The 57671-nt window shown below is 70.6% G+C and carries 49 protein-coding genes and 1 tRNA gene (2 of these 50 cut by a window edge); 19 read left to right on the forward strand and 31 right to left on the reverse strand.

The window, feature by feature from the left end; genetic code table 11:
• Positions 1–273 carry the end of an alpha/beta fold hydrolase gene (locus LY13_RS03060; protein ID WP_253826584.1) on the forward strand. Its footprint begins 489 nt before the window's first position, so 273 of the gene's 762 nt are visible here — the last part of the coding sequence; its start codon lies beyond the left edge, outside the window; its stop codon occupies positions 271–273.
• Between the two features lie 118 nt (positions 274–391).
• Here the strand turns inward: LY13_RS03060 and LY13_RS03065 are convergent, their stop codons facing one another.
• From LY13_RS03065 to LY13_RS03080, 4 genes are all read right to left on the reverse strand, one after another.
• Positions 392–1384, reverse strand: coding sequence for a peptidoglycan recognition protein family protein (locus LY13_RS03065; protein ID WP_253826585.1), 993 nt, complete (start codon positions 1382–1384; stop codon positions 392–394).
• Positions 1385–1646: 262 nt separating this feature from the next.
• Positions 1647–2534: an HhH-GPD family protein gene (locus LY13_RS03070; protein ID WP_372493728.1), complete on the reverse strand. Its 888-nt coding sequence runs from the start codon at positions 2532–2534 to the stop codon at positions 1647–1649.
• A gap of 40 nt (positions 2535–2574) precedes the next feature.
• The gene (locus LY13_RS03075; protein WP_253826586.1) at positions 2575–3078 is read right to left on the reverse strand and encodes a beta-class carbonic anhydrase; all 504 of its coding nucleotides are present in this window, start codon (positions 3076–3078) and stop codon (positions 2575–2577) included.
• Between the two features lie 69 nt (positions 3079–3147).
• Entirely contained in the window at positions 3148–4248 is a 1101-nt protein-coding gene (locus LY13_RS03080; protein WP_253826587.1) for a LacI family DNA-binding transcriptional regulator, read from the reverse strand.
• Between the two features lie 300 nt (positions 4249–4548).
• On the opposite strand from LY13_RS03080, the gene LY13_RS03085 reads away from it, so the two are divergent.
• Genes LY13_RS03085 through LY13_RS03095 form a run of 3 tightly spaced genes read left to right on the forward strand, consistent with a single transcriptional unit; the run spans position 4549 to position 7538 of the window.
• The gene (locus LY13_RS03085) at positions 4549–5742 is read left to right on the forward strand and encodes a metal ABC transporter solute-binding protein, Zn/Mn family (protein ID WP_253826588.1); all 1194 of its coding nucleotides are present in this window, start codon (positions 4549–4551) and stop codon (positions 5740–5742) included.
• A complete protein-coding gene (locus LY13_RS03090; RefSeq protein WP_253826589.1) occupies positions 5739–6593 on the forward strand; it encodes a metal ABC transporter ATP-binding protein in 855 nt (284 codons plus the stop codon). Before LY13_RS03085 ends, LY13_RS03090 begins: the two co-directional genes overlap by 4 nt.
• A 54-nt stretch (positions 6594–6647) precedes the next feature.
• The gene (locus LY13_RS03095) at positions 6648–7538 is read left to right on the forward strand and encodes a metal ABC transporter permease (protein ID WP_253826590.1); all 891 of its coding nucleotides are present in this window, start codon (positions 6648–6650) and stop codon (positions 7536–7538) included.
• Here LY13_RS03095 and LY13_RS03100 read toward each other — a convergent pair.
• A complete protein-coding gene (locus tag LY13_RS03100; protein WP_253826591.1) occupies positions 7495–8814 on the reverse strand; it encodes an alginate O-acetyltransferase AlgX-related protein in 1320 nt (439 codons plus the stop codon). The genes LY13_RS03095 and LY13_RS03100 overlap by 44 nt on opposite strands.
• Positions 8815–8884: 70 nt before the next feature.
• Positions 8885–10114: a DUF445 domain-containing protein gene (locus LY13_RS03105; protein WP_253826788.1), complete on the reverse strand. Its 1230-nt coding sequence runs from the start codon at positions 10112–10114 to the stop codon at positions 8885–8887.
• A gap of 111 nt (positions 10115–10225) precedes the next feature.
• Here LY13_RS03105 and LY13_RS03110 point away from each other — a divergent pair, with 111 nt between their 5' ends.
• The 4 genes from LY13_RS03110 (at position 10226) to LY13_RS03125 (ending at position 14704) form a co-directional block, all read left to right on the forward strand.
• Positions 10226–11416: a cell division protein DivIVA gene (locus tag LY13_RS03110; protein ID WP_253826592.1), complete on the forward strand. Its 1191-nt coding sequence runs from the start codon at positions 10226–10228 to the stop codon at positions 11414–11416.
• 139 nt (positions 11417–11555) lie between these two features.
• Positions 11556–12659 carry a hypothetical protein gene (locus tag LY13_RS25865; protein ID WP_308216254.1) on the forward strand — a complete coding sequence of 368 codons (1104 nt, stop codon included), beginning with the start codon at positions 11556–11558 and terminating at the stop codon, positions 12657–12659.
• A 358-nt stretch (positions 12660–13017) separates the two neighbouring features.
• Entirely contained in the window at positions 13018–14055 is a 1038-nt protein-coding gene (locus LY13_RS03120; protein ID WP_253826593.1) for a methyltransferase, read from the forward strand.
• A 97-nt stretch (positions 14056–14152) separates the two neighbouring features.
• Positions 14153–14704 carry a DUF1697 domain-containing protein gene (locus tag LY13_RS03125; protein ID WP_253826594.1) on the forward strand — a complete coding sequence of 184 codons (552 nt, stop codon included), beginning with the start codon at positions 14153–14155 and terminating at the stop codon, positions 14702–14704.
• A gap of 133 nt (positions 14705–14837) precedes the next feature.
• On the opposite strand, the gene LY13_RS03130 is transcribed toward LY13_RS03125, so the two are convergent.
• The 7 genes from LY13_RS03130 to LY13_RS03160 form a co-directional block, all read right to left on the reverse strand.
• Positions 14838–16274, reverse strand: a complete 1437-nt coding sequence (locus LY13_RS03130) for an MBOAT family O-acyltransferase (protein ID WP_253826595.1) — start codon at positions 16272–16274, stop codon at positions 14838–14840.
• Positions 16275–16442: 168 nt separating this feature from the next.
• Positions 16443–17411 (reverse strand): 23S rRNA (guanosine(2251)-2'-O)-methyltransferase RlmB, encoded by a 969-nt coding sequence (gene rlmB / locus LY13_RS03135; RefSeq protein ID WP_253826596.1) that lies wholly within the window; start codon positions 17409–17411, stop codon positions 16443–16445.
• A 5-nt stretch (positions 17412–17416) separates the two neighbouring features.
• Entirely contained in the window at positions 17417–18793 is a 1377-nt protein-coding gene (gene cysS, locus LY13_RS03140; protein WP_253826597.1) for a cysteine--tRNA ligase, read from the reverse strand.
• Positions 18794–18810: 17 nt separating this feature from the next.
• Positions 18811–19497 (reverse strand): HAD family hydrolase, encoded by a 687-nt coding sequence (locus tag LY13_RS03145; protein ID WP_253826598.1) that lies wholly within the window; start codon positions 19495–19497, stop codon positions 18811–18813.
• 83 nt (positions 19498–19580) lie between these two features.
• Positions 19581–20048: a 2-C-methyl-D-erythritol 2,4-cyclodiphosphate synthase gene (ispF, locus tag LY13_RS03150; RefSeq protein WP_253826599.1), complete on the reverse strand. Its 468-nt coding sequence runs from the start codon at positions 20046–20048 to the stop codon at positions 19581–19583.
• The gene (locus LY13_RS03155; protein WP_253826600.1) at positions 20045–20704 is read right to left on the reverse strand and encodes an IspD/TarI family cytidylyltransferase; all 660 of its coding nucleotides are present in this window, start codon (positions 20702–20704) and stop codon (positions 20045–20047) included. Before LY13_RS03155 ends, ispF begins: the two co-directional genes overlap by 4 nt.
• Positions 20705–20817: 113 nt before the next feature.
• Positions 20818–21309, reverse strand: coding sequence for a CarD family transcriptional regulator (locus LY13_RS03160; RefSeq protein ID WP_253826601.1), 492 nt, complete (start codon positions 21307–21309; stop codon positions 20818–20820).
• A gap of 362 nt (positions 21310–21671) precedes the next feature.
• Here LY13_RS03160 and LY13_RS03165 point away from each other — a divergent pair, with 362 nt between their 5' ends.
• Both LY13_RS03165 and radA read left to right on the forward strand, forming a co-directional pair.
• Positions 21672–22217, forward strand: coding sequence for a copper chaperone PCu(A)C (locus tag LY13_RS03165; protein WP_253826602.1), 546 nt, complete (start codon positions 21672–21674; stop codon positions 22215–22217).
• A 124-nt stretch (positions 22218–22341) separates the two neighbouring features.
• Positions 22342–23709 carry a DNA repair protein RadA gene (gene radA, locus LY13_RS03170; RefSeq protein ID WP_253826603.1) on the forward strand — a complete coding sequence of 456 codons (1368 nt, stop codon included), beginning with the start codon at positions 22342–22344 and terminating at the stop codon, positions 23707–23709.
• A gap of 282 nt (positions 23710–23991) precedes the next feature.
• Here radA and otsB read toward each other — a convergent pair whose 3' ends face one another.
• From otsB to LY13_RS03185, 3 genes are all read right to left on the reverse strand, one after another.
• Positions 23992–26520, reverse strand: a complete 2529-nt coding sequence (otsB, locus tag LY13_RS03175) for a trehalose-phosphatase (RefSeq protein ID WP_253826604.1) — start codon at positions 26518–26520, stop codon at positions 23992–23994.
• A gap of 140 nt (positions 26521–26660) precedes the next feature.
• On the reverse strand, positions 26661–28268 hold the full coding sequence (locus LY13_RS03180; protein ID WP_253826605.1) for an alpha,alpha-trehalose-phosphate synthase (UDP-forming): 1608 nt from the start codon (positions 28266–28268) through the stop codon (positions 26661–26663).
• Positions 28269–28292: 24 nt separating this feature from the next.
• The gene (locus LY13_RS03185) at positions 28293–29822 is read right to left on the reverse strand and encodes a threonine/serine exporter family protein (RefSeq protein ID WP_253826606.1); all 1530 of its coding nucleotides are present in this window, start codon (positions 29820–29822) and stop codon (positions 28293–28295) included.
• A gap of 267 nt (positions 29823–30089) precedes the next feature.
• Here LY13_RS03185 and LY13_RS03190 point away from each other — a divergent pair.
• A tRNA-Thr gene (locus LY13_RS03190) sits at positions 30090–30162 on the forward strand.
• A 92-nt stretch (positions 30163–30254) separates the two neighbouring features.
• On the opposite strand, the gene LY13_RS03195 is transcribed toward LY13_RS03190, so the two are convergent.
• The 3 genes from LY13_RS03195 to LY13_RS03205 all read right to left on the reverse strand — a co-directional run bounded on the left by LY13_RS03195 (position 30255) and on the right by LY13_RS03205 (position 34028).
• Positions 30255–31859 carry an alkaline phosphatase D family protein gene (locus LY13_RS03195; RefSeq protein ID WP_253826607.1) on the reverse strand — a complete coding sequence of 535 codons (1605 nt, stop codon included), beginning with the start codon at positions 31857–31859 and terminating at the stop codon, positions 30255–30257.
• 11 nt (positions 31860–31870) lie between these two features.
• Positions 31871–33217: a DUF2252 domain-containing protein gene (locus LY13_RS03200; protein ID WP_253826790.1), complete on the reverse strand. Its 1347-nt coding sequence runs from the start codon at positions 33215–33217 to the stop codon at positions 31871–31873.
• A gap of 112 nt (positions 33218–33329) precedes the next feature.
• A complete protein-coding gene (locus LY13_RS03205) occupies positions 33330–34028 on the reverse strand; it encodes a TetR/AcrR family transcriptional regulator (RefSeq protein WP_253826608.1) in 699 nt (232 codons plus the stop codon).
• 93 nt (positions 34029–34121) lie between these two features.
• On the opposite strand from LY13_RS03205, the gene LY13_RS03210 reads away from it, so the two are divergent.
• Positions 34122–35519 (forward strand): FAD-dependent oxidoreductase, encoded by a 1398-nt coding sequence (locus LY13_RS03210; RefSeq protein WP_253826609.1) that lies wholly within the window; start codon positions 34122–34124, stop codon positions 35517–35519.
• Between the two features lie 41 nt (positions 35520–35560).
• On the opposite strand, the gene LY13_RS03215 is transcribed toward LY13_RS03210, so the two are convergent.
• Complete coding sequence (locus LY13_RS03215; RefSeq protein WP_253826610.1) at positions 35561–35947, reverse strand: hypothetical protein; 387 nt, start codon at positions 35945–35947, stop codon at positions 35561–35563.
• 179 nt (positions 35948–36126) lie between these two features.
• Here LY13_RS03215 and LY13_RS03220 point away from each other — a divergent pair, with 179 nt between their 5' ends.
• A complete protein-coding gene (locus tag LY13_RS03220; protein WP_253826611.1) occupies positions 36127–37758 on the forward strand; it encodes an amidohydrolase in 1632 nt (543 codons plus the stop codon).
• 124 nt (positions 37759–37882) lie between these two features.
• Positions 37883–38602: an SIS domain-containing protein gene (locus LY13_RS03225; RefSeq protein WP_253826612.1), complete on the forward strand. Its 720-nt coding sequence runs from the start codon at positions 37883–37885 to the stop codon at positions 38600–38602.
• A gap of 75 nt (positions 38603–38677) precedes the next feature.
• Here the strand turns inward: LY13_RS03225 and LY13_RS03230 are convergent, their stop codons facing one another.
• The 4 genes from LY13_RS03230 to ligD (LY13_RS03245) form a co-directional block, all read right to left on the reverse strand.
• Entirely contained in the window at positions 38678–39001 is a 324-nt protein-coding gene (locus tag LY13_RS03230; protein ID WP_253826613.1) for an STAS domain-containing protein, read from the reverse strand.
• Complete coding sequence (locus LY13_RS03235) at positions 38998–40599, reverse strand: ATP-binding SpoIIE family protein phosphatase (RefSeq protein ID WP_253826614.1); 1602 nt, start codon at positions 40597–40599, stop codon at positions 38998–39000. The genes LY13_RS03230 and LY13_RS03235 overlap by 4 nt, the downstream gene beginning before the upstream one ends.
• Positions 40600–40705: 106 nt before the next feature.
• Positions 40706–41647, reverse strand: a complete 942-nt coding sequence (ligD, locus tag LY13_RS03240; protein ID WP_253826615.1) for a non-homologous end-joining DNA ligase — start codon at positions 41645–41647, stop codon at positions 40706–40708.
• A complete protein-coding gene (gene ligD / locus LY13_RS03245; protein ID WP_308216255.1) occupies positions 41644–42654 on the reverse strand; it encodes a non-homologous end-joining DNA ligase in 1011 nt (336 codons plus the stop codon). Before ligD (LY13_RS03245) ends, ligD (LY13_RS03240) begins: the two co-directional genes overlap by 4 nt.
• A gap of 224 nt (positions 42655–42878) precedes the next feature.
• Here ligD (LY13_RS03245) and LY13_RS03250 point away from each other — a divergent pair, with 224 nt between their 5' ends.
• Positions 42879–43661 (forward strand): metal-dependent hydrolase, encoded by a 783-nt coding sequence (locus tag LY13_RS03250; protein ID WP_253826616.1) that lies wholly within the window; start codon positions 42879–42881, stop codon positions 43659–43661.
• A 193-nt stretch (positions 43662–43854) separates the two neighbouring features.
• On the opposite strand, the gene LY13_RS03255 is transcribed toward LY13_RS03250, so the two are convergent.
• The 6 genes from LY13_RS03255 to LY13_RS03280 form a co-directional block, all read right to left on the reverse strand.
• On the reverse strand, positions 43855–45057 hold the full coding sequence (locus LY13_RS03255; protein WP_253826791.1) for an MFS transporter: 1203 nt from the start codon (positions 45055–45057) through the stop codon (positions 43855–43857).
• A 131-nt stretch (positions 45058–45188) separates the two neighbouring features.
• Entirely contained in the window at positions 45189–46370 is a 1182-nt protein-coding gene (locus LY13_RS03260; RefSeq protein ID WP_253826617.1) for a type III PLP-dependent enzyme, read from the reverse strand.
• Positions 46367–48274, reverse strand: coding sequence for an IucA/IucC family protein (locus tag LY13_RS03265; RefSeq protein WP_253826618.1), 1908 nt, complete (start codon positions 48272–48274; stop codon positions 46367–46369). The genes LY13_RS03260 and LY13_RS03265 overlap by 4 nt, the downstream gene beginning before the upstream one ends.
• Entirely contained in the window at positions 48271–49791 is a 1521-nt protein-coding gene (locus LY13_RS03270; protein WP_253826619.1) for an IucA/IucC family protein, read from the reverse strand. The genes LY13_RS03265 and LY13_RS03270 overlap by 4 nt, the downstream gene beginning before the upstream one ends.
• On the reverse strand, positions 49788–51611 hold the full coding sequence (locus LY13_RS03275; protein ID WP_253826620.1) for an IucA/IucC family protein: 1824 nt from the start codon (positions 51609–51611) through the stop codon (positions 49788–49790). Before LY13_RS03275 ends, LY13_RS03270 begins: the two co-directional genes overlap by 4 nt.
• On the reverse strand, positions 51604–52590 hold the full coding sequence (locus LY13_RS03280; protein ID WP_253826621.1) for a pyridoxal-phosphate dependent enzyme: 987 nt from the start codon (positions 52588–52590) through the stop codon (positions 51604–51606). The genes LY13_RS03275 and LY13_RS03280 overlap by 8 nt, the downstream gene beginning before the upstream one ends.
• Before the next feature lie 253 nt (positions 52591–52843).
• Here LY13_RS03280 and LY13_RS03285 point away from each other — a divergent pair, with 253 nt between their 5' ends.
• Complete coding sequence (locus LY13_RS03285) at positions 52844–53974, forward strand: DNA polymerase III subunit beta family protein (protein ID WP_253826622.1); 1131 nt, start codon at positions 52844–52846, stop codon at positions 53972–53974.
• Between the two features lie 74 nt (positions 53975–54048).
• Here LY13_RS03285 and LY13_RS03290 read toward each other — a convergent pair whose 3' ends face one another.
• Positions 54049–54510 (reverse strand): MarR family winged helix-turn-helix transcriptional regulator, encoded by a 462-nt coding sequence (locus tag LY13_RS03290; RefSeq protein ID WP_253826623.1) that lies wholly within the window; start codon positions 54508–54510, stop codon positions 54049–54051.
• Positions 54511–54696: 186 nt separating this feature from the next.
• On the opposite strand from LY13_RS03290, the gene LY13_RS03295 reads away from it, so the two are divergent.
• From LY13_RS03295 to LY13_RS03305, 3 genes are all read left to right on the forward strand, one after another.
• Complete coding sequence (locus tag LY13_RS03295; protein WP_253826624.1) at positions 54697–55662, forward strand: ring-cleaving dioxygenase; 966 nt, start codon at positions 54697–54699, stop codon at positions 55660–55662.
• Positions 55659–56270, forward strand: a complete 612-nt coding sequence (locus LY13_RS03300) for an alpha/beta hydrolase (RefSeq protein WP_253826625.1) — start codon at positions 55659–55661, stop codon at positions 56268–56270. The genes LY13_RS03295 and LY13_RS03300 overlap by 4 nt, the downstream gene beginning before the upstream one ends.
• A 735-nt stretch (positions 56271–57005) precedes the next feature.
• Positions 57006–57671, forward strand: partial view of an Abi-alpha family protein gene (locus LY13_RS03305; protein WP_253826626.1) — the 5' portion only. The gene runs 90 nt beyond the window's last position; the window shows 666 of its 756 coding nt (coding positions 1–666); the start codon lies at positions 57006–57008; its stop codon lies off the right edge, out of view.

Here is a 57671-nt window from a genome sequence, read left to right on the forward strand (position 1 = left end):
CACCTCATCGCCGAGCTCGACGACCTGTACACGATCGCCGCCGAGTGGGGACGCCGTGACTACTGGGCCTATGTGGACAAGGTCGGATGTCCGCTGCTCGTCGTCGAGGCCGGCGACACGGTCATGCCGGCGGGTCAGCAGGCCGAACTGGCCCGCCGGGCGGGCGGACGGCACGTCGTCGTCGAAGGCGCCGGACACGTGGTGCACGACAGCGCACCGGACGAGTACCGCGGCGCCGTCGAGGCCTTTCTGTCCGGCGTGCTGAGCCGCTGAGCACGACAGCCTCCCGAATCCGCAACACGGCCTCCTGGGGCCGCAACACGGCGCCCGGAAACCGCAACACGGTCTCCGGAATCCGCAACACGGTCCCCGGGATCCGCAACACGGCGGGTTACTGCGCCAGGCGGGTTCGCAGCTCCTCGCGCTCGGCGCCCGTCGCCGCGAGCAGGGGCCACACGTCGGCGCCGAGGTAGCCGCTCTCGTCAGCGCTGCGGTGCACCGACGCGCCGCACGTCAGCTGCTCGACGCCGTTCGCGCGCTTGAACTTCGCCACCTCGCGGGCCATGGCGGCGGTGAACACGCCGTCGGTGGGGACGTTCGCGCCGCGCTCGCGCAGCAACGTCTGCGCCGTGCGCACCTGCGGGCCCGCGTCGCCCGGCGTCAGCAGCGGCCAGGACGTCGGGTGCGCCGCGCGCGTGCCGAGCTGCGCCGCCACGGCCTTCCGCAGTTCCGGCAGCCTGCCGTAGAGAACGTCACCCGGGCACTGGGTGGAGTTGAAGTCGCGATGCCCCGTGATCAGGTCCGTGGTGACGCCGTACTGCGAGGCCATCCACGCGACCAGCTGCACGAGCGAGTCCCACAGCGCCTGCGTGACGTCCACGTCGACGTAGATGCCCTCGTTCTCGATGCCGATACAGGTCGAGTTGTTGCCCCCGACGTGCGCGCCCTGCACGTGCCGCGTGCCGCCCTGGACGACTTCGAGCGAGTGGTGCCTGCCCTCGGTGATGTGGCCGCCGCGGCTGTTGGTGAACTGCTGGCCCGAATCGCCCCAGCCGTTGTCGATGTGCAGCTGCTGGATGTCCCGCGAGACCTGGAAGGCGTGCTCGACCGAGTAGTCCTCGCTGTTCGCGCCGGCGGTGTGGTGGACGACGATGTAGGTCGGCGGGTGGTCGAGGATGATCGGGTCCTGGGTCGGCGCCTGCGCGCCCCAGTCGACCGTGGTGTAGATGAGGGGCTGGTCGGCCCTCGGGGTCACACCCCGCGGTGCGGCCGCGGGCGCCGCACCCGCATGCGCGGTGCCGAGGGCGGTGAGGGCGCCTGCGGCGGTGACGGCCAGTCCGCCTTGCAGCAGGGTGCGACGGTGGAATTCGGGCTGGTCGGACATGTCGTTCGAGCTCCCTCCACTGGATGTCGCTGCGTGGGGACATCGGAGCACGAAACATCAATGGTCGCGAATAATCACCGACGAATTGCGGGTCACCACCGTGAAAACTTTTCGTCCCTGGGTGAGGGCGCGACCTGCGGAAACCGCTGCCGTAGTGGACATAACGCACACTTCGGTTTCACCTGAACGGGCCAGCGACCGGGCCGGTGAACGGGCCGACGAGCCGTCGCGCGGTCGTCGCCGGAGGCCCCGTGCTCACCGGTCAGTACTCCCCGGGCAGTGCGAACCTGCCGTCGGCGGTCTGCTCGACGAGGCCGTCCGTGAGCAGCGAGTCGAGGCAGCGGTCGCGCTGGCCTGCCCGGTCCCACACGACGTCGAGCCGCGTCTTGGGCACGGGTTCGTCGGTTCCGCGCAGCACGTCGAGCAGCAGACCGCGCACCTGCCGATCCGTCCCGGCGAACTTCTGCACCGGCTTGGCGGGACCGTCGTAGGCGGGTTTGCCCGCGCGGACCCAGGCGCAGTCGTCGACGATCGGGCAGTCCGCGCACTGCGGCGCACGTGCGGTGCAGACGAGCGCGCCCAGCTCCATCAGAGCCGCCGACATCGTCGCCGCACGGCGTTCGTCGGCGGGGAGCAGCGCCTCGACGTCGGCCATGTCCTTCGTGTTCGACGCGGGACCGGCATCGCCCGCGCCGTGCACCGCACGTGCCACGACCCGGCGGACGTTCGTGTCGACGACGGGCGTGCGCTTGCCGTAGGCGAACGCCGCGACGGCCCGTGCCGTGTACGCCCCGATGCCGGGCAGCGCGAGCAGGGTGTCGACGTCGTCGGGCACGACGTCGCCGTGTTCACGGGCGATCACGTCGGCGGCCGTGTGCAGTCGCAGCGCCCGGCGCGGGTAGCCCAGCTTGCCCCACGCGCGCAGCACCTCGGCCTGCGTCGCCGCCGCCAGCGCGGACGGCTTCGGCCACCGTTCCAGCCACTCGTGCCAGATCGGCTCCACCCGCGCGACGGGCGTCTGCTGGAGCATGATTTCGCTGATCAGTACACCCCAGCCGTCGCAGTCGGGCCTGCGCCACGGCAGGTCGCGCGCGGTGTCGGAGAACCAGTCGAGCAGCGTTTCGGAGGCGATATCGGCGGTCAGGGACACCGGGGCATTAAAACACTCCCCACCCCGACCGCCGAGCAGGTCACTCCGCCGCCTGCGGCACCTCGGACAACCGGCCCGTGTGGACGTCGTAGACGAAACCGCGCACCAGATCGCGGTGCGGCAGGAACGGGCTCTGCTGCACCCGCCTGCAGGACGTGCGCACGCTGGCCTCGACGTCGCGGAAGGCCTCGACGGCCCATGTCGGGCGCAGTCCCGTGTCGGCTTCGAGTTCGTCCTTGAAACCGTCGTCGGTCACCGAGTTCAGCCCGCAGTCGGTGTGTTGGATGACCATGACCTCGCGGGTACCGAGCTTGCGCTGGCTCAGCGAGAGCGACCGGATCGTGTCGTCGGTGACGACGCCACCTGCGTTCCGCAGGATGTGCGACTCACCTTCGATCAGGCCGAGCAGCTGGAACACGCGGATGCGGGCGTCCATGCACGTCAGGATCGCGACGTGCTGGGAGGGCCGGGGGGACGAGCGGTCGCCGGTGACGGCGTCACCGAGTTCGGCGTTGCGCTTGAGGAGCAGGTCGATCGCGGTCATGACGCCTATCTGACTCGCCTCGCGTCGCCGACACAAGTCCGGTTGGCGTTCATCACCGTGGCGGTCGGTTCACGGGCCGAACCAGTGCTGCTCCGCGGTCCTTGGCGGGGCCGACGTGGTGCCCACCCGCAGCTCGGTCGGCAGGGTGATGACCTTCGACGCGACGCGGTCGCCCGCGCCGAGGAGCAGCTTGCCCGCCGCCTTGCCCTTCTCCAGCACCGGCTGGTGGACGGTCGTCAGGCCGGCGCGCGTCGCCTCGCCGATGCCGTCGAAGCCGGTGATCGTCAGGTCGGCGGGTACGCGCAGGCCGCGACGGCCCGCCTCCGCGAGCGCGCCGAGGGCGAGGATGTCGGACGTGCAGATCAGGGCCGTCACGCGCGGGTGCTTGTCGAGCAGCTGGCGAGCGGCCGATGCGCCGTCGTCCACGTGGTGGTCGAAGCGCTCGACCACGGGAACCGAGTCCCACGGCACGCCCGCGGCCTCGAACGTGCGCTGCAACGCCGCGAGCCGCGCCCGCTGCACGTGGTAGTGGGCGTCCTGCTGGCGGTAGAGCGACGCGAAGTCGTCGTTGCGGTCGCTCGACAGGCGCATGCACAGCACGCCGACCTGCCGGTGGCCCAGGCCGACGACGTGGTTGGCGAGCTCGACGGTCGCGGCCTCGTCGTCAGGGCCGACGCGATCCAACCCGTCGAGCTGCGGCTGGTCGACGATGACGGTCGGCACGGGCCGCTGCAGCGCGGCCTCCAGGTGCGGGTCGTCGTCGGGTACGGAGTAGACGACGAAGCCGTCGACGCCCGCGCGCTGCACGGCGGCGACGTCCTCGTTGCCGGGGCTGCCGGGCACGAGCGTGAGGCCGACGCCCGCGTCCTCGCACGCGAGCGCGAGGCCTTCGAGCACGCCGGTGGCCGCGGGGTCGCGGAAGGCGTAGGAGAGGTTCTCCGTGAGCAGCAGGCCGACGGCGCCTGCCTTTCGGGTGCGCAGCGAGCGGGCGACCGGGTCGGGTCCGGCGTAGCCGAGGCGCTTCGCGGTCTCGAGGACGCGTTTGCGCAGCTCGGGCGACAGTTGGTCCGGCCGGTTGTAGGCATTGGACACGGTCGTACGCGAGACGCCCAGTTCGGCGGCGAGGGACGCCAGTGTGGCCTGCCGCCTCGATCGCATCGGCCGGTTCATGAACAAACCGTAACGGTTCAGAACACGGTGCAGAACCTGAGGCCCGCGTCGATCACATTTGCCTGCCGCCTGCGCGGTCACGGGCGGTATCCCGCGCAGGCCACGCTCCGGTCGGTGGGCGCCGAGGTGATCACCGCCGATGCAACGTCGGTGACGCAACGTCGACCGGCCCGTCGCTCCGTCGGGGTTTCGTCACCGATTTCAGTGGCCGCCCAGTTGGGAACGGTTCCCATTATCTATACTGACCGTGACAGGCGGCGCTCCCGGAGCGGATTCCGGGCACAGGCAGGGTGGTGGACGATGAACAAGGCGCGGGTATTCACGGCGGTGCCCATGACGGCGGCGCTCGTGGCGGCGACGGCGTGCAGCGGCTCCGACAGCGGTTCCGGTGACGACTCCGGGATCACGGTCGTGGCCTCCACCAACGTCTGGGGCTCGGTGGTCGAGGCCGTCGGCGGCGACCGCGTGGAGGTCAACTCCCTCATCGACGACCCGTCCTCGGACCCGCACTCCTACGAGGCCACCGCCGAGGACGCCGCCGACGTCCAGGACGGCGACCTGCTCGTCTACAACGGCGGCGGTTACGACGACTTCTTCACCCAGCTCGTGGAGCAGACCACGAGCAAGCGCTTCGTCGTGGCCGTCCCGGACGACGGCGGCGGCCACTCCCACGACCACGGTGGCGGCAGCGGCGGCAGCGGCGGCAGCGGCGAGACCGGCGCACCGGGCGTCGACCACGACGAGAGCGGCGAGAGCGGCGACGAGCACGAGGGTCACGACCACGGCAACGAGGGCCTGCGTGCCCAGCAGGACGACGGTCACGACGATCACGCCACGGAGGACGGCCACGGCGAAGAGGGCCAGGCCGGCGACGAGGGCCACGGCGACGAGGGGCACGGCAACGAGGGCCACGGCAACGAGGGGCACGGCAACGAGGGGCACGGCGACGAGGGGCACGAAGGCCACAGCCACGCCGACGGCGACAACGAACACGTCTGGTACGACCCCGAGGTCGTGGGCGAGGTGGCCGACAAGGTCGCGGCCGAGCTGGCGAAGATCGCGCCGGAGCAGAAGCAGGCCTTCACCGACAACGCGGCCGAGTTCAAGAAGCGCCTCGACGGGATCGAGCAGAAGATCGCCGACGTCCCCGACGGCCGGGTGCTGGCGACCGCGCCGGTCGCGCACTACCTGCTCGCCGACGCGGGCCTCGAGGACGTCACGCCGAAGGACTACACGCGGGCCATCGAGAACCAGACCGACGTGCCGGTGGCCGCGCAGCAGCGGGTGACGAAACTGGTCGACGGCGGCGACATCGACGCGGTGATCAACAACCCGCAGACGGTCACGGCCGTCACCGAGAAGCTCACGGGCGCGGCCGGAAACGCGAACGTGCCGGTGGTCGACATGACCGAGACGCTGCCGGAAGGCCAGGACGACTACATTGCATGGATGACCGGCCAGGTCGAGAAGTTGGCGGGAGCATTGGGTCAGTGAGCACCACGGGCACGGGCGAAGCGGCGGCCGGAACCGGCGCCGTCGAGATCGAGGGCGCGGCGCTGGCGTTCGGTGACCGCACCCTGTGGTCCGGCCTCGACCTGCGCGTCGAGCCGGGGGAGTTCGTCGCCGTGCTCGGGCCCAACGGCTCCGGCAAGACGACCCTGCTCAAGGTCCTGCTCGGGCTGCAGGCGCTCAGCGCGGGCACGGTCCGCGTCGCGGGCACGGCGCCGGGGAAGGGAAATCACCGCGTCGGCTACGTCCCCCAGCAGCGGGCCATGGACCAGCAGCTGACACTGCGCGGCCGCGACCTGGTCGGCCTGGGGCTCGACGGCGACCGCTGGGGCACCGGCGTGCGCGGCATGCGTGCGCGCAGGCGCAAGGTCGACGAGGCGGTCGAATCGGTCGGCGCGACGTCGTACGCCTCGTCGCCGGTCGGTGTCCTCTCCGGTGGTGAACAACAGCGGCTCCGCGTGGCGCAGGCCCTGATCGGCGAACCCGACCTGCTGCTGTGCGACGAACCGCTGGCCTCGCTCGATCTGACGCACCAGCGCACCGTCACCGAGCTCATCGAACGGCGCAGGCGCGAGACCGGCACCGCGGTGCTGTTCGTGACCCACGAGATCAACCCCGTGCTGCCGCACGTCGACCGCGTGCTGTACCTGGTCGGCGGCCGCTTCCTCATCGGCACGCCTTCCGAGGTGATGACGTCGGAGACGCTCACCGAGCTGTACGGCGCCCCGGTGGAGGTGGTGCGGGTCGGCGGGCAGATCCACGTCGCCGGTGCGCAGAGCGCGCTGTGCGAGGACACCGTGCATCATCACGGACACGACCACACCGAGCCCGTGTGACCCGGCGATCCCCACTTCGCCCCGTACCGACGATCCCCGGATGAAGGCCCGCTGATGGACAAGTTGTTCGACGTCGAGCTGACCGCGCGCCTGCTGCAGCTCGACTTCGTGCTGATGGCGCTCGGCGCTGCGGCGGTGCTCGGTCTGGTCGCGGGCGCACTCGGACCGCTGATCGTGATGCGCCGGATGTCGTTCGCCGTGCACGGCACCGCCGAGTTGGCGTTCACCGGCGCCGCGGCGGCGTTGCTGCTGGGGATCGGCGTCAGCTACGGGGCGCTGGCGGGGGCCGTCATCGCGGCTCTGTTGCTCGGCCTGCTCGGCGGACGGGAGTCCGAACGCGACTCGGTGATCGGCGTGATCCTCTCGTTCGGACTCGGTCTCGGCGTGCTGCTGCTCTGGTTCTACGACGGCCGTTCCAGCAACAAGTTCGGCATCCTCGTGGGGCAGATCGTCGCGATCGAGCAGCAGGATCTCGAACTGCTCGTCGGCTCGGCGGTCGTCGTGCTGATCGTGCTCGCCGTGATCTACCGCCCACTGCTGTTCGCCACGGTCGACCCCGCCGTGGCGGTGGCCCGCGGGGTGCCGGTGCGGTGGCTGTCGCCGTTGTTCGCGGTGCTCGTGGGCGTCGCCACCGCCCTGGGCGTGCAGATCGTCGGAGCACTGCTGGTCGTGGCGCTGATGGTCACGCCTGCCGCGGCGGCCGCCCGGGTGACGTCGAGTCCCTGGCGCGCGACCGTGCTGGCCGTCGTGTTCGCCGAGGCCGCGGCGCTGGGCGGCATCGTGCTGTCGCTCGCACCGGGCGCGCCCGTGAGCTTCTTCGTCACGGCGATCTCGTTCACGATCTACCTGGTGTGCCGGGTCGTCGCCCACCTACGCGGCAGGCAGCGTTCGCTTCGCGACCTCAGCGGATCGGATTCGCCGCGAGCCGCCGTTCGACCATCGTGACGAACCCCTCGTCGATCAGCGGCAGATCGCCTTCGGCCACGGACCGTTCGACGGTCTGCACCACGACGATCTCGGAGCGGACGAACGTGTCGATCGTTGCGTCCTTGTGTTTGCCGAGGTGCGGGTAGCTCAGCAGCGTGAGGTCCGCGAACGCGGCGGGCAGGTACCGCGACGAGGCGAACGTGAACGAGTCGCCGATCAGCGCCGTCGGCGCGCCGATCGTGCCCTCGATGTCCTTGCCCGCGTCGGCGTCGTAGCGCTCCGGGCCGTCGAACTTGCGCAGCGTGTCCTGCGTGCGGTCGGTCTCGCCGTCGGGCATCAGCTCGTAGCGCACCGACGTCTTCGGCTCGGTGCGGCCCAGCATCGACGCGAGGTCGCCGTTGGCCGTCGACCATCCCACGCCAGGGCTTCGCCACGTGTCGGTGACGCCGGGCTGGAGCTTCTCGGCGACGTCGCGGGTCAGCATCACGGCGCCGTCGTCGGTCCAGTGCGTGTCGTTGGCGAAGTACGGCGGGTGGCCCAGCTGGCGTTCGGCGGCCTCGAGTGAGGGGCGGACGTCGAGGAAACTCCGCTGCTGCGCTGCCAGTTCCCAGAACCGCTCGGTCGCCTTCGTCGCACATTCCTTGCCCGCGTAGTTGTCGGGAAGGTGCTGCGGCACCATCGTCGTCTTGTCCGGGGCGATGGTGAGCAGGAAGCGGCGCCCCGATGCCTCGACGGCGTGGCGGATCCGGTCGAGCCGCTCGAACGTCTCCGTGAGCGGGCGCTTGGGGAAGCACTTCCCCTTGACGTCGTCGCCGTAGTACAGCCAGCCGTCGGAGCCCTCGATGACCTCGGTGTAGCCGGCGCTCTGCACCTGTTCGTCCCGGGAACCGCCGTCCCCGCCGTTGCCGTTGCCTTCGGGTCCGTCCGGCACGCCGGGGATCGGACCGGAACCCTCGGCCGGTCCCATCGGCGCGGGCTCGCCGAAGAGCCCGTGGCTGATGCCGTCCGCGGCTTCGATGGCGCCTTCGCGGAAGACGAGGTGATCGGTCGCCCACTGCGGCATGCCCGTGAAGAAACCCCACCCGTCGGCCGGGCTGGGGAAGCTCGCGAGTTCACGGTTCTCGATCTCGCTCGGCCTGCCACCGAACACCCACCCCAGTGCGGGCGCGGCGAAGAACACGGCCGCGCACACGAGGGCTGTGACCTGCCTGCCGTGGCGTGGGCGGTACAGCGAGTGCTCACGCGGCAGCCACGCCTCGTGCACGGGCGGCAGCGTCCGGGACGTATCGGTCACCCGGACACGGTATCGGCCCACGCCCCACCCGGTGGCCGATACCGGTCGACAGGGTGGCCGGTATCGGCGCTCAGTGCAGCATGACCAGGACCTGGAGCTCGCCGACGACGCCGCCGATCAGGCCGCCGACGACGACGAGCTTCCATTCGTCCTGGCGGAAGGCAGGCCGCAGCAGCCCTTCGTACTCCACGGGCGTCAGCTTGTTCATCCGATCCTCGACGAGTCGTGCCACGGCCATCGCCTCGGTCAGGTACCCCTCGGCGTACTGCACCGTCTCGGGCACGCGTGCGATGGCCTTGTCGGCCGCCGAGCGCTTCATCTCCTCGAGCCGCTTCGGGCCGAGCGTGGCCGTCACCAGCGGCCGGGCGTTGCCCGCGTGTTCGTCGACCGCTTCGGCGACGACGCGGGAGATCATCGCCATCAGCCGGTCGGAACGCGGGCCGCGCAGGATGGAGTCCATCAGGTTCGGCACCGTCAGCACGTCGCGGGCGATGATCTCGCCGTACTGCTGCGCGACCTCGGCCTTCCTGCGCTGGAACTTGCCCTGGAAGTACAGCCTGCGCGTCACGTGGACCGGCTCGCGCGGCACGAAGACCAGCTTGATCGCCAGCCAGTCGGTGAACAGGCCGACCGCGGCACCGAAGATCGGCATGACCAGCGGATTCTTCGTCACGGCCCACACGACGGCCTGCACGATGCCGAGTGCGAAACCGAAGTAGATACCCGAGCGGGCGATGAACGCCATCTCGGGGCGCGACGTCTCGCGGATCAGTTTCACCAACAGCTTCCTGTCGTTGGTGAGCCGGCGGACCGTCATTTCCTTGACGTCGAGGAAGTCGTCGACGTTCTCGCGCATCTCCAGCATCAGCTGTCGCACGAGCTGCGGCGTCTGCGCCTGGATCTGCTTGATCACCAGGTCCTGCGCGACGGCCGGAAGCCGCTCCCACACCCGGGGATGGCTCTCGGCGAGCACCTCGCGCGCGACGTCGTCGACGGTGCGCAGCAGCGGTTGCTCGATCTCCTCGGTGATGCGGTCCGGGTCGATCTGCGCGAAGACGTCCTTGATGTCGAGGAGATTCTTCGTCAGCAGGTCGGTGGCGATCGCGGCCATCCGGCCGCCGTGCTGCGGGACGACGCCCTGCCAGCCGAGGAAGGTGCCCTTGATGCCCCTCCATTCGATCGGACGGAACATCATTTCGATCGCCACGCGCTTGGTGACGTAGCCGATCAGTGCCGCGACGAAGGGGATGGCCGTGTACAACGGCCAGTTCTGCGAGATGTCGGCGACGATCGCGTCGATATCCACGTCGCGGTCTCCTTCCCCCTCAACCGGTCACGCCGCAGAACAGTATCGCGACGGGTTGTGACACGAGGTATGGGCATCGGGCTACCAACTCATTAAAGTTGCCGGATGGCCGAAGCCGACGTCACCCCGAATTCCCCCAAATCCGGCGCCTTCACGACCGTGTTCCGCGGTTACGACCAGGTGCAGGTCGACGACCACATCAAGAAGCTGAACTCCAAGCTGGAACAGACCTCGCGCAGTCGGGACGACGCCACGGCGTCGGTCGCGGACCTGACCAAGGCGCTCGGGCACGCCCAGCAGGAGCTCGTCGAGACCAAGGCCGCGCTCACCCGGATGGCCGAGGAGCCCACCGGGCCCGCGGCCATGAGCGAGCGCGTCAAGACGATGATGACGCTCGCCGAGGAGGAGATCGACGAGCTGCGTACGAAGGCCGAGGAGGAGGCGGCCGCGACCAGGTCGGCCGCCGACTCGTACGCGGAGAAGACCCGCGAGGAGGCGCGCGCGGAGGCGCAGCGTCTCGCCGAGGAGGCCGAGCGCGAACGCGGTCGCCTCGACGAACAGGCGGCGAAGCAGCGCAGCGATGCCGAGAAGGCCTCGCAGGACAAGATCGCCGCTGCGGAGAAGAAGTCGGACGACGAGATCGCCGCGGCGAAGGCGGCGGCGGAGAAGGCCGCCAAGGAGCTCACCGACGACGCGAAGAGCCGCGCCGACGCCATGATCGCCGAGGCCGAGGCCCGCCTCGCCGACGCGAAGGACAAGCACGCCCAGGCGCTGGAACTGCGCCGCACCGTCGCCGACCGCATGGCCGCGAGCAACGCCGCGCTCACCGATGCGCTCGACAAGCTCGGCCCGGCGCCGGAACCACTCGATTGGGCGACGTCCGGATCGGACGGTTCCGGCGCTGCCGCGTCCGCCGGCGCCGCATCCACCGGTGCCGCATCCGGCACGTCCGCCGGTTCCCGGGACGCCGGATCGACGGACTCCGGATCCAAGGATGCCGCGTCCACGGCTGCCGGTTCGACGGACTCCGGATCGGGGACCGCCGGCTCGAACGCCTCGCAGAAGACGTCGAAACCGCAGGTCGGGGCCGCGGCGAAGGAGGAAGGGACGGCGGTCGCGTCCGGGAGTGCGGAATCGGGTGCCGGTTCGTCGAAGGCGGCCACGTCGCCGTCGAACGACTCCGGTGGCGCGCAGTCGGCGCGCGGTTCCGGCGACGCGTCCGGGCCTGCGCAGCCGACCCCGAAGCCCGGCTCCGCGAAGGCCGACGGCCAGGGCAAAGAGGCGTCCTCGGCGTGAGGCGTGCGAGACTCACCCGTGACACCGGTGCGTGGCGGCTACAGCACGCCGGGTCGACCGGCCGTGGCCGGTCGTCATGCACCGGCGAAGGTCACATCGGTGCTGTCAAAACGGACGGAACGGGTGCAAGATCCACGCCGTGAGTACGAGAACGCCTGACACGGTGCAGGCCGCCGCGGACGACGCGACGGCCGGTGCCGACCAGCACGCCGATCCGGAGGCGGCCGCCGAGGCGGTCGCGACCGGAGTAGGCGAGTCGTCGGCGGCCGACACCGTCCACGACGGAGCAGCGTCAGCGGCCGTCGAACCGGCGGTGCCCGCCGACGTGGAGGTCGAGATCCCGACGTCGACCGCCGCGGCGTCCGACGTCTCCACCACCGACGGTGCTGCCGTCGACGCGGTGGCCGGCGAGGGAGTGTCCGTGGACGTCGAGGTCGCGGCCGCTGCCGACGACGACGACGTCGCCGCCGACGGCCCCGGAGGACTCGACGGCGAGGTTCGGGAGCCTCGCCCGGTGCCGGTCGACTTTCCCGTGTACGGCCTGCACCCGCGGATTCCCGGTCCCCGTTGGGTCGACTTCTTCGAAGGCGGAAGCGGTGGTCCTGCCGCGCAGGATGACGACGCCGGTGTCGTCTCCGAACTCGGCGAGGCCGGCCAGGCGCCGTGGGCGTTGTGGCTCGGCCAGCGGCTGGCCGACACCGAACGAGGTCTGCGCATCGGCAGCATGCCGCGATCGCGGTACGAACGCGCCATGTGCCCCGGTGGCGGCGATCCTCTGGCCGAGGTGGCGTTCGGTGCCGCTTTCGGATTGGTCAACCTCACGTTGCCGGACAGCAGCGTGCCGCGGCCGGACGGGCTGATCGAATCGCTGCTCGCCCACGCGGAACAGCACGCGCGGCGGTACGAGAAGTGGAAGCGCGTGACCTGGCGCGTGGACGGGATGTCGGTGCGTGCGCGGATCTGGGAGTTCGCGGGTGGCTGGACCGGCTTCACCGGCGACCTCGACGACAGCTACGTCGCGGTGATCGGCATCGGCGTCGCGGCCGAGGGGTTGAGCCTGGCGAGGGTGACCGATCCCAAGGCGTACGGCGTGGACTTCTCCACGCCCATCAGCCTGGCCGACCTGGGCAAACACCGCGCGACGCGCCCCGAGGCGTGGCTTCCGCCGCCGCGCCGCGACGCCTTCCACCCGGAACAGCTCGCCCTTCTCCCGGACGATCACCCCGACGCGAATCCGGAGTAACCCCTGCCGCGGCGCATGTCCTGCACTCCTGCAGCCGTGTTGCGCTTTCGGGGGCTCGTGTTGCGTTCTGGGGAGCCCGTGTTGCGTGCCCGGGGACCCGTGTTGCGTTCTCCGGGGCTCGTGTTGCGCCTTACCGTCGCGCGGACCACCACTCCCACCCGACGCGCCGGCACGCGACCGCGTTCGTGGGCAGTGGTGCGTCCTTCCGTCGCCCGGAATTCATACCTCGGCGCGCACGTTCCGGTGGGTGACGGTTGACATGGGTGGTTAGCATGAAATGTCCGGTATGAGTCATCTCCCCACACGATCCTGTTGTGGCAGTGGCTCACCGGTGTGCCGACCGCCGAGAGGGTCGCGGATGACGACCGGAGGAGACGGGGCGCCGGAACAAGACGCGGGCCCGGAGCGGATGGTGAGGCTGCTCGCGGGTTTCGAGGTGTCGCAGGCGTTGTACGCGGTCGCGCAGCTCGACATCGCGACGGTGATGAACGAGGGTGTGCGCGGCGTCGCCGAGATCGCGGCGAGAACGGGCACCGACGCTCTCGTCGTGAAGCGGGTCTTGCGGACGCTGGGCGACTTCGGCGTCGTGGACCAACGCGGTGACGCGGAGTTCGTCCTCACGGATTCGGGTGTGACGCTGGCTGCGAACGTTCCCGGTTCGCTGCGCGATCTGGCGATCATGCTGATGGAAACGCATTACCTGCCGTTCGATCGGTTCGTCGAGACGGTCCGAACAGGACGTCCGGCCGCAGAGATCTACTTCGGACAGACGTTCTTCGAGTGGCTGAACACGGAACCCGGACGAGCGGACCAGTTCAGTGCCGCCATGGCGTCGGTGACCGACGGTATGCAGGGTGACGTGTTCTCGGGCTACCGGTTGCCGGTGGGCGAGGTCGTGGCCGATCTCGGTGGCGCGGACGGGTCGGTGCTGCTTCGGCTGTTGCAGGAACATCCGGATCGCAGGGGAATCGTGCACGACCTTCCCGCGGTCGTCCCCGCGGCGCACACCCGCGTGGCAGATGCCGGGCTCGACACCCGCGTCGATGTCGTCGGCGGCGACTTCTTCGACGACGTTCCGGTCGCCGACGTCTATCTACTGTCGACGGTGCTGCACGATTGGGACGACGAATCCTGTGCGGCCCTGTTGACGCGGATCGCGCGCACGGCGCGGGCGGGAGCGCGACTCGTCGTGGTCGAGATGATCATGCCAGAGACCGCTGAAGTGCACTCGAGCAAGCAGGTGGATCTGACGATGCTGGGAATGATCAGTGGCCGTGAGCGCACGTTGACCGAGTTCACGGACCTGCTCGCGAGCGCAGGTTTCCGACTGGATCGCGTCGTGCCGACCGCGGACACCAGCTCCTACGAGATCATCGAGGCCTCGCTCACCGGTTGACCGCCCGTTGCGTTGTCCTCGGTGCCGAGCGTCCCGCGCTGAGGCAGGCATTTCTCGTTCGCGCGTGGATGTCGGGGGTTCGGCTTACGGTGGGTGTGTGACGTCGACCTGGTACTGCGCACTGCTGAGGGGAATCGGACCCGGTAACCCGAACATGCGCAACGAGAAGTTGCGCGAGGTGTTCGAGAGTCTCGGATTCACCGGCGTCACGTCGGTGCTGTCGAGCGGGAACATCGTCTTCGCGACGGATTCCACGGACCCGAAGACACTCGAGGACCGGATCAGGTCCGGCCTCCGCGATGAACTGGGTATTGCCGGTGGAACCATCGTGCGCAGCCGCGCCGAGCTGCAGGACCTCATGGACACGGGATCGTTCGGCGACCTCGAGCACACCCGCGAGACGTATCTGACGGTGACGTTCCTGAAGGAGCCACCGGATCCCGTCCCGGAATCGCTACCGGAAGTCGCCGACTCCACTGTCCGCATCGTCGGCTACGACGCCGCGGCACGCGCGGTGCTGACGGTGTCGGACAACACCGCGTCGCCTCCGTTCATGACCCTGCTGGAACGGCGATTCGGCACGGACATCACCACTCGAACCTGGCTGACCGTGCACCGCATCCTGAAACGGTTCCCGGAGCAGTCGTAGCCCGTGCACGGACGTGCGAGTCGCTCGTGACGAGTGTTCCCGAGCGCAGGAGTCGCGGTGCCTGAGCGCAGAACACGCGCCCCGGGAGCTGCAACACGCGCTCCGGGAACTGCAACACGGGTGTGTGGCGGGCTCAGAACTGGTAGTACAGGAAAGGGCTGAAGGTGCCTGTGGCGACCAGGATCGTCGCGTAGGCGATGCCGACCGTCATGATGCCGACGCGCAGGGCGTTCGCGGGTTTCGTGCGTGCCGATTCGAGCAACGGACCCATCACTGGCGTCGCGGGCAGCACGAACACCCCGGCGGCGAGCAGCAGCAACACGAGTCGCTGGTTCGTCAGCGCGGAGGCGGCGACGTCGGTCAGCCCGTCGAAGTCCGGCGTGAACATGTGCCCGATCATCGACAGTGCCTGTGCCAGGTCGGGCGCGCGGAAGAACACCCAGCCGATGATCACCAGTACGAGCGTCAGCGCCCGCCGCGCGATCCGCGGGCCGGTCGACTCGGGCGTGCCCGCCCGGCCCGTCGCGCGTTCCAGGACGAGCAGCGCGCCGTGGTACACGCCCCAGACCACGTACGTCCACGCCGCGCCGTGCCAGAACCCCGTCAGCACGAACACGATCCACAGGTTGCGGTACGTCTTGTGGCCGCCCGAACGGTTGCCGCCGAGCGGGATGTAGACGTAGTCGCGGAACCAGCGCGACAGCGACATGTGCCAGCGCCGCCAGAACTCGGTGATCGTCACCGCGGAGTACGGGCGGGCGAAGTTCTCCGGAAGGCGGAAGCCGAGCATCCGGCCCAGTCCGATGGCCATGTCGGAGTAGCCGGAGAAGTCGAAGAACAGCTGCAGCGTGAACGCGATGGCGCCGAGCCAGGCGATGGCGAACGTCATCTCGTCGGCAGGCGTGGAGAAGCACGCGGCGACGAACGGAGCCAGCGAGTCGGCGATGACGGCCTTCTTGCACAGGCCCAGCGCGAACCGCGGGAACCCGGCGGCGATGTCGTCGAGCCGGTGCTGACGGTGTTGCGGCAGCTGGTCGGCGATCTCGTGGTAGCGCACGATCGGCCCGGCCGCGAGCTGCGGGAACATCGCGATGTACGTGCCGAACGACACCGGGTTGCGCAGGGCGCGCCGCTCGCCCCGGTAGATGTCGACGACGTACGAGATGTGGTGGAACGTGAAGAACGAGATGCCGATCGGCAGGGCCAGCTCGGCGACGGGGAAGTCGCCGCCGAACAGTTGCGCGAACCACGCGATCTGCTCCGTGGCGAACCCGGCGTACTTCCACACCAGCAGGATCGACAGGTCGAACCCGATCACGCCGATCAGCAACCTGCGCCTGCGCGAGCTGCCGCCCAGCCCCCAGTCGTCCGGTTCGAGCGCGGGACCGGCGAGGAAGTTCACCACCATGCAGGCGATGAGCAGCAGCGTGAACGAACCTGCGCCGGTCGCGTAGAAGACGAGACTGCCGACGGCGATGATGCCGTTGCGCCACGCCCGCGGGCACACCAGCACCGCGACGAGCATCGCGGGCAGGAAGTACCACAGGAACAGTGGTGAAACGAACGACATCCGGCGGGCCCCCTCGGCTGATCCGAAGTGACCCTAGCTCAGCGGGGAGCCGGGCACGGCCGATACCGGCACGTTCCCGAGTCGTGCTTCACACCCACCGGCCGGCCACGAGGCACGCGCGCCGGGTGTCGGGCTGCGGCCGAGGCGGAGAGCGTCGCCTCGGGTCCGTCAGACGCGGCCCGCTGTCCGCCTGCGCCGGGCGACCTCGGCCATCAGGACGGCCGCGGCCACCGACGCGTTGAGCGATTCGACCTCGGGCGACATCGGGATCGACACGGTGACGTCGCAGTTCTCGCGGACCAGCCGGGACAGTCCACGTCCCTCGGAGCCGAGGACGATCACCAGCGGCTCGGTGGCGACGTCCAGACCGTCGATGTCGAGCGTGGCGTCCGCGTCGAGCCCGGCGATCATGACGCCTTCGGACGCCCACGCCTGCAGCTGCCGCGTCAGGTTCGTGGCCACCGCCACCGGAAGTTTGGCCGCGGTACCTGCGCTGGTCCGCCACGCCACGGCCGTCATGCCGGCGCTGCGCCGCTGCGGCAGCAGCACGCCGTGGGCACCGAACGCGGCGGCCGAGCGGATGACGGCGCCGAGGTTGCGCGGGTCGGTGACACCGTCGAGCGCGACGATCAGCGGCGGGTCACCCGCGTCGCGGGCGGCGGCGAGCAGGTCGTCGGGGTGCGCGTACTCGAACGGCGGCACCTGCAGGCCGACCCCCTGGTGCACGGCGCCGCCGGTCTTGCGGTCCAGCTCGTCGCGCGGCACCTCGAGGATCGAGATGCCCTTGTCGGCCGCGAGCTGCACGGCCTCCTTGACGCGGTCGTCGGCGTCGATGTTCAGCGCGACGTACAGCGCGGTCGCCGGAACGCCGGTGCGCAGCGATTCGACCACCGGATTGCGGCCCGCGATGATCTCCGGGCTGTCGGCGGCCTTCTTCTGCGCGCGCTGCCGGTTGTCCTCGCGCTTGGCCTGCTGAGCGGCCTTCTTCTGCTTCGGGTGCCCGGGGCGGTTCTCGCCCTTCGGCGTCGGGCCCTTGCCTTCGAGGCCCTTGCGGCGGTTGCCGCCGGAACCGACGACCGGGCCCTTCTTGGTGCCCTCTTTGCGGACCGCGCCGCGGCGACGGGAGTTACCGGCCATGTCCCTCAATCCCTCACTGTCCACGACGGACCATTGGGGGTGTCCTCCACCGCGATGCCCGCGGCGGTCAGCTGATCACGGATGGCGTCCGCACGCGTGAAGTCCTTCTCGGCCCTGGCCTGCATGCGTTCGGCGAGCAGCCCGTCCACGAGCGTACCCAGCGCACGGGCCTCACCGCTGTGACTCGCCGCCTCCTGCCACTGCTCCGACAGCGGATCCAGGCCGAGCACGTGGACCATGGCCCGCACCGACTCGGCGAACTCGCGGGCCTTCGTCTCGTCGCCCGCGTCCAGCGCGGTGTTGCCGTCGCGCACGGTGTTGTGCAGTACCGCGAACGCCTGGGGTGTGCCGAGGTCGTCGTCGAGCGCCGCGCCGAACTCCGCCGGGACCTCGCCGAGGCGCACCTCGCCGCCGACGCGGCGCAGGAACTGTTCCACGCGCCGGTACCCCTGCGCGGCCTCGGCCAGCGCTTCGTCGGAGTACTCGATCGTCGACCGGTAGTGCGGCTGGATCAGGTAGTAGCGCAGCTCGACGGGCCTGCACTTCCGCAGCATCTCGGGGATCGCCACGATGTTGCCGAGCGACTTCGACATCTTCTCGCCCGAGAGCGTGACCCACGCGTTGTGCAGCCAGTACCGCGCGAAGCCGTCGCCGGCCGCGTGCGACTGGGCGCGCTCGTTCTCGTGGTGCGGGAACACGAGGTCGACGCCGCCGCCGTGGATGTCGAACTCCGAACCCAGGTACGTCGTCGCCATGGCGGAGCACTCGAGGTGCCACCCGGGCCTGCCGTCGCCCCACGGTGTCGGCCACGACGGCTCACCGGGTTTGGCGGCCTTCCACAGTGTGAAATCGCGCGGGTCACGCTTGCCGTCGGCGGCCGTCTCGCCCTGCTGCACCTCGTCGGGGCGCTGGCCGGACAGCATGCCGTAGTCGGGCAGGGCGGTCACCGAGAAGTAGACGTCGCCACCGGAGACATAGGCGGCGTCGCGGTCGATGAGCCGCTGGATGAGCTCGACCATCTGCGTGACGTGGCCGGTGGCGCGCGGCGAGATCGACGGTGGCAGGCAGCCCAGCACGGTGAAGGCGTCCTCGAAGGCGCGCTCGTGCGTCGCCGCCCACTCCCACCAGGGCCTGCCCGCGTCGGCGGCCTTGGTGAGGATCTTGTCGTCGATGTCGGTGACGTTGCGGACCAGCAGCACGTCCAGTCCGTTGTGGACGAGCCAGCGGCGCAGGACGTCGTAGTTCAGCGCGCCGCGGACGTGCCCGATGTGCGGGACGCCCTGCACGGTGGCCCCGCAGACGTACATGGACGCCGTTCCGCTACGTGCGGGATGGAACTCCCGTACGTCCCTGGTCGCGGTGTCGTAGAGATGAAGGGCCACGCCCGAAATGGTACGGGCTACAGCGCGCCGTGCTCGCGGAGGGCGGCGCGTAACCCGTCCGGGCGTTCGGCGGTGGGCAGCGGCTCGACCAGCGCGAACTCGCAGCCGATGTCCCGTGCGCCGCCGTCGGCGTCGGTGTGGTCGCCGATCATGAGGGTACGGTCGGCGGGCGCACCGAGGCGCTCGACCAGAATCCGGAAGATCGCCGGGTCCGGTTTGACGTGGCCCACCTCGCAGGACAGCACGAACTCGTCGACGGAGGCGTCCAGGCCCCGCGCGGTGAACGCGGGCCGGATGTCGAACGCGATGTTGCTCAGCACCCCGACCTTCACCCCCGAGGCCGCCAGCTGTTTCAGCACGTCGGCGGTGTCGGGATAGGGCGTCCACTCGGCGGGATCGACGAGCCGTCGGTACAGCGCCTCGGCCTGCTCCGTGCCCGGGACGCCGCTCTGCCGGAGGATCTCCAGGTACGCCTTGTGGTGCAGCACCGGGTCGAGGTCGCGGCGCTCCCACGCGTCGCGGTGCTCCGCGTCGAGGTCGACCGTGAGCGTCACCGGCGCCGTCATGCGGCGCATCAGTTCGGCCTGCTCGTCGGCGTCGAGGGGGGTTCCGTCGTCGTCGACGAGGTCGGTGAACCACGACTGCCGGTGTTCGAGCCTGAACAGCGTCCCCGAGAAGTCGAACATCACCGCCTGAATCGCCATGTCGACGACACTACCGGTGCGCACGTCCCGCGGTGATCACCGAGGCGACCGTGAGGCGGTCGTACTGCCGGAGGCCGACCGGGTCACCGGGGGAGGAGCAGTGCGGTGGCGATGGCGGCGACACCCTCGCCGCGTCCCGTCAGGCCGAGGCCGTCGCTGGTGGTGCCCGAGACGCTGACCGGGCCGCCGACGGCGTCCGAGAGCACCTGTTGCGCCTCGTCCCTGCGGATGCCGATCCGGGGACGGTTGCCGATGATCTGCACGACGGCGTTGCCGACACCGAAACCGGCGGTCTCGACACGGCGGCGCACCTCTGCGAGCAGCTCCGCGCCGTGGGCGCCCGACCAGCGCGGATCGCCCGTGCCGAACACGGCACCCAGGTCGCCGAGGCCCGCGGCGGACAACAGCGCGTCGCACAGCGCGTGGGAGGCGACGTCGCCGTCGGAGTGGCCCGCGCAGCCGTCGTCGTCGGGCCACAGCAGCCCGGCCATCCAGCACGGCCTGCCGGCTTCGATCGGATGGACGTCGACGCCTTGGCCGATCCGGGTCATGCGGTGTTCTCCGTACTGAGCAGTGCTTCGATGACGGCGACGTCGAACGGGGTGCGCACACACATGCCGTGCGGGTCGCCGGGGACGGTGCGGGCCCGGCCGTCGAGCCGGGTGAGCAGCTCCACGACATCGGTGACGCCGGAGTCGTCGGTGAGCAGCTCGTCGAGGCCGCCGGCGCGGACCGCGACGGGTGTCTGCGCGTGGCGCAACAGCGACCGGTCGCGGGTGCCGTGGACGACCCCTTCCGCATCGACGACCTTGATCGTGTCGGCGACGGGTTCGACTGGCACGGCCGCCGGTGCGCCGTCGCGGACCGCGTCGACCACCGCCGCCACCACGGAGGCCGGGACGAAGGCACGCCTGGCGTCGTGGACCAGCGCGACGTCGTCCGGGCCGGGTGCCGCGGCCGTCCACGCCGCCCGTAGCGCGGTGCCGAACGCGTGCTGCGACACCTGCGCAGGTCCGGCCGCCTCACCGGGTGGATCCTGCTGCGACACGGTCCCCGGGCCGGTGGTCACCCCGTCGTCGGCGACGAACAGGACACGGTCGTCGTCGAAGGTCGGAAGGGGGCGAGCAGCACGATGCCGTGCCGATCCTGCCACGACGATCCGGTCCACGCATCCGGAGTCGAGCAGGCCGTGCACGGCATGTGACAACAACGGTTCCCCGTGAACGGGGAGCGACGCGCCGGAGCGCGCCACGTCCCCGTTCCCGAGCGGAACCAGTGCGATGACGTTCAGGGTCGTACGACCTTGTGCAATCGCTGGAGCTAGACGACCGCGGTTTCGAGAACCTCGTCGAGCAGCACCTCGGCCTTGCCTTCGTCGGTACCTTCGGCGAGCGCCAGCTCGCTCACGAGGATCTGCCGCGCCTTGGCCAGCATCCGCTTCTCACCTGCGGACAAGCCGCGGTCCTTTTCCCGCCGCCAGAGGTCGCGCACCACTTCGGCCACCTTGTTCACATCGCCGGAGGCGAGTTTCTCGAGGTTGGCCTTGTACCGACGCGACCAGTTGGTCGGTTCGTCGGTGTGGGGAGCACGCAGCACGTCGAAAACGTGATTGAGGCCGTCTTCTCCCACGACGTCACGCACACCGACGATCTCGGCGTTGTCGGCGGGAACGCGAACGGTCAGATCACCCTGCGCGACCCTGAGGACGAGGTACTGCTTCTCCTCGCCCTTGATCACGCGGGTCTCGATCGCTTCGATGAGTGCGGCACCGTGGTGCGGGTAGACGACGGTCTCTCCGACCTTAAAAACCATGTGTCCTCTGCCCCTTTCGCTGTAGCCAGCTTAGCACGTCCGACGTGTGCCCAACCAGGCGGCTGCCTTCGTCCTCGCAGGTCAGTGGGCTAATCGGACTGCCTTAGGGGCTTGACAACGACGGAATTCGCATACTCACGCAGGTGGGCCGGGATCCGTTTCCCGTCGATTTCAAATCCATTATGGACATTTTCGCCGTCCGGTTCGCGACGAAGTGCCCGGTCACGGGTGTCCACCCCTACGTGGTGTCGTACTCGCCACCACGTGATGTCCGCCCGCGGCGGCCGGGATAGTCTGCCTACCGGCCGCCTCTCCCGGGAGTGGGTGGTGACGCGTTGCAGGCGCAAGGAAGGACACGAGCAGTGAAACGTCGCATGATCGGTGCGGGCATCGCAGGTATCTCGCTCCTCGTCGCGGGATGCGGCGCAGGCCAGATCACGCAGACGGACACCCAGGTCGCGGGCGTCAACGGCGGTTCGGCCGAGGTCGGGACCATCGCCGTGCGCAACGCGGAGCTCGCCTATCCGGAGAACGTGAAGCCTGCGGCCTACCTCGAGGGCTCCGACGCCGACGTCGTCATGAGCATCGTCAACTCCGGCGAGCAGGCCGACGAGCTGCAGTCGGTGACCACCGACGCCGCCGAGAACGTGGCGATCCAGGGTGAGACGGCCCTGCCCGCCGACACCACGCTCGCCGTCGGCCCGGGCAAGCCGGACGCGGCCCAGCTGGACGGCGAGATGACGCTCCAGGGACTCACACGCGAGATCCGGCCCGGCCAGGACGTCACCGCGACGCTCACGTTCCGCGACGCGGGCACGCTCGAGGTCAAGCTGCCCGTGAAGGTGTCGGACGAGCCGCGGCACGACGCGCCCTCCGAGGACGAGGGGCACGGCGGCGGAGGCCACTGAGCCACTCCCGCCGGTGCCGGGGCCGCCGACGGTGCTGCGCCGGCAGTCCGCGCCGGGGCCGGTGACGCCTCGATGACAGGACTGCGCCGCCGGACTGTCGGTGGTGGTCGATACGGTCCCGGACGTGGCCAAGAAGACGTCGAGTACCTACCGCTGCGCCGAGTGCGGCTACGAGGTCGCCAAGTGGGTCGGCCGGTGCCCGGAATGCCAGGCGTGGGGCACGATCGAGGAGCGCGGTGACGCGCGTCCACAGGTCGCCCGCGTGGCGGCGGGGGCGCCGAGTGCCCCCGCGCGCCCGATCGCGCAGGTCGACGTCGAGTCGTCGCGGGCGTCGCCGACCGGGGTGTCCGAACTCGACCGCGTACTGGGCGGCGGCCTCGTACCCGGCGTCGTGGTGCTGCTCGCCGGGGAGCCCGGCGTCGGCAAGTCGACCCTGTTGCTGGAGGTCGCGTATCGCTGGGCCGCGGAGAGCGGTACGCCGGCGCTGTACGTCACGGGCGAGGAATCCGCGGGACAGGTGCGACTGCGCGCCGAGCGCACCGGCAACGTCGACGACTCCATGTTCCTCGCCGCCGAGAGCGACCTGTCCGCGCTGCTCGGCCACGTCGACGACGTCAAACCGGGCCTGCTGATCGTCGACTCGGTCCAGACGATGTCGTCGCCGCAGGTCGAGAGCTCGCCGGGCGGTGTCACGCAGGTCCGGGCCGTCACGTCGGCGCTCGTCGCGCTGGCCAAGGAGCGGGGGCTGCCCGTGGTCCTCGTCGGGCACGTCACGAAGGAGGGCTCGGTCGCGGGGCCGCGTGTGCTGGAGCATCTCGTCGACGTCGTCCTGCATTTCGAGGGTGACCGGCATTCGACGTTGCGCATGGTCCGCGGCGTGAAGAACCGGTTCGGCGCCGCCGACGAGATCGGCTGCTTCGAACTGCGCGACGACGGCATCGTGGGCGTGCCCGATCCGTCGGGGCTGTTCGTCAACCGGCACGCCGAAGCGGTTCCGGGGACCGCGGTGACCGTCACCGTGGAGGGCAAACGGCCGTTGCTGGCCGAGGTGCAGGCACTCGTGGGCAAGTCGTACCTGAACCAGCCGCGGCGCGCGGTGAGCGGACTCGACTCCTCACGGGTGAGCATGGTGCTGGCGGTGCTGGAGAAACGCGGCGGTGCGGCACTCGGCGACAAGGACGTCTACGTGGCGACCGTCGGCGGGATGAAGGTGACCGAACCCGCGGTGGACCTGGCGGCCGCTCTGGCCGTGTCGTCGGCCTTCGCCGACCAGGCGCTGTCGCCGAAGCTCGTCGCGATCGGCGAGGTCGGCCTCGCCGGCGAGGTGCGGCGCGTGACCGGCGTCGGCAGGAGGCTGACGGAGGCGGCGCGCATGGGGTTCACGCACGCGCTCGTTCCGCCGGATCCGGGGCCGTTGCCCGACGGCATCAAGGCACTGGAGGTCGCCGACCTCGCGAGCGCGGTGCACGCCGTGCAGTACGTCCCGGACTAGTCCGTCGGGCGGGTGGTGCAGAGCGAAAGGGCGCCGGCCGGGGCGCCCCCGACGTACGCCCCGGCCGGCTACGCGGGGGAGACGTACGAACTCGGACGCCATGCTGCACGAAATCACGATTTGTGATTCACGCCACAAATTTGAAGGTTTTGTGGTCGGCACCCGTAGGCGAACCGTCGCGGGCGAACAGCGCTGCGGCCGAATAGCGCTGCGGCCGAATCCGGTGATCGAACTCGGCCGCAGCGCAGCGGGCGGTGTGCGAAGCTCTCGGGCCCCGCGAGGTCAGCGGGCGAGCAGCCTCGCGCAGCGGATCAGCCCGATGTGGGAGTAGGCCTGCGGGTGGTTGCCCAGCGAGCGCTCGGCGACCGGGTCGTACTGCTCGGGCAGCAGCCCCGTCGGCCCCGCGGCGTCGACGAGCTGGTCGAACAGCTCCTCGGCCTCGGTGCGCCTGCCGGTGAGCAGGTACGCCTCGATGAGCCACGCGGCGCACAGGTGGAACCCGCCTTCGCCGCCGGGCAGGCCGTCGTCGCGGTGGTACCGGTACACGGTCGAACCGCTGCGCAGTTCGGCCTCGATGGCGGTGACCGTCTGCTGGAACCGCTCGTCCTGCGGGTCGAGCAGGCCGGCGAGGCCCACGAAGAGCGACGCGGCGTCGAGGTCGGTGCCGTCGTAGGCGGTGGTGTAGGCCTTGACCTCGGAGTTCCAGCCGTTCTCGAGCACGTCGGCGGCGATCTCGTCGCGCAGCTCGGGCCAGCCCGCCGGGACCTCGCGGTCGTAGATCTCGCCGAGCCGGATGGCCAGGGCGAGGGTCTGCCAGCACATCACGCGGGAGTACACGCGGTGCCGCGGCACGTGGCGCTCCTCCCAGATGCCGTGGTCGGGTTCGTCCCACCGGCGGCTGACGGCCTCGGCCATGGCGCGCACCATCTGCCAGTCCTCGTCGCGCAGGTCGCCACGCGCCTCGGCGAGGGTCATGACGAGTTCGACGACCGGGCCGAAGACGTCGAGCTGCACCTGGTGGTTGGCGAGGTTGCCGACGCGCACCGGTCGCGAGCCCTTGTAGCCGGGCAGCGAGTCGATGACGGCCTCGGCGCCGAGCTGCGTGCCCGCGAGCGTGTACAGCGGGTGCAGCCGTTCCGGACCGGGCAGGGTCGACAGCACGCCGTGCAGCCAGCCCAGGAACGCCTCGGCCTCGTCGAGGGAACCGAGCGTGACCAGCTCCCGCATGGTCATCGCGCCGTCGCGGATCCAGCAGTAGCGGTAGTCCCAGTTCCGGACGCCGCCGATCTCCTCGGGCAGGGACGTCGTCGCCGCGGCCATCACGCCGCCGGTGTCGGCGTGGATCAGGCCGCGCAGGGTGAGCGCCGACCGGGAGACGAGTTCCGGCTCGGCGTCGGGAAGCTTCAGGGTGGCGACCCACGTGCTCCAGTACCGGCCCGCCTCCGCGCGGCGTTCGAGCTCCGGCAGTTCGTGGGCGGCCAGGTCGGTGGTGCCGCAGCGCAGCTCCAGCACGACGGGCGCGCCGGGCTGCGGTTGCACCAGCGCGGTCGCCGTGTCGTGCACGCCGTCGCTGTTGATCTCCCAGTTCACGCCGGGCGAGCGCAGCACGAACGCCTCGGAGGTGCCGAGAACCTGCAGGCCATCCTCGTAGGGGACGAGCCGCACGGGCACGCCGCCGAACTCGGGCCGCGGCGCGAAGGTGACCTCGGCCGTCGCCTCGCCGGAGATGACGCGCACGATGTCGGTGCGGTGGGCGGGCGCCTCGGGGTCCATGTAGTCGGTGACCAGCAGCCGCGACCAGCGCGTCTCGACGGTCATCGTGCCCGGCAGGTAGCGCTGTCCCAGAGGCAGGCCGTTGCGGTGCGGGGCGATCGTGAAGTGGCCCGCGCCCTCGCCGCCGAGCAGGTCGGCGAACACGGCCGCGGAGTCCGGCCCGGGGTGGGCGAGCCAGGTGAGTTTCGCGTCCGGCGTCAACAGTGCCACCGACCGCGAGGAGGCGAGCATCGAGAGTCGCTCGATCGGCGCGGCCTGCTCGCCGTAGAGCCAGTTGCGGCGCTCCTCGAGCAGGAATGCCAGGATCGTCGCGACCTGTTCCGTGTCGCCGACCCGGTGGTGCGCGAGGGTGTCACCGTCGCCCACCTTGATGCCCAGGTCCGGGCCGGTCAGCTGTTCGAACGCCTTCTCGTCGGTGACGTCGTCGCCGATGAACAGCGCGGCGGTGGCGCCGACCTGGTGGCGCAGTGTGCCGAGCGCGCTGCCCTTGTTCGTCTGCACGACCGACAGTTCGACGACCTCTTTGCCGTCGGTGACCGACACGCCCTCCCACGTACACGGTCCCTTGTGGACGTCCTCGACGATGCGGGCGGCGTCCTCCCGCGAGGCGCGGCGGACGTGCACGGCCACGCCCGCGGGCTTGACCTCGAGCTCGGCCCCCGGAGCGCCGTCGACGATGCGATCCAGCTCGGCCTCGATGCGGCCCCGCAGCGCCCGGGACTCGTCGTCGAGGTCGTGCACGAAGCCGACGTCGAACTCGGAGCCGTGGCTGCCGACCAGGTGGACCTCGGCGGGAAGGCGCGAGAGCGTCGCGAGGTCGCGCAGTGCTCTACCGGAGATCACGGCGGTCGTCGTCTCGTGCTGGGCGGCCAGCGACCGGAGCGCACCGACCGACTCCGCCAGCGGGCGGGCCTCGTCGGGCTTCTCGGTGATGGGCGCCAGCGTGCCGTCGTAGTCGCACGCGACCAGCAGGCGCGGCGTCCGCGCGATCTGCATGATCGCGCGCCGCAGCTCAGCGGGCAGGGCCTCGGCGGTCAACACTCCTCCTTAAGGAGTTTTCGCGGGTGAGTTCTCCGGCTGGGGCCGTTTCCACTCGGTTGTCGTGGCCGCTGTCGCGGCTCGAACCCGGCACGGGTGCTGCCTCAGGCCCCAGTTCGTCGATGCACTCGCGGGAGTGCTCAGGTCGCCGGCCCGGCCCCGAGGGCTTCGAGGAACGAGCGCGCCCACCTGTCGACGTCGTGCGTCAGTACCTGACGACGCAAGGCGCGCATTCGTCGGCGACCTTCCGCGGGGTCGAGCTTAATAGCCTGTTCGAGTGCGTTCTTCACCCCGTCCAGATCGTGCGGGTTGACGAGAAAAGCGCTGCTCAGCTCGGCTGCGGCGCCCGCGAACTCCGAGAGCAGCAGCGCTCCGCCGAGGTCGTGGCGGGCGGCGACGTACTCCTTGCAGACGAGGTTCATGCCGTCGCGCAGCGGCGTCACGACCATGACGTCCGCCGCCAGGAACAGCGCGGCGAGCTCGCTGCGGTCGATGGATTGGTGCAGATAGTGCAGCACCGTGTGGCCCACCCGGCCGAACTCGCCGTTGATGCGGCCGACGATCTGCTCGATGTCGACGCGCATCTGCTGGTAGTGCTCGACGCGTTCGCGGCTCGGCGTCGCCAGCTGGATGAACGTGACGTCGCCGGGCTCGACGCGGCCCTCCTGCAGCAGCTCGTGGAACGCCTGCAGCCGCAGGTCGATGCCCTTGGTGTAGTCGAGCCGGTCGATGCCGAGCAGGATCTTCTTCGGGCTGCCGAGCTCCTCCCGCACCTGGGCGGCACGCTCGATGACGGACTTGCTGCGGGACAGCTTGTCGAGCCCGGCCGCGTCGATCGAGATGGGGAACGCGCCGACGCGCACGGTGCGGTCGTCGACCTGCACCATGCCGGGCCGTGACCGCACACCGACGGACCCGCGGCTCGGTTCGAGGCCGATCAGCTGGCGCGCCAGCCACAGGAAGTTCTGCGCACCGCCGGGCCGGTGAAAACCGACGAGGTCGGCGCCGATGAGCCCGCGCACGATCTCCGCACGCCACGGCAGCTGCATGAACAGCTCCACCGGCGGGAACGGAATGTGCAGGAAGAAGCCGATGCGCAGGTCGGGCCGCAGTTCGCGCAACATCGTCGGCACGAGCTGCAGCTGGTAGTCCTGCACCCACACCGTGGCGCCGTCGCCCGCCACGGCCGCGGCGGCCTCGGCGAACCGCTGGTTGACGCGCACGTACGCGTCCCACCAGCTGCGGTCGAAGATCGGCCGGGCGACGACGTCGTGGTACAGCGGCCACAGCGTGGCGTTGGAGAAGCCCTCGTAGTAGTCGCGGACCTCGGTCGAGCTCAGCCGGACCGGGTGCAGGACGAGGCCGTCGTCGCTGAACTCGTCGACGTCGACGTCCGGCACGCCCGGCCAGCCGACCCACGCGCCGTTGCGGGAGCGGAGGAACGGTTCCAGCGCGGACACGAGCCCGCCGGGGCTCTGTGTCCAGCGCTGGTTCCCGTCCTCGGTGCGCTCCAGGTCGACCGGCAACCGGTTGGCGACGACCACGAACTCCGCACCCTGGCGCTGCCGGCCTTGCTCCGGATCGGGCGACGTCGCGGGCCGGGACCCGTTCGACCCCGCCGCGCCTGCCCGCGACCCGGCATTGTTCGCGGGCTCGGCGTTCGAAGGCTCGGCGTTCGACGACTCGGAGCTGTTCGAGGGCACGGCGTTCGACGACACTGCTTCGGGCTTCTCCTGCGCGGGGGCCATGGGTTGAACACTAGCGCGGTGCGGTTATTCGGGGCTTCCTCCGGGATCGATCGGGCCTGCCATGCGCGGGCCTGCGAGCCTGCGTTCCAGCCTGCCGAGTCCGGTTCGGACGGGCTGGGCGAGGAACTCGCCGAATACCACGCCTGCGGCGAGTGCGATACCGATCGCGACGGCACCCATCAGCGGTGTCAGGTTGCCGAAGTCGGCCAATTCGGACAGTCCGCGGTAGGTGGCGAAACCGGGCAACAGCGGGGTGATGCCGGAGACCGCCACGACCAGGGGCGTCACCTTCAGCCTGCGTGCCATGACACCGCCGCCGAGGCCGACGAGTGTGGCGGCGATCGCCGACGCGACGATCGGCCCCGCCGCGAAGACCATCAGCGTGCCGTAGGCACACGCGCCGACCGCTCCCGCGCACGCCGCGACGAACAGCGGGCGCAGGCTCGCGTACGACGCGAGCGCGAAGCACGCGGCCGCACCCGTACCCGCCAGAATCACGATCGGCAGGTTCAGCACGTGGAGTGGCGGCACGGTCGGCACCGGTGTGCTCGCCGCACCGAGGTACTCGGCGAACTGCATGCCACCGGCCACACCGGTGATCAGCCCCGCCGACATCAGTGCGACCTCCAGACTTCGTCCGGCCGCGGTGACGTAGTAGCCGGTGATCGCGTCCTGTACGGCCGAGACCGTCGACAGTCCGGAGAGCAGCACCGTCAACGCGGCCGCCACCACCAACGTCGGTTTCTCCAGCGGCATCACGTCCAGGTTGACGACGCCGATCGCCGCCGCCGACGCCAGCGCGCCGCCGGTGATCTGCTGGAAGAAGAACGGCATCGACACGCGGTTGAGCATGCGGCCGACCCGGTCGGTCACCGAGCTGATCACGAACGCGACGAGTGCGGTCCAGATGTCACCGCCGAGGAGCAACGCGATGAAACCGGCCATGCCGCCCCACGCGAGCGTCGACACCCACCGCGGGTACGGGTGGCCCGCGCCGGTGACGCGGTGCAGTTCGGCGTAGGCCTCCTCGGCGCTGAGCTTGTTGCGGAGCAGCTTCTGCACGAGACGTTCGGTGTCGGACAGCCGCGTGTAGTCGAGGCTGCGGGACCGGACCACGCGCAGGGCCGTCACCGGTGACAGCTCGCTGCCCCGGTGACACGACACGGTGATCGACGTGAAGATCACCTCGACCTCGCAGTGCGGCAGGCCGAGCGCGCGGGTGAGCGAGAGGATCGTCGCGGTGACGTCCGAGGCGCCCGCCCCGCTGGCCATCTGGACCTCGCCGATGCGCACGACGAGATCGAGCACCATGTGCACGGTCGGTTCGTCGGGAAGCTGGGGGCCGATCGCCGCGTCGGGTTCGACCGCGGGGTGTTCGCCGGTGGGGGCCTCGAGGATCTGCCATGCGCGCTGCCGGAGGTTGTTGCGGCCGCGTTGATGGCGAGAACCACGGTTGTTGTCGCTTTCGTGCCTGCGATCCTCGGCCGGCGCTTCGAGGATCTGCCACGCGTGCCGGCGATGTCCCGCCGTCCTGGCGCGCGGCTTCAGTTTCATACGGCCCCACCTCCCTAGCTGCTCATCTGTTCCCCCATGGCATCGCCTCCGGAGGCTGCGCCGTTGCACCCCGGATCATGTGTCGTGCGACACGTTTCGGCTCCACCTGTTGCGCCGCGTCCAATTTACCCTCGTGTAGGCGTTTTCGCAGGTGGGAGTGTGTGTTCGAGGTGTGTTGGGCCGCTGTTTGTTGCAGGTTCCGGGAGGTTCGCCCGCGCCGGGGAGGGCGGTCCTATACTGGACGCGCGAACCGCTTCGGCGGGGCGTGCCGGCATAGCTCAGTTGGTAGAGCAGCTGTCTTGTAAACAGCAGGTCGCGGGTTCGAATCCTGTTGCCGGCTCCGATGCGATCAGGGGGGCTTCCGGTTTTCCGGAAGCCCCCTGACGTCGCGTGGTCTCAGTTTCGGTCTCAGTTGGTCTGTGGTCCCAGTTCTCACCGACTGGACCGGTCGGCGGGTGCCGTCAGCGGCAGGCGGGTCGCGGTGACGAGTTCGTCGCCGTCGGCGCGTTCGTAGATCGCCCGTGACTCACGGCCGTCGATCTCGACGGTGGCGACGGCGTTGGGCAGGTGCGGCCCCCACACCCGATCCCACTCGACGTCGGCGGGCGCGACTCCGGCGCGGCGGGCCCACCGGCGCATGACGGCCGCCAGCGGCCGCCACCACGCGATCCGGAAACCCCATGCGATGTAGGGCGGCGCCTCGTTGTGCACCGGCGAGCAGGTGAGCTGGTGAACCCGCGACCGGACCGGTTCGGCGAACGTCGCTTCGGCGGCGTAGTGATGGTGCACGTCGCCGGACAGCACGGTGACCGACGCGGGCGCGTCGTCGCGGCTCGACACCCGGCGGACGAGGCGCGCGAGCCGGTCGAACGACTTCCGGAACGCCGCCCAGTGCTCCATGTCGAGGGCCTGGCGGAGCACCTCTGCCCATCGCCCGCGCAGCCCCGGCTTCTCGCAGGCGCGTTCGTTGATCGACTCCCCGTCGGAGATGGAGTGCGGCAGCAGCCACGGCAGCGAGGAGCCGAGCAGCAGATGGTCGAACTCGCCGTCGGTGTTCTCCTCGATCCAGGAGAACTCGTCGTCGTCGACCATCGACCGCTCGCCCGGTTCGAGCATCCGCCCGGCCCTGGTGTCGATCATCAGCAGCCGGATCCGCCCGAAGTCGCGCCGGTAGGACCACCGGACGCTGGTGCTGTCGGCGTCGGCGCGCCGGGCGAACTCGCGCAGCAGCGGCGCGGCGTCTCCGTCGTGGCCGGTGACCGCCGCGAAGATCTCGTCGTCGGCCAGCTCGTCCGGGCCGAGGTTGCCGAGATGCTGATACACCCAGTACGACACCAGCGCGTCCTGGATCCGCTCCGGCCACCACGGCTTCTTCCACATCTGCTCGCGCCACGCCCGGGAGGTGTTCCAGTCGTCGCGCACGTCGTGGTCGTCGAAGATCATCGACGTCGGCACCGTGGAGAGCAGCCAGCGCAGCAGCGGTTCGGTCCAGCTCTCGTAGTAGAGATGGGCGTACTCGTGGAAGTCGGTCACCTCGACACCGGGCGGCGTGCGCAGGTCGCGGCGGTTACCGAGCCACTCCTTCGTCTCGGCGGTCGGTTCGTCCGCGTAGACCTGGTCACCGAGCAGCAGCAGCGCCTGCGGCCAGTCGGACTCCGCCAGTTCGGTCATCCGGCGCGCGTACGCGATGAGCGCGTCGGAGCCGATGCCCCGTTCGTGTCCCGGCCGACGGCACGACCCGAACACCAGCCGGAACGTGCCGTCGGCGCCCAGGGTGCGGATCCGGCCCGCGGGCAGGGCCGAATCCGGTTCCGGCCAGGCGCGCTGCCCGTCGAGCCGCACCTCGTACGGCGTGCTCGTGCCCGGCCGGAGGCCGCGGACGACGACCAGGGCGTAGTGGTGGCCGTACACCTCGAAGGTGCGGGCCGTGTTGCCCAGCACGTCGACCTCGCAGGCGGAGTCGGTTTCGACCCACACCGTCGCCGTGGTCTCGCCGACGTGTCTCAGGAGGGGTCCGAGGAGAAGTTGTGCCGTCACGCCAGCCTTCTTCAGGAGATCGGGGTGGAGGGGTCGAGGCCGGGGATCTCGCCGTTCCGGAAGGCGTCGACGAACAGTTCCCGGTCCTGCCGCGTCTGCCGAGCGTAGTTCGCGCCGAACGTCACCATGTCGCGTACGAAACCGTCCTCGTCCGAGCCGATCGCCGAGAGGATCGCCTCCTCGCTCTGGAACGGGACCAGCGACTGCTCGGAGTCGGCGTCGGAGACGCAGTGCATCCCCGCCGTCGCCTGTCCGAGGTAGTCGATCACCGGCTGCATCTCCTTCGGCTCCGTGAGGTCCGACCAGTCGAGATCCTGGACGTACGGGGACAGCTCCGACACGACGTACCCCTCGCCGCCGAGCTCGGTGTGGCCGAGCCACGGGTCGGCGTGGGCCTGCAACGCCCGTTGCGACACGGCCGTGCGGTGTCCGTGGTGGACGAAGTAGTCCCGGATGGTCTCGTCGTCGACGATACGGCTCGGTGCCGCCACGTTGCCCTGCTTCATCGACAGGATCACGTCGTTCTCGAGCGCCTCGGTGCGGCCCTCCACGAGGATGTTGTAGGCGGGCAGGCCCGCCGAGCCGATGCCGAAGCCCTTGCGGCCGACGATGTCCTTGACGTCGTAGGTGAGGCTCTCGAAGCGTTTGGTCTCCGGGATCGTCTCCAGATACCGGTGGTAGGCCTGCCGTACCTGCGCGTACTCGTCGTCGCCGAGTCGTCGCACCCCGCGGCCGGGGCGGAACCGGCGTTCGTGCTCCTCGACGACGGTGGTCTCCTCCAGCAGGTCGATCCGGGTCTTCAGCTTGGCGTCGAGCAGCACGTCGTGGACGACACCCTCGGTGTTGCTGAGGTGGAGTTTGAACTCCTCCTCGTCACGGGTGCCGTCGGCGAAGGCGCGCACCATGCGGATGTAGGAGCGCACGAACGTGGCCATCAGCGTCTCGATGTCGGCGTCGGAGATCGCCTTGCGTCGGGCCAGCAGCGCCACCGAGGCGCAGAACCGTTTGACGTCCCACGTGAACGAACCCAGGTAGGCCTCGTCGAAGTCGTTGACGTCGAAGACGAGCTGGCCCGCCGAGTCCATGTAGGTGCCGAAGTTCTCGGCGTGCAGGTCGGCCTGGATCCAGATGCGGCCGGTGCGGGCGTCGGCCCACGGGTCGTCGGCGCCCGCCATGTCCCGGTAGAACAGGCAGGCCGCCCCGCGGTAGAAGGCGAACGGGTTGTCGGCCATCTTGCGGAACTTCTTGCGGAACGCGTCGGGGTCCGCCTTGATCATGTCGCCGAAAGCGTCGACGAACACGTCGATGATCTCGGACTTGCGGTCGGACTGGCTCAGCGTGCTCGTGCCGTCGTGCATGCCCACGTTGCTCTCCCATTGCCGCTACGGGTGGCGGAGTGTGCGTGGCGGGGGCGCGGCGCCGGCCACGTTCGGCCGGCGCCGGTGACCGCCGTGGCCGATCCTGTCAGAGTCACCCGCCGGCCGTACCGGCTCCGGGGACGCGGAGTGCTGCCTCGGCGACGCCGAACCGCGCGCGTGCCGACCGTGTCGACTCGGCGACCGCGGCCGGGTCGTCGCCCAGGCCGAGCAGCAGGTTCGTCGCGTGCGGCGCGAGCACGGTCGTGACACCGCGGCCTTCGGTGCCGAAGAAGCCGGACAGCTCCAGCAGCACGAACCCGTGGATCATGCTCCAGAACTGTCCCGCGATCGCGACGGCGTCGTCGCCGCGGATCCGCCCGGCGTCGAGGGAGCGCTGCACGGCCCGGCGCAGTTCGTCGAAGGTCGCCGACGCCTCCGGGATCGCGCTGGGCGTCCCCTCCTCGGTCAGGTCGTGGGCCGCCGCGATTCCGCTGCCGGGTGCGGTGACGCCGAACATCAGCCGGTACCGCTGCGGGCTGGCCGAGGCGAACTCGCGGTACGTCATGCCGAGTGCGAGGAGGTCCGCGACCGGGTCGTCGGTGCGGTCGAGCGCGGCGAGGGCATCGCCGAACTGTACGAACGCCCGCCGCACGAGCGCTTCGTACAGCCCGGTCATGCCGCCGAAATGCGTGTAGACGGTCATCGTCGACGCGCCGATCTCGCCTGCGAGCTTGCGCGCGTTCAGCGACTCCGGCCCCTCCGTCTCGAGCAGCCGGAGTCCGGCCTCGATCAGACGTTCCTTCGTACTCATGGTGGCCGAGCGTCGCATAACTGTGTTATGAATACCAACATAACAACGTTATCCCGTCGGGGTGTGCTCCGACGTCGAACAGGGAGGCCGGACATGAGGACACACGGTGACCACGCCGTCGTCATGGGTGCGGGAATGGGCGGGCTCCTCGCCGCCCGGGTGCTCACCGACCACTACGAGTCGGTCACGGTGCTCGACCGCGACCCGCTGCCGGACACCGCCGAGCCACGCCGCGGGGTGCCGCAGGGGCCGCACGGGCACACGCTGCTGCCGCGGGGCGGCCTGTCGCTGGAGGCCTTCTTCCCCGGGCTGCTCGCCGACCTCGACGGGCGCGGCGTCCCGGTGATCACCGACGACGCCGCCGAGATCCACTTCGAACCGCTGGGCCACCACCTCGCCGGGACGGCACCGGGCGCGGACCGCGCGATCCATGTACCCAGCAGGCCGATGCTGGAACGCAGGGTGCGTGCTCACCTGGCCCGCGTGCCGACGGTGCGGATCCTCGATCGGTGCGCCGTGGACGGGCCGCGATCCGACGGCGGGCGCGTGACGGGTGTACGCGTCACCGGTCCGGACGGGCCGTGCGACCTCGACGCCGACCTCGTCGTCGACGCACTGGGCCGCGGCTCACGCACCCCGGCGTGGCTGGCGGAGCTCGGCTACCCGCGACCCGCCGAGGACACCGTCACCGTCCGGGCCGCCTACTCCAGCCTCCAGCTGCGCGTCGACCCCGGAGCGCTGGCCGAGAAAATGGTGTTGATCAGTGCCACGGCCGACCGGCCGACGGGTGCGGCGCTCTTCCGCCACGAGGACGACATGTGGGACGTGTCGGTGTTCGGAGTGCGCGGCCACGCACCGCCGTCCGACGCCGCGGGCATGCTCGACTTCCTCTCCGGATTCGCACCGGCCCATGTGGTCGAGGCCCTGCGCTCCGCCGAGCCGTTGACCGAGCCGAACTCGCGTACGTTCCCGGCCAGCCGCTGGCGGCGGTACGACCGGATGCGGGACCTTCCCGACGGACTGCTCGTGCTGGGCGACGGCGTCTGCAGCCTGAACCCGACGTACGGCCAGGGCATGGCCGTCGCGGCGATGCAGGCCGAAGCGCTGGCCGCGACGCTGCGCGAGGGCACCCGCGACCTGCCTCGCCGGTACTTCCGCGCCGCCGCGAAGCCGATCCGCGACACGTGGCGGTTCGCGTCCGTTGCGGACAGGGCCATCCTGGGCGCCACCACCGGCCCGTTGCCGTGGCCGATCCGCGCGCTCGCACCGCTCGGCGACACCTTCTTCGGTGCGGCCGCGGCCGATCCGACGTTGCGGGACCGCTTCCTCGAGGTGTTCTCCCTCTTCTCCCCGCCGACGCGGGTGCTGACGCCCGCCGCCGGACTGCGGATCGCCCGTGCGACGGTCCGTCGCCGGTGGGGCCGGACGGCCACGACGCGACCGGAGCAGCCGGGTCCCACCCCGGTCGGCTCGCGCCCATCACCGCACTGAGGGCGGGACGCGTAACGACGGTTGTGGGCGTTGGCGTCCGGTTACAGGCGCGCAGCAGGACTCGGGTGGCCGTCGCCGGAGTTCGGCCGTGGCTCGGCGAGTCTCCGGACAGGTGTGGTCAGCAGCAGTCCCAACCGCGAGACCTGGATGACGGTCAGTACGAGTGTGAACGCGGCCGGAGCTGCGATCAGTGAGGCGATGTGCAGGGTTGTCCACACGGCGTCCAAGCCGACGAGGAGAACCCACGGGAGCCGACTCCTCCGCATCAGGAGCGTCCCGATGAGAACGAACTCGGCGGTCAGGACGAGCCAGGCGAGCGGCCTCGTTGATGCCATCGGGTCGGCCACGGTCCACAACAGCAGGCCGAGATTCACACCGAAGTGGATCAGCAGGACCGCGATCGCGGCGGTTCGGTTGTCGACGAGCACTCGGCCACCCCCTGGGGCTGGGCTACTGCCTGGTGTAGAAAAGGCGCTCCGCAGTCTTGTCAGCGCAATCAGTTGAACACGTCATGTTCGTGTGTCAACGACGGATTGCCGCGGATGCCTGCCGGGTGAGTCGATGCGTTCAGGGGCGCGCCGGGGCGGGATGGGCCTACCCTGTCGCCATGCTGGATCTGCTGCTGCGCGACGTGCGCGCCCTGACGTTGAACCCCGACCGCCCGCGTGCCCACACCATCGGGGTGTTGGGAGGACGCATCGTCGGGGTCGACGACGAGGTCGCGGAGCTGCCCGCCCGTCACGTCGTCGACGGCGGCGGCGCGACCGTCACGCCGGGCTTCTCCGACGCCCACAACCACATGGTCTGGTACGGCCTGTCGCTCGCCGAGACGGACCTGTCGACGGTGACGACGCCGGAGGCGCTCTACGACCTCGTCGCGGCCGAGGCGGCGAAACTGCCGGCCGACGGCTGGGTCATCGGCTCCGGGTACGACGACTTCGCCCTCGGCGGCCACCCGGATCGCGCGGCGCTCGACCGTGCGGGCGGTGGCAGGCCGGTGTGGCTCAAGCACCGCTCGGCGCACATGGCGACGGTGAGCACGAGGATCCTCGAGCTCACGGGCGTGCTGGACGGTTCGGCTGCCGTGCCCGAGGGCGGGGTCGTCGAACGCGGCGCCGACGGCGCGCCCACCGGGCTGCTCGCCGAGCAGGCGCAGCAACTGGTGGACCGGCTGGTCAAGCCGTACCCGGTCGGTGAGCTGGCCGACGCGATCACCCGCGCCTCGGCGGTCTACGCGACCGAGGGCCTCACGCACGTCACGGAGGCGGGCATCGGCGGTGGCTGGATCGGCCACAGCCCCGCCGAGGCCGCCGCCTACCAGGCCGCGCGCGCCCGCGGGGACCTGAAACAGCGCGTCGAGCTGATGCCCGCGCGCGAGGTGCTGCACGAGGTCGACGAGGCCTACGGCCTGGACCTGGGACTGCGCACCGGGTTCGGCGACGAGTTCCTGCGCATCGGCCCGATGAAGATCTTCACCGACGGTGCGCTGTCGAGCCGCACCGCCGCCGTGACGGCACCGTTCTGCGGCCACGGCGACCCGGACGACCACGGCGTGCTGGGCGACGACCCCGAGGTGCTCCGTAAGGGCATTCTCGCCGCACACCACGGAGGTTGGCGAGTGGCGGCCCACGCGATCGGTGACCGCGCCATCGACCTGACGCTCGACATCTTCGAGCAGGCGCAGCGCGAGCTGCCACGTCCCGGCGTGCGGCACCGCATCGAGCACGCCGCGATGACGCGCCCGGAGCACCTCGAGCGGATGGCCGCACTCGACGTGGTTCCCGTGCCGCAGGCGCGGTTCCTCTACGAGATCGGCGACACGATCGCCGACGCCGTCGGACAGGAACGCATGCCGTGGGTGTACCGCAGCAAGTCCTTTGTGGACGCGGGGCTTCCCGTGGTGGGCAGTTCCGACCGGCCGTGCGTGTCGGCTGGCGCGCCGCTGCTGGGGATGCAGTCGCTGGTCGAGCGCACCACGAAGAGCGGGGCGGTCGCCTCGCCCGACGAGCGTGTCGACGCCGAGCAGGCGCTGCGCGCCTTCACCACCGGTGCGGCCTACGCCGCAGGGCAGGAGAACGTGCGCGGCCGGCTCGAACGGGGTATGTACGCCGACCTCGTGCTGCTGGACGACGACCCCACGGAGGTGTCCTCCTCCAAGGTCGGCGACATCGGCGTGCAGGCCACGCTCGTCGCAGGCGAGGCCGTGCACGGGGCCGACCGCTTCTCGTTCCCGGAGTGAGCCGTTCCCAAACCCGTCACCTCACCTGGTGAGACGAAGCCGACACGCTGCGTGGGGTCGTGTCACTCCGAGCGGCATGTGGTGCGAACCTGGCACCGGCGAGCCGATGTGGGAGGTGCACGCGATGAGGGAAACCGTGCGGGAACTGCTCGATGCGGTGGACGAGAGATCCGACGAGCTGACGCGGGCCGCGACGATGCTGCTCGACTGTGTGGACGGCGGCGGCGTCATCCACACGGCGGGTGCGGGCCATTCCGTGGCGATGGTGTGCGAGACGTTCTACCGGGCCGGTGGTCTCGCCGCGGTGCGGCCGCTGTGGGATCCGGAGGTCGTGCCGCTCGGCGGCGCGTTGCGCAGCACGGCCGCGGAACGGGAGATCGGCCGCGGTCGCGCGCTGATCAAGGAGGCGCAGCCGACGCCACCGGACGTGGTCGTCGTGTTCTCCACGAGTGGGCGCAACCCGTATCCGGTCGAGATCGCGCAGGAGTCCGTGGCGCGCGACGTGCCGGTGATCGCCGTCACGTCGATCGCCGCGTCGGCGGGGTCGACGGACCGTTCGGGAACGCGGGTCGCCGACCACGCCGACCTCGTGCTCGACACAGGCGTGCCCGCGGGTGACGCCGTGTATCCCACGGGGGCGCCGCGGACGTCGGCCGTGTCGACGATTCTCGGCGCGTACACGTGGTCGGCCGTGCTGACGGAACTGCACCGGCAGGCGGAGGCACGCGGCAGCGTCCTTCCACTGTGGACGAGTGCCAACGTGGCGGGCGGCGACGAGCGCAACGCCGAACTGTTCGCCCGCTACTCGGAGCGCATCCCGGAGCTGACCGCCGACCTGGGCTGAACCGGCCGGCCGCGGTGGACGCGGTCGGCCTGCGGTGGACGCGGTCGCGACGTGGGTGTCAGGGACGACGCGGTGTCAGGGACGCAGTGTCGCGACCGCGTCGAAGCCTGCGAGTTCGACGATCCGCCGGGCCGGTGTGCCGGGCGGTGCGACGATGGCCAGTTCGGTCTGCAGTCGTTGCAGCCGTTCGGCGAGCATGAACAGCACCCGCAGTCCCGAACTGTCCAGATAGGACACGCCGGTCAGGTTCACCGAGACCTGCATGAGGTCGTTCGCGATCGCCTCGTACAGCTCGTTGCGCACCTGGTCGGCGTTGGACAGGTCGATCTCCCCCGTGACGGCGATCTCGACGGACTGCGGATCGTTCTCGTCGCGCAGTTCGACGCGCGCCACCGTCATGGCCTGTTCCCCAGATTTCTGCACAGGTACACGGTGGTACCGCCGTCGTCGTGCTCGATGCGCAGCTCGTCGCTCAGTTGCTGCATCAGCTGCGTTCCCCTGCCTCTGTTCGTTCCTCGTGCGGAACGCCAGTTGCCCTGGTCCCGCACCGTTCCTTCCACTCGGCGGTCGGAGGCCGTCAGTCGCACCTCGAATCGGCCGCCGCCGGGTCCGTAGGCGTGCTCGACGACGTTCGCGCCCGCCTCGCCGATGACCACCAGCAGATCGTCGAGGTCGTCGTCGGTGGCGCCCACGGTCGGCAGCCAGCGGCGCAGCGCGGCGCGTACCTCGGCGAGCGATTCCGGGACGGCCTCCAACGTCAACGTCAGCTCCGGAGTCGTCGTGTCCGGCTCCCTGCGGATCGCCAGCAGGGCGATGTCGTCGTCGGTCGGGTCGGCGCCGACGAGACGCAGCATCACGTCGGAGCACAGCGGTTCGGGCGGCCCGGAACGGACGACGTCGCGCAACAGCGCCAGACCCTCGTCGAGCGGGCGGTGCCTGCGTTCGATGAGCCCGTCCGTGTAGAACAGCACGGCCGTGCCGGGCTCGACGTCGAGAACGGTGGTCCGGCGCGGCCTGGGCACGAGGCCCGCGCCGACGGGCGGGTCGACGGGGACGTCGGGGAGTTGCGCGGGTGCGTTGTCGGGAGCCATCACGGGGGTGAGGTGACCGGCGAGCGAGAGGTGCATGCGGCCGAGTGACGGTTCCCACATCGCGTAGCCGACGGTCGCCATCATGTTCGGCTCGAAGTGGCGGATGTGACGGTCGAGTTTGGTCAGGACCTCGGCCGGGTCGGCGGAGTCGAGCGCGTACGAGCGGATGGCGGTGCGCAGGCGTGCCATGACGGTCGCGGCGTCGAGGCCGCGGCCCACGACATCGCCGATCGTGGCGCAGAACCATCCGGAGGGGAGCTTGAAAACGTCGTACCAATCGCCGCTGACCCCGCCCGCGTCGCCCGGTGCGTAGCGCGCCGCCATGTCGAGACCGGCTATCTCGGGAAGCGCACCGGGCAACAGTGTGCGCTGGAGTGACAACGCGGCCGCGTGGCCGGTGCCGGTCATCCGGTTGCGCGTCGCCATCGCGACGCGATCGCCCGCCACGCCGAGGAACTCGAGTTCGGCGTCGCTGAACCGGCGCGCCGTGACCGCACCGACATGAAGCACGCCGAGGAACTGCCCGTCCGCTATGAGCGGTACGCCCGCCAGTGACCGGATTCCGCGGTGCCACAGGATCGGGTTGACGACCGTCGTCTCGTCGACGTGGTGGAGCACGGCCGGTTGCCTGCTCGTGGCGATCCTGCCCGCGAATCCCTCGCCGATCCGCACGCGCGCACCCTGTCGGACGGCTTCCTCCATGCCCACCGACGCTCTCGTGACGAGGTGTTCACCGCTCGCGTCCAGCAACAGCACGGTGGCGGTGTCTGCGGCGAGTAGTTCCCGAATCCGTCCGAGGAGCTCCTCGAGGAGGCGTTCGACCTCTAGGTGGGCGAGCGCGGCGTCGGTGACCACCTCGATCCGGTGGAGGCGATCAGTGGCACTGCCCGCACGGGACTTCGGCATGCGTTTCAGGTTAACCCTTCGGCGCGCTCGCAGCATTCGTCCGCGGTGGTCCGGCACGTGCGCCCGGTGTGAGATGCCGGGTTATTCACTCAATGTGGACCGTTTGTTACCCATGGTTGCCCGTGTCTGCGCGGAGCAGGGGGCGGTCTACGCTGAGGAGGGGTTCGAACAGGTCCCCTTGTGACGCTACGCGGTCTTTGGCCTCCGCAGCGGTGAAAAACAGCTCGTCCGGGTCAATGCAACTTGCAACTTCTTTCCATGCAAGGGGAATGGAGACGGTGGGGCGGGGGCGGGCACGCAGTGAGTACGGCGCGACGGTCGTCTTCTGAGTGTTGTTCTGACTCCAGTCGATCAGGACTTTGCCCTTGCGAAGCTGTTTCGTCATGCGAGACACGACGAGGTCGGGATACTCGCGTTCCAGACGTTGCGCGAGTCGCTTGGCGTACTCGCGCGGATGATTCGAATCGTTGGTGCGAATGGGCGAGTAGAGCTGCATCCCTTTGGAGCCACTGGTTTTCGGGTATGCCGTGAATCCGTCGCCGGTCAGCAGGTCCCGTAGTAGTTCCGCTACCCGGCAGCATTCGACGGCCGTGGCGGGTTCGCCGGGGTCGAGGTCGAACACCAGCAGATCGGGCTCGCGTACCCCGCCGCGCGGCCCTACGGTCCATTGTGGAACATGGAGCTCCAGGCTCGCGAGGTTCGCCGTCCACACGAGTGTCGAAAGATCCTGCACCAGGGCGAAATCCGCGTACTCGGACCCTCGTGAACTGCCCGGGGTCTCGATCCGGACGGTGCGTACCCAGTCGGGCGCGTGGCGGGACACGTTCTTCTCGAAGAACGACGGCCCCTCCACCCCGTCGGGAAACCGTTTCAGTGTCAGCGGCCGATCGCGCACGTGTGGCAGCAGTACCGGCGCCACGGTGGCGTAGAAGTCGATGACCTCGCCCTTCGTGAAGCCGGTCTCCGGATACAGCACCTTGTCCAGATTGGACAATCGAAGCGAACGGCCGTCGATGTCGACGACCGGGTTGTTCGGATCCGCTGTCACTGCGCCAACTCCTCCGGGGTTCGATCGGGACGGAGGCCGCGCCAGGACGGTGCGCGCAGCCTGCCGTCGTCGGTCCACGCCTTGAACTCGACCTCGCCGACGAGCACCGGACGCACCCAGTGCGCGCCGCGGGCACGATCCCGCGGAACCTCGTCCGCGGTGAACGGGCTGTCGGTGGTCTCCAGCTCGCGCAGCCGCGCCGACAGCTCGCCGAGCATGTCGTCGGTGAAACCCGTGCCCACCTGGCCGACGTACCGCAGTGGGGCGCGGGCGGGGCCTCCGTCGTCGCGCGCATCCCCACGCGGCAGGCCGAGCAGGAGCGAGCCGAACGTGGTCCCGCGCCGCCCCTCGCCGGGCCGCCAGCCCCCGACGACGACCTCCATCGTGGCGGTCTCGGTCACCTTCACCCAGTCCTCGCTGCGCCGCCCAGGCCGGTACGGCGAGTCGGACCGCTTGGCGACCACGCCTTCGAGCCCTCGCCGCGACGCGGTGTCGGCGACCGCGGCACCGTCGTCGAACCACGGGGACACGGCCACGTGCGGCCCGCCCAGCCCCAGGGAGTCGAGCAGTGCGCGGCGCTCGGTGTACGGCGCGGTGAGCAGCCCGCGGCCGTCGTGGTGCAGGACGTCGAACACGACATAGGTCACCGGGACCTGTGCGGCCAGCTGCGCCGCTCGTGCATCGCCCGCGTGCATGCGTTTCTGCAACGCGGCGAAGCTCGGCACGCCGCCCGCCATCGCCACGATCTCGCCGTCGAGCCAAACCGAGGCGGTGAGCTGCGAGGTCAGACCCGCCAGCTCCGGGTAGGTGGCGGTGATGTCGCCGCCGCGCCGGGACAGCAGGACGAGCTCGTCGCCGTCGAACCGCGCGAGCGCACGCACGCCGTCCCACTTGAACTCGTACGACCAACCGTCGCCGCCGGGCAGCGAGCCCGGTGTGGCCAGCATCGGCAGCAGGGCCGAAGGGAGCGGCTCGGGCCCAGCGGGGTCGTCGGTGTCCGCCGTCATGGGAACGGTCTACCCGATCCGGCCGGCCTGCACCCGCCGAGCCGACGGCGCGCCCTCGCTGCGCCGCGACCCGGCGAGCCCGGCCAGTATCACCGAGTGGTCCACGCCTGCCTACCTCGCCTGCCGATTCCCCACTTTCGTAGGGGCTCGCTCACCCGGCGGCAGGCGTGCGAAAGACTGTTCGATGATCTTGCTCCCGACTCTCCCAGGAGGACGACTCCCCGATGATGGGCCGCACGCACGCCCTCACCGGCTGGTGCGCCGGACTCGCCGTCGCACCACTGGCCGGCGTCACCTCGTTCGCCCAGACGCTGGTGTTCGCCGCGACGACCGCGGGCTACGCACTGCTCCCGGATCTCGACCATCCGGGCGCCCGCGCGTCGAGACTGCTCGGCCCGCTGACGCGCCTGATCTCGCGGATGCTGCGCGCGGCGTCGTCGGCCGTGTACTCGGTGACGAAGGGGCCGCGCGACGAGAACCACAGCGGCATGCACCGGCACCTGTCGCACACCGTCCTGTTCGCGGCCGTTCTCGGCGTCGCGGTCGCCGCGGGAACGGATCTGGGCGGCGCGTGGGTCGTCGCGGTCGTGGTCGTTCTCGGGCTGCTGCTGGCCGAGGACGCGCTCGGCGACTGGCTGTTGCCCGTGGCGGGCGGTGCCGCGATCTGGTGGGCGTGGGAGGCGAATCCCCATGCGCTCGCGGAACTCGAGGCCATGGGCGGGCTGCTGGGACTGGCCGTCGCCGTCGGCTGCGTCACGCACTGTCTCGGCGACGCGCTCACTGAGTCCGGCTGCCCGTTCCTGTTCCCGCTCCCCATCGCGGGTGAGACCTGGTACGAGCTCCGGCCGCCGTCGCTGCTGCGGTTCCGCACCGGCAAGGGTGTCGAGAACAAGCTGATCTTCCCGCTGTTCTCCGTGCTCGCCGTGCTCCTGTTGCCGGGCGTGCTGCCGTGGCTGCTCGACGTCGCGTCACCACTGCTGTCCGGCACGCCCGCCGCCGACGGCTGACCGTGAGGATTTCGCTCGCGTGTTGCGGATTCCGGGGCCCGTGTTGCGGGTTCCGGGAATCGTGTTGCGGGTTCCGGGGACTGTGTTGTGGGTTCCGGGGACTGTGTTGCGCTCACCCGTCGCCCGACCATCGTGCCTCAGCGACGCGGTTCCGCGCGGCAGTGCCGGATGGCGCCGGCTCGGGGCTCGTGGGTCACCGCGCGCCGGCCGCGGGGTCGGCGCCCTCGTGGTCGCGCTCGGCCTGGCGGAAGGCGGTGGGTGTCATGGTGCGCCAGACGATCACGGCGCCGACGGCGTGGATGATCGCGGCGATCCACCACACCCCGCGCAGATTCCAGTGCGCCGCCACGAATCCGCCCATCAGCGCGCCCAACGGGGTCAGCCCCCAGGCGAGCGCCTTGTGGCTGGTCAGGACCCGCCCCAGCAGGCGGTTGGGTGTGAAGCGCTGCCGCGTCGACTGCGAGCAGACGTTCCACACCAGCACCGCCGACGACTGCGCCACGAGGATCGCCCCGACCAGCGCAGGCCACGGCGGTGCCACGGCGATCAGCACCGGTGTCACGGCTGCGGCGGTCTGCGCGCCGCGCATCGCCCATGCGTAGCCGAACCGGGCGACGAGCCGGTGCACGAACAACGACGTGACGACCCAGCCGACCGCGAAGCACGCCAGCAGCGCGCCGTAACCGACCTCGCCGAGGCCCAGCTCCTCGGTCGCGTACAGCACGAGCATCGTCGTCACGGCGCTGGAGGCGAACGAGCCGAGCGCGACCGTGATCGTGACCGACCGCAGCAGCGGCGCCGCGACCAGGTACCGCAACCCTTCGACGATGTCGCGGAGCGGATTGCCCCGGGTGGGCTGCTCCCCGCCGGGCGCGGCCGTGACTCCGAGCGGGGCGGGTTCGGCCGACGCGCGGAGGCGGGTGCTCAGCAGCAACGCCAGCAGTGCCATGACGCAGGCCGCCCACGCCGGGGCGCCGAGGCCGATCGCCAGGACCGCGCCCGCCGACGGCGGCACGACGAACTGCACGAGTCCGCGGTCGATCACCTGGATCCGTGCGTTCGCCGCGGGCAGGTCGTCACGCGCCATGATCGTCGGCAGCAGCGCCCCGCTCGCGCCGTCGCTCAGCACCTGCGTCGAGGTGACCGCGAACGCGACACACATCAGCAGCGGCAACGTCAGCCCGTCCGCCGTCGCCGCGACGGCCAGTACGGCGGCGGCTCCGGCCTGGATCACGTAGGCGGACATGAGCACGCTCGTCCTGCGCACCCGGTCGACCAGCAGGCCCGCGAACAGCGCCAGCAGCAGCCACGGCGACTGCCCGACGACGTTGACCAGCGACACCGCCCGCGGATCCGTCGTGAGAGTCACGGCCAGCAGCGGCATCGTCGCCAGCATCAGCCCTTCACCCGCCGACCCGGCGACGACGATGCCCTGCAACGTCGCCCACGGACCCGTTCCCACCCACCGGCGGAACCCGCGAGACGTGTCGGCGGAGTCGGGAGCGGGTGGTGTCGAGGCGGCGGGGTTCACCCCGGCATTCTCCCGTGGAAGACGTGTTCCGGGTGCGGGTGGCTGAGGAAGTCGTGGTGAGAGATCTCCCAGCCGTAGGCCCCCGCGTGGACGAACTCGAGTACGTCACCCGCCCGCACGCGGTCGACGACGACGTCGCGGGCGAGCACGTCCTTCGGGGTGCACAGCTCGCCGACGACCGTCACCGGGGTGCCTGCCGCTTCGGGCCGGGGCAGGTCCGGCGGCCAGTCCTCGCAGGGGCGCACGCGGAACGGGTGGCTGTGCTGCCACGACGACGGCAGCCGGAAATGGTGCGTACCGCCGCGCACGAGGACGAAGTGCGCGGCGTGGTTGCGTTTCACGTCCAGCACCTCGGTCTCGTACGTGCCGTAGGCCGCCACCAGGAACCGGCCGCACTCGAAGTCGACCTCCCGCCAGTGCGCCGGGAACGTGTCGACAAGGCGACTCAGCTGGGCGGCGAAGCCGGTCCAGTCGAACTGCGGACCCACCTGCCCCGGCACGTCGGGCTGTGCGTAGTTCACGCCGATGCCGCCGCCCACGTTGACGACGTCGCAGGCCAGGCCGAACGCGCGCTCCCAGCCGGCGATCTTGTCCCGGTACAGCCGCACCATGTCGAGATGCGCCGACGGGGAGAGGTTGTTCGACAGCGAGTGCAGGTGGAAACCGACGGGCCGCACGCCGGGCAGCTGCCGTGCCGCCCGCATCGCCTGCGGGAGCTGGGCCTCCTCGATGCCGAACTGCGTCGGTGTGCCCGCCATGGCGATCGTCGCGTCCGGGAACGGCCCGGCGAGGTTGACGCGCAGCAGCACGTCGGCGGTGCGGCCGGTCGCGACGGCAGCGCGCGAGATCCGGTGCAGTTCCAGCAGGCTCTCGACGTGGAATCGCGCCACACCGCCGGTGAGTGCCCGGACGAGCTCCCCCTCGGTCTTCGCCGGGCCACCGAACACCACCGGGACGCCGTCGCCCGCCGCGCGTGCCTTGTCGAACTCGCCGCCCGAGGCGACCTCGAACCCGTCGACGAGCGGTGCGAGGGTGCGCAGGATCTCGGGCGCGCTGTTGGCCTTCATGGCGTAGAACATGCGGCAGCGCGGCGGCAGCGCGGCCACGACGTCGCGGACGTGGGCCGACAGTCCGTCGAGGTCGTAGACGTACCGGCAGACCGGCTCGCGCGCGCTCATGCGACGTCCGGTGCGGTCGGTGCGGCAGGGCCGGGTGCGGAGTCCTGGATCGCCGCGGTCGCGAGCGGGTTGGGCACGCGGTGAAGCCGCAGTTCGGTGTCGGGCTGCAGTCTGCGGGTCGTCAGCTTCTCCACGTTCACGCCCCGGACGAACACGTCGTAGCGGGGATCGGGGAACCGGTCGAGGTAGCCGCGCAGGACGTCGGCGACGATCGACCAGAAGTCGGGTTCGGCGAGGCCGTAGGCGTCGTCGAGGAACACGGCGAGCTCGCCGACGCCGATGAACAGGAACGCGTCGAGCACGAAGTCGGCGACGAGCTGCGGGTCGTCGGTCTCGACGAAGGAGTTGCGATTCGCGTGGTGCTCCGGTGTGGCCCGCAGGGGCGGGCAGCGGTCCGGCTCGGCGAGGCGGTCGCGGGAGAACCGCACGCCGTCGTGGAAGTCACGCAGTGCGACGCGAGTGGGCACACCGTCACGGTGCAGCAGCACCATGTTCTGCGCGTGGGATTCGAGGGCGACACCGTGCCGGCACAGTAGGTGCAGCACCGGGACGACGACGGCCTCGGCGAGGCGGCGGACCCACGTGGTGAGCGCGCCGCCGCTCACCCACGGGTCGATGAGTGGCGTGCCGTCGAGGTCGCGCGCGGTGAGTCCGGTGAACGGCACGCCCGCCTCACCCCGGTCCAGGTGGGGACGGAGGCTCTCGCGCCAGATGCACGCCAGCGTGCCGTACGTGCCCGCGCGTCGCAGCGGGTCGTCGACGGCGGGCGCCACGGCGGTTCCCGCGATCTCCCGCAACAGCACGGGACGCAGTTCGTCCCGCAGGAACGGGTCGTCGCGCGCGATCCCGGCCAGCCAGTCGGATATCAGCGGGGCATTGTGGACGGTGTGCGGGGCGAGTACCCGGCTCGTCGACGTGTTCACGAGTGACATCGCGAGTTTCAGGCACGGCCGGTGCGGCGCGTCGGCGCTGGCCAGGGTGCGGATGGACTGCTGCGGCCGGAACCGGGATGGATCGGTGCCGAGCGGGGTGATCGCGCCCTCGGCGATCTCCGGTGCGAACGCCGCCGCCACGTGGTTGCGCCACTGCCACGGGTGGACGGGAACGAGCACGCGGTCGTCCTCGGCAGTCAGCGGTTCCGGTGCGAGGTCGCGTTCGGACACGCCGAAGCCGGTCGTCACGTCGGCCAGGTTGCGGTCGACGGAAAGCCACAGTGGACGGACATCCGGGAAGAACTCCGGTCCGTAGGCCAGGTTGTCGGTCACCCCGAAGCCGATCCTCGACTTGTAGGTCGGGTGGTAGCGGTGCCCGTCGGTGACGGCACCCTCCAAGGTGTCGGCGTCGAGCCCGGCGAGTGGTGCCGTCTCGGTGCGGCGCCGATGGTGCTGCGCCAGCGTGTCCTTGACCCAGGTCTCCTCCAGTTCCCGCGCGAACCGGGGCAGGTGGTCCGGGTCCGCGTCGACGAGCTCGGCGACGTCGGCCAGGAAGCCACTGACGGACGTCGGCGGCTGTCCGTCGCGGAGCAGCTGGTCCACGGTGACGCGGCCGAACGTCGCTCGGCGCCGCGCGCGGAACGTGTAGCGCACGCCGTTCGGGCAGCGGATCTCGCACCGTCGCGGCTCGTCGCAGGCGGTGGCTCCGACGGCGGTGTCGGCCGCGGCGTCCGGTGCGATGTCGAGCGCGCCGAAGTCGACCGTTCCCGGGTGGAAGGCGTTCTCGTAGAGCAGCGAGCCGAGCAGTTGGTGCAGCACGCGTTCCCGTACGGTCGCCCCGGCGGAGCTCGTGAGGGCCGCGGTCAGGACGTTGGCCTCGCTCGCGATGTCCGCCTCGGTCGTGCGGGAGGCTTCGTGCGGGATGCCCGCCTCGGCAGGGGAATCCTCGCCGTCACCGGGGTTCGTCGTCATCGGCTCGCCGCCTTCCACAGTGGATTCGGGATTCGGACGTAGTGGGGCCGTTCGCCACGCTGGGTGAACCGGCTCAGCAGATTCGCTTTCGCGGGAAGTTCGGGCATGGCCAGGAGGCGGTCGGCGTCGGAGAAACGCGCGAGCTCGTCGGCGGCCACCGTCCACAACCGGCGTTCACCTATGGACGTGTGCCTGCCGAGCGCGTGGATCACGTGTGCCAGCTGGTTCGTCACCGCGTGGTAGCACAGCCGGCGCCACGCCTCCTCGTCGTCGTAGAGCGCCGGACTCCCGGGCGGCAGCAGCCCGGCGCGACTGCGGCTGACGGCGACTCCTTCCATGTCCCGCACCAGGAAACGAGCCGGCATCCCGTCGTCGTCGAGGCGCAGCAGCGAGTTCTGGACGTGGGCCTCGAACGCGACGCCGTGGTCGGCGAACGACGACAGCAACGGGATCTGCGCGATCCCGAGGTACCGGCGCAACCATTCCTCGACGTCGCCGGAGCGGTCCGCGTAGCCCGCGAGGACCGCGGGGTCGTCGAGCAGTCCGGCCAGCACCCGGGCGCATCGGTCGGGCGCGACCCGCCGTACGACGTTGACCTCGGCGGCGAGGTCGTGGCCCACGGCCGCCGGGTCGAGCGTGCGCACTCCGGTCTCGGCCACGATCTCGAAACCGCGGCGGCGCGGGAGTTGCGCGACCACGCGGGCGGCATCGGCGGCGCGGCGCAGGTGTTCGACCGGAGTGTTGCGGACGAAGTTCGTGATGCGCACGTGGAGCGGCACCTTCCACGTCACCCCGGCGGTGGGGTCGCACACGGTGCGCACCGACGACGTGGGATACACCTCGCCACCGCACGGTCCGAGGTCGACGATCGACCCGGCGTCGGCGAGCCGCCGCACGGCGGGGTTGCGCCGCAGGTGCCGGGCCTGCCACGGATGCACCGGTATCGGGACGTAGCCGTCCGGAACGACGGCCGCGACGTCGCCGGGAACCGTGACATCACCCTCCTCGTGGACGAGTTCCCGGGCCACGGCCAGGTACGGCAGCGCGAAGGACACCCCGAGTTCCGGTGCGAACGCGTCGAGATCGCCGTCGCTGAACCCCTCGGCGCTCTTCGGCGTGGGATGGAACGGGTGTCCGAACAGGACACTCTGCTCCGACTCGCGTGCCGGGTCGGCGTGGCTCGGCCGGGCGCGGCGCGGCTGTGCCAGGTAGCGCGCGGTGCGGTCGATACTGCCGTCGATCTGCGCACGCAGCACCCGCGTTCCGGAGAAACCGGTGCGCCGTTCGAGTTCACCGAGGATCGCGTCGATTACGTGCGCGGGCGTTTCGGCGTAGTCGTGGTGCCCCGTGGGCGAGGCGTGGGTGACGGTCAGCCGCAGGACGTCCCCGCTGGCGGGCAGCGACACGGTCAACGGTCCCGCGGTGATGTCGTGGAGCCCGTTCTCCCGCAGGTAGGCGTTGACGATGCGCCGGATCGTCGCCTGCTGCGCGCGGGGGTACGGCCGTGAGGCGGTCATGGCCGGTGCGGCGCCCGGAAGGCGAGCGGATTGGGAACCGTTCCCGTCGCCGCAGGCATACTCACGCCGCTCGACCGGCCGCGGTGAAGCAGTGGCCGCAGCACCTCGCGGCTCGGCCACGTCGGCGCGTCCAACAGCAGTCCGCGTACGGTCGCGATCCTCGTCCGCACGGCCGGATCGCGCCGGTGGATCGTCGCCCGCCGTTCGAGGTGGTGTTCCAGTACGTCGCGCAGCTGTGTCCACAAGTGACTCTCGGGAACGTCGTAGTGGTGGGAGAGGGCGTCGATGATGGCGTGGAGATTGACCTGGAAGCCCAGTGTCTGCAGATAACCGACCAGCTCGGCCGGCTCGTCGAGTCGCAACGACTGGCGCGCCCCGGGTTTGACGCGATACCCGGGGTCGGGCGCCGAGAGCCAGGCCGGGCAGTAGCGGACGGTGTCGTGATCGCGCAGCACGAACCGGTCGCCCGCGAGCAGCACGTTCTGCCCGTGGATCTCGGGAAGGACGCCGTGGCAGAGAAATCCGACGGCTACGGCGCAGAAACCCGCGGCGATGTCGCGGAAGAACGTCGCCGGGTCGACCGGGTGGGCCGCCAGGTGCTCCGCCGAGGCGAAGGCGCCCATCGGGACCGCATCGGCGGCTTCCACCGGATAGTGGCGCAGTTGTGCGGCCAGCAGTCCCGGCCTGTCGGCGTACGGGTCGCCGTTCCAGCCGCACCACGACGTCTCCCCGGCGACGACGACCAGTTCGGAGAGTTCGGGGTCGGCTGTGACGACGTCGCGCAGCAGCCGCTCACCGCGCTGTCCGTTGTCGAGGTACCGCGGCGGCAGCATCCTGGCCGAGCCCAGCGTGTTGACGCCCAGCGGCAGCTTCACCTGCGGGCCCGTGTTCATCCGCGGGCCCGCGTTCGTTCGGGGACTCGGGTTCGTTCGGGGGTCCGGGTTCGTCCGGCTGCTCGGGGTCCCGTCCGGTCCCGCGGGTGCGAGTGTGCGCACGGACGACGTCGGCCGCCATCGGCCCGTGCCGCGTGCCACGACGCGGACGTCGCCCGCGGCGAACTCCTCGGCGAATTCGGTGCGCAGCACGTGGTCGAGGTGCCACGGGTGCACCGGCACGAGCGTTTCCCCGTCGGCCACGGAAGGGGCCCCCGGCAGCGCGGCGGCATCCCACGCGCCGTCGCCGAACCGCAGGCGTCCGGTGCGCACGGCGAGCCAGTCGAGGCCGAACTCGCTCCGTCCGTAGTGGACGAGGTCGTCGGCGTGCCATCCGACGACGGCGCGAGCCGTGGGGTGGAAGGGCCTGCCGCGCGCGGCCGTCGTCAGTTCGGGGTCGCCGACGATGCCGCCCGCGTCGGCGGGAACCGCGGCGTGTGCGGCCGCCGTGTCGAGGTCGGCTGCCACCTGGTCGACGGCGTCCCGACTGACGGCGTCGCGGTCGGCAGCGCCCTGGTTGCCGGATCCCTGGCCGGCGCTGTCCTGGTCGGCGGCATCGTGGCCGGGCTCGGCCGGCGGTTCGGGCGCGGCGACGAGCCGGAGCAGTTCCGCCGCCGTCACCTCGCGGTCGCCGTGACGCACCGGGCCGCCCGCGTACCGCCAGGGCTGCAGCGCACCGCCGGGCCTGACCCGGAACCGCACGCACCCGCTGTCGTGGGCGATCCGGTACTCGCCGCCGTCGCTGTCTCCTTCTCCTGCGATCGTGCCCGCGTCGAATCCGCACAGCCGTTCGCGGATCAGCGTGTCGAGCAGGTCGGCCATGACGACGTCGCTCGGCTGTCCGGTGTCGGCCGCCCGCCCCGCGCCGGTCGGGTGCGCGCTAGCCACGGGCGATCGCCTCGGCCAGCCAGTCGTCGTCGTAGACGAGGTCGAGGTAGCGGTCACCGCGGTCGGGGAGGATCGCCACGATGCGGCAGGGCCTCGGCAGCTCGGCGAGGCGACGTCGGACGGCGGCGACGACCGAACCGCTGGAGCCGCCCGCGAAGATGCCTTCGGCGGCGACCAGTTCGCGGCATGCCAGTGCGGCATCGGCGTCGGTGACGTGCACGACGTCGTCGACCTCGTCCGGGGCGCACAGTTCCGGCACGCGACTCGAACCGATGCCGGGGATGTCGCGCCTGCCGGGGGTGCCGCCGAAGATCACGGATCCGGCGGCGTCGACCGCGGTCACGCGGAGCGAGGGGAACCGTTCGCGGAGTTTTCGAGAGCAGCCGAGCAGGCTGCCCGTCGTACTGACAGGTCCGAACAGGACGGTCGGTGGGCCCGGGAGCTGATGGGCGAGTTCCGCGCCGGTGCCGTGGTAGAAGGCCTGCCAGTTGCGCTCGTTGGCGTACTGGTTGATCCACACCGCGTCGGGACGTTCGTCGAGGATCTCGCGGACGCGGCGGAGCCTGCTGCCTAGCGGGCCGCCGTCGGCACTCGGGACATCGGCACTCGGAGCATCGGCGCTCGTGGCATCGGTGGTCGTCGTGTCGGCGCCGGTGGTCCCGGGGTCGTCGGTGACGTCCACCAGGTCGACCTCGGCGCCGAGGTGCCGCAACAGCACCCGGTTGGCCCGGGTGGTCTTCGAGTCGACGACGCAGACGAACCGCAGGTCGTGGATCCGGGCGGCCATGGCGAGGGCGACACCGAAGTTGCCGGAGCTGCTCTCCACGATGGTGCAGCCGGGGGTCAACGTCCCGTCGCGCAGTCCGCTCTCGACGATGTGGCGTGCCGAGCGGTCCTTCATGCTGCCGCCGGGGTTCATCAGTTCGAGTTTGGCGAGCACCTCGACGTCGGGTTCGGGGAACAGTCTCCGCAGCGCCACGACGGGTGTGTGGCCGACACAGTCGAGAACGGAGTCGGCTGCGTTTCCGGGACGGGCGGTTCCGGGAGGGGGAGCAGCGATGGTCACGGATTACCTCGATGGGTCGGAGCCGTTGTAAGGCTAGTCTTACCTTAGTCATCGCGACACTGTCGGGTGACCATCCGACCACGATTCGTGACCATGAGGAAGCCTCCGCCCGGTGGACACCCCGCCGGTTGACCTTCGAGTCGCCTGAAAGCCGAGTATCACCGTCATGCCCGACACCGAGTTGCTTCCCATCGGAACGTTCGCGCGCCGCAGCGGCCTCACCGCCAGCGCACTACGGTTCTACGACGACTCCGGCGTGCTCCGGCCCGCCGACGTCGACGCGGCCTCCGGTTACCGCTATTACCACGTCGACCAGCTCGAACGCGCCGTCACGGTGCGCAGGCTCCGTGAGCTCGACATGCCGCTCGCGACCGTCTACGAGGTGCTGACCGCCGATCCGACGCGTGCGACCCGGCTGATCGACGAGCACGTCGCGTCCCTCTCGGCGCGCGCGGAGGAGGCCCGGCGGCGGGCCGTCGACGTGAAGGCGGCGCTGGCCGGGAACGACGCGGTGCCGCTGGCGACCGTGAAGGGCCCGGTGCTGGCCGCGGCGGTCGACCAGGTGCTCGTCGCGACGGGTGTCGCGGAGGACTATCCGGCGATCGCGGGGGTGCGGCTCGAGGTGAGCGGGGAGGCGCTGACGCTGACCGCCACCGACCGGTACCGCCTGTCCACCCGCACGCTCGTCCCCGAGGAGGCGTCCGGCGCGGACTGGGCGGCGACGCTGAGCGGCGACGACCTGCGTGCGGTGCTCGGCGAGGTCCGCCGTCGGCACGTCGTGCGGCTCGAGGCGTTGCCGGACGGCGTGCGGTTCCACGAGGTCGCCGGACCGGGCGGCCGTGCCGTGGGCGGTGACCACGGCGGTGCGGGGCCGACGTCGGGCGACGTGCGGTGCCGGCTGCTCGACGACGAGTTCCCCGACCACCACGGCCTGCTGGCCGCGCTGCCCGACCCGTCGACACGGGTGGTCGTCGCCAAGGACGCGTTGCTTCGGGCGGTCGAGAGCCGCGCGGAACCGACCCTCCGCCTGTCCGTCCGCGCCGGTGAGTGTGTCCTCGACGGGGCCCGCGCCGAGTCGGCGGATGCGGCCGGGCACGTGGTGCCGGCGGAGGTCGAGGGCGTCGACACGGAGGTGTGGTTCGGCGCCGTGGTGCTGCATCCGGCCGTGGCGACGGCCGTGGGCCCCGACGTCATGCTCGACCTGCGCGGCCCGGCGGAGCCCCTCACCGTGCGGTCGGCCGACAACGGCGACCTCGCCACCCACGCGATGCCGCGCACGGCTCCGGTCGAGGCCTGACCCGGACCGGGGTCGTGTCGTCCTGCCGTCGGGCCCCTCGCCCGGCGGCAGGAGGCGTCACCCGGGGTGGGCCGTCACTCCGGGTTCGCCCCGTTGACGCTGCGCAGAGTGCGCATCGCCTCGGCGAGCTCCTCGGACGACCGGTTGCCCAGCGGGGTGAGCACGCGCTCGCGCAGGATGTCCGCACACGCCTTCCGCGCGTTCGACGCGACCTCGCGGCCGTGGTCGGTCAGGCACGCGTACGTGACGCGTCGGTCCTCGGAACTGGGTACCCGTTCGATGAGGTCGGCGGCGACGAGGCGGTCGGCGACCTTGGTGAAGCCGCCGCTGGACAGTGCGGCCTCTTTCGCCAGCCGGGTCATCGGCAGTCGGTGTTCCGGGGAGCGGACGAGCCGCACCAGGATGTCGAACGAGGCGGGCGGAAGGTCGAAGCGTTCCGCGATCTCGCCCATCAGTCGGTCTTGGGTGGCCAGGTAGCCCTCGATCACAAGGCCCCACCAGGTCACGATCTCGTCGTCGTCCGGCTCTGTCGTCACGGTGGACCACCTTACATGTCGCTTCCCGGCGCAGATTCTCGCCTTGATGACTCTCGTACAGCTGAATCTAGCAGGGCCGATTCTCACGGTAAAGAGTCTTGTGTGACAAACTCTCGCTAAGAGATGTCTTGCACGCGAGAGGCTTTCGCGCTAACGTCATCCCCAACGAGTTCGGAGGAGATCGCCATGGGCTTCCAGACCAGCGGCCTGCACCACGTCACCGCCATTGGTGGCGACCCGCAGCGCAACGTCGACTTCTATCTGCGCACGCTCGGACTGCGCCTGGTGAAGACGACCGTCAACTTCGACGACCCGGAGACGTATCACCTGTACTACGGCGACGAGGCGGGCCGGCCCGGCACGCTGCTGACGTTCTTCCCCTGGCGCGGCGTGCCGAAGGGGCGAATCGGCACCGGCCAGGCGACGACCACCGCCTTCTCCGTGCCGGAGCACTCGCTCGGCTGGTGGAAACAGCACCTCGAGACGTCCGGAACCACACCGGGAACCGTGGTGACCAGGGACAACGAGGAGGCGCTCACCTTCCGTGACCCGGACGGGCTGCAGATCGCCCTCGTCGCCCATCCGCAGCCCGACCCGCGGGCGCCGTGGGACACGCCGTTCGTGCCCGCCGAGCACGCGATCCGCGGACTGCACTCGGTGACCATGTCCGTGACCTCCGAGGAGGCGACCGCGGCGATGCTCACCGACGGCCTCGGCCTGTCGCTCGCCGGGGAGAGCTCCGGCCGGTTCCGTTTCCAGGCAGGCGACGGTGGCTCGGGTGCGTTCGTCGACGTCGAGGTCACGCCGGACGCGCCGAAGGGTGTCGTCGCGGGCGGCACGGTGCACCACATCGCCTGGCGGGCAGCCGACGACGCCGAGCAGCTCGCGCTGCGGGAGGAACTCGTCGGCACGGGCGTCGGCGTGACGTCGGTGCTCGACCGGCAGTACTTCCGCTCCATCTACTTCCGCGAGCCGGGCGGTGTGCTGCTGGAGGTGGCGACCGATCAGCCCGGGTTCGACATCGACGAGCCGCTGCTCGAACTCGGGCGTGCGCTGAAGCTGCCCCCGTGGCTCGAGCCGACGCGGGACCAGATCGCCAATGCGCTGCCGCAGCTGGAGCTGCCCGCCGAGAACAACCCGGTGCAGGCATGACGGGCCCGGCGTTCGACCATCGGTACGTCGAGGGTTCGCAGGCCGAGCCGGTGCTGTTGCTCCTGCACGGCACTGGGGGCAGCCCGGACGACATCCTCGTGCTCGGCAAGGAGCTCAGCCCCTCGTCGACGATGATCGCGCCTGCCGGACCGGTCTCGGAGAACGGCGCGGCGCGCTGGTTCCGCAGGCTCGCCGAGGGCGTGTTCGACGTCGAGGACGTCATCGTGCGCGCCGGCGAGCTGGCCGAGTTCGTCGAGTCCGCCCGCGAGCACTACGGCCTCGCCGGGCGCAGGCTCGTGGCCGCAGGGTTCTCCAACGGCGCCAACATCGCCGCCGCCGTCGCGCTGCTGCGGCCGGACGTGCTCAGCGAGGTGATGCTGTTCTCCGCCATGTCGCCGCTGCCCGAGCCGCCCGCGGGCGACCTCGCGGAATCGCGGGTGTTCCTCGCCAACGGAAGGCACGACCCCATGGCGCCGCTCGACTCGAGTGAACGACTGGTGCGCACCTTCCGGGAGCGCGGCGCCGAGGTGACCGAGTACTGGCACCCGGGTGGGCACCAGATCACCGTCGACGGGCTCGAAGCCGCCAAGGAGTGGCTCGGGGACTAGATGAGATGTGCGGGCCGCGGGGGCGGCCCATCGCGCACCACATCGCCTGCGGCGCGGGGACATCGCCGAAGTGGCGTGGTGCGCCGGCCGGCCCGGTTCGTGGTGGGGACCGTCGAACCGGGCCGGCCGTTTCGCCCGGTGGGGACCGGCGAGGTCGGCCGTCCGGCAGGGGCCGCAGGGGGGCGTCTGCCGGGCGGCCGAGCCGTTTCGGGGCCCGGTCGAATCCGATTACGCCGGCGCATGGAATGCGCCGCACGAGACCGACCGCGCCACGACGACGGCGTCGACGCGTGGGTGACGCCGACCGGCGGGCATGCGGACGGCTGTTCGCCGTGGCGACACCGGCCCCGCCGGCCGCTTCCGTCACTCTCGGTAGGAAACGCAACTTGCAGACTGGTCCTGTCGGCGGAACCAGATTATTCCAATGCGTTCTACAGTGCGTGTCTTCCGAAACCGGACATCATCGGTGGGAGGTGCACACGATGAAGGTCGGCGACATGGTCGACTGCCCTCGTTGCCACGGTTCCGGGCTGACCCCCAACCGCAAGGGGCCGTGCCCGAACTGCGGCGGACTCGGGCAGGTGCCGCAACGACAGGGACGTGGCGAGAGGCCCCGACGGGACGGACCGCGAACGGAGGTCGCACGGGCCGCAGGGCGCCGTGGACCTGCCGTGTCGTCGCGGCAACGGGCGGTGATCAACAACTCCGTGACGTCCGCCCAGTAGCATCGGGCATGTGGAAACCGACGAGTTGATGCAGCGCGCGGGCAAGCTGGCCGGATGGGCGGCACGGACGGGCTACTCGCTGGGCAAACGCCTGCCCGGCGCCGACGGTGCTGAACGCTCGCTGCGCAATCTCGAGCAGAAGGCGCTGACCGAACTCCACAAACGGATGGAGGGCGCCAGCAACCGGAGGCTGCTCGAACTCACGGAACTGCCGTCCTCACCCACCGGTGAGGACGGCGCCGACGGACACGGCGAGAACGGGTCCGGTTCGAAGAACTCGTCGACCGCCGTCGCGGTGCCACTGCCGACCGATCCGTTGCGCGCCGGGATGGCCGCGCTGCTGAACCGGTCCACATACCTGAGCCGCGAAGCCGCGCGCGACTACCTCTACGCGTCGATCCTCCGGCAGCTCACCCCCGACGAGGCGCGCATCCTGTCGGTGTTGTCGGACGGCGCCGACTACCCGGTGGTCCAGATCTCCGAACGCAAGACCGGACGAGTCGTGCTGCGGAACGCCTCGACGATCGGCAAGACCGCGGGGGTGTCGGCCACCACACACGTGCCCGTGTACGTCTCCCGGCTGGTGGCGTTCGGCCTCGCCGAGATCGACGACGAGCAGACCGACCTGGCGACCCAGTACGAGATCCTGATGACCGACGAGACAGTGCGGAAAGCC

Source organism: Prauserella aidingensis (genome assembly GCF_024171865.1).
Lineage (GTDB): Bacteria > Actinomycetota > Actinomycetes > Mycobacteriales > Pseudonocardiaceae > Prauserella > Prauserella aidingensis.

What these genes read in the sequence shown, in the direction of transcription:
- LY13_RS03065 (WP_253826585.1), bottom strand. Translation starts at nt 1,384, where the DNA reads ATGTCCGACCAGCCCGAATTCCACCGTCGCACCCTGCTGCAAGGCGGA.
- LY13_RS03075 (WP_253826586.1), bottom strand. Translation starts at nt 3,078, where the DNA reads ATGACCGCGATCGACCTGCTCCTCAAGCGCAACGCCGAACTCGGTGAC.
- LY13_RS03080 (WP_253826587.1), bottom strand. Translation starts at nt 4,248, where the DNA reads ATGAACCGGCCGATGCGATCGAGGCGGCAGGCCACACTGGCGTCCCTC.
- LY13_RS03085 (WP_253826588.1), top strand. Translation starts at nt 4,549, where the DNA reads ATGAACAAGGCGCGGGTATTCACGGCGGTGCCCATGACGGCGGCGCTC.
- LY13_RS03095 (WP_253826590.1), top strand. Translation starts at nt 6,648, where the DNA reads ATGGACAAGTTGTTCGACGTCGAGCTGACCGCGCGCCTGCTGCAGCTC.
- LY13_RS03110 (WP_253826592.1), top strand. Translation starts at nt 10,226, where the DNA reads ATGGCCGAAGCCGACGTCACCCCGAATTCCCCCAAATCCGGCGCCTTC.
- LY13_RS03120 (WP_253826593.1), top strand. Translation starts at nt 13,018, where the DNA reads ATGACGACCGGAGGAGACGGGGCGCCGGAACAAGACGCGGGCCCGGAG.
- LY13_RS03130 (WP_253826595.1), bottom strand. Translation starts at nt 16,274, where the DNA reads ATGTCGTTCGTTTCACCACTGTTCCTGTGGTACTTCCTGCCCGCGATG.
- rlmB (WP_253826596.1), bottom strand. Translation starts at nt 17,411, where the DNA reads ATGGCCGGTAACTCCCGTCGCCGCGGCGCGGTCCGCAAAGAGGGCACC.
- LY13_RS03145 (WP_253826598.1), bottom strand. Translation starts at nt 19,497, where the DNA reads ATGGCGATTCAGGCGGTGATGTTCGACTTCTCGGGGACGCTGTTCAGG.
- ispF (WP_253826599.1), bottom strand. Translation starts at nt 20,048, where the DNA reads ATGACCCGGATCGGCCAAGGCGTCGACGTCCATCCGATCGAAGCCGGC.
- LY13_RS03160 (WP_253826601.1), bottom strand. Translation starts at nt 21,309, where the DNA reads ATGGTTTTTAAGGTCGGAGAGACCGTCGTCTACCCGCACCACGGTGCC.
- LY13_RS03180 (WP_253826605.1), bottom strand. Translation starts at nt 28,268, where the DNA reads ATGGCCCCCGCGCAGGAGAAGCCCGAAGCAGTGTCGTCGAACGCCGTG.
- LY13_RS03185 (WP_253826606.1), bottom strand. Translation starts at nt 29,822, where the DNA reads ATGAAACTGAAGCCGCGCGCCAGGACGGCGGGACATCGCCGGCACGCG.
- LY13_RS03200 (WP_253826790.1), bottom strand. Translation starts at nt 33,217, where the DNA reads ATGCACGACGGCACGAGCACGCTGAGCCAGTCCGACCGCAAGTCCGAG.
- LY13_RS03205 (WP_253826608.1), bottom strand. Translation starts at nt 34,028, where the DNA reads ATGAGTACGAAGGAACGTCTGATCGAGGCCGGACTCCGGCTGCTCGAG.
- LY13_RS03210 (WP_253826609.1), top strand. Translation starts at nt 34,122, where the DNA reads ATGAGGACACACGGTGACCACGCCGTCGTCATGGGTGCGGGAATGGGC.
- LY13_RS03220 (WP_253826611.1), top strand. Translation starts at nt 36,127, where the DNA reads ATGCTGGATCTGCTGCTGCGCGACGTGCGCGCCCTGACGTTGAACCCC.
- LY13_RS03225 (WP_253826612.1), top strand. Translation starts at nt 37,883, where the DNA reads ATGAGGGAAACCGTGCGGGAACTGCTCGATGCGGTGGACGAGAGATCC.
- LY13_RS03230 (WP_253826613.1), bottom strand. Translation starts at nt 39,001, where the DNA reads ATGACGGTGGCGCGCGTCGAACTGCGCGACGAGAACGATCCGCAGTCC.
- LY13_RS03235 (WP_253826614.1), bottom strand. Translation starts at nt 40,599, where the DNA reads ATGCCGAAGTCCCGTGCGGGCAGTGCCACTGATCGCCTCCACCGGATC.
- ligD (WP_308216255.1), bottom strand. Translation starts at nt 42,654, where the DNA reads ATGACGGCGGACACCGACGACCCCGCTGGGCCCGAGCCGCTCCCTTCG.
- LY13_RS03250 (WP_253826616.1), top strand. Translation starts at nt 42,879, where the DNA reads ATGATGGGCCGCACGCACGCCCTCACCGGCTGGTGCGCCGGACTCGCC.
- LY13_RS03255 (WP_253826791.1), bottom strand. Translation starts at nt 45,057, where the DNA reads ATGCTGGCGACGATGCCGCTGCTGGCCGTGACTCTCACGACGGATCCG.
- LY13_RS03260 (WP_253826617.1), bottom strand. Translation starts at nt 46,370, where the DNA reads ATGAGCGCGCGCGAGCCGGTCTGCCGGTACGTCTACGACCTCGACGGA.
- LY13_RS03265 (WP_253826618.1), bottom strand. Translation starts at nt 48,274, where the DNA reads ATGACGACGAACCCCGGTGACGGCGAGGATTCCCCTGCCGAGGCGGGC.
- LY13_RS03270 (WP_253826619.1), bottom strand. Translation starts at nt 49,791, where the DNA reads ATGACCGCCTCACGGCCGTACCCCCGCGCGCAGCAGGCGACGATCCGG.
- LY13_RS03285 (WP_253826622.1), top strand. Translation starts at nt 52,844, where the DNA reads ATGCCCGACACCGAGTTGCTTCCCATCGGAACGTTCGCGCGCCGCAGC.
- LY13_RS03295 (WP_253826624.1), top strand. Translation starts at nt 54,697, where the DNA reads ATGGGCTTCCAGACCAGCGGCCTGCACCACGTCACCGCCATTGGTGGC.
- LY13_RS03300 (WP_253826625.1), top strand. Translation starts at nt 55,659, where the DNA reads ATGACGGGCCCGGCGTTCGACCATCGGTACGTCGAGGGTTCGCAGGCC.